Annotated in this window: 17 protein-coding genes, 2 rRNA genes and 1 pseudogene (1 of these 20 only partly in view); 19 read left to right on the top strand and 1 reads right to left on the bottom strand. The window is 47.1% G+C overall.

All coding sequences use genetic code 11. The features are described 5' to 3' along the window. The 15 genes and pseudogenes from IEV16_RS10800 to IEV16_RS10730 all read left to right on the top strand — a co-directional run. A 23S ribosomal RNA gene (locus IEV16_RS10800) occupies positions 1-177 on the top strand; the annotation flags it as partial. Between the two features lie 150 nt (positions 178-327). Next, a 5S ribosomal RNA gene (gene rrf, locus IEV16_RS10795) occupies positions 328-442 on the top strand. A 666-nt stretch (positions 443-1,108) separates the two neighbouring features. Next, positions 1,109-1,807: pseudogene (locus IEV16_RS10790) on the top strand (hypothetical protein); the annotation flags it as partial. Between the two features lie 352 nt (positions 1,808-2,159). Continuing rightward, positions 2,160-15,707, top strand: coding sequence for a beta-propeller fold lactonase family protein (locus tag IEV16_RS10785; protein ID WP_188365717.1), 13,548 nt, complete (start codon positions 2,160-2,162; stop codon positions 15,705-15,707). After that, complete coding sequence (locus IEV16_RS10780) at positions 15,704-16,711, top strand: peptidylprolyl isomerase (RefSeq protein WP_188365716.1); 1,008 nt, start codon at positions 15,704-15,706, stop codon at positions 16,709-16,711. Before IEV16_RS10785 ends, IEV16_RS10780 begins: the two co-directional genes overlap by 4 nt. Further along, positions 16,708-18,489: a hypothetical protein gene (locus IEV16_RS10775; RefSeq protein WP_188365715.1), complete on the top strand. Its 1,782-nt coding sequence runs from the start codon at positions 16,708-16,710 to the stop codon at positions 18,487-18,489. Before IEV16_RS10780 ends, IEV16_RS10775 begins: the two co-directional genes overlap by 4 nt. Before the next feature lie 10 nt (positions 18,490-18,499). Beyond that, on the top strand, positions 18,500-26,878 hold the full coding sequence (locus IEV16_RS10770; RefSeq protein ID WP_188365714.1) for a hypothetical protein: 8,379 nt from the start codon (positions 18,500-18,502) through the stop codon (positions 26,876-26,878). Positions 26,879-26,886: 8 nt separating this feature from the next. Beyond that, a complete protein-coding gene (locus IEV16_RS10765) occupies positions 26,887-29,148 on the top strand; it encodes a beta-propeller fold lactonase family protein (protein WP_188365713.1) in 2,262 nt (753 codons plus the stop codon). Positions 29,149-29,247: 99 nt separating this feature from the next. Continuing rightward, on the top strand, positions 29,248-30,333 hold the full coding sequence (gene pheA, locus IEV16_RS10760) for a prephenate dehydratase (RefSeq protein WP_188365712.1): 1,086 nt from the start codon (positions 29,248-29,250) through the stop codon (positions 30,331-30,333). Positions 30,334-30,528: 195 nt separating this feature from the next. Continuing rightward, entirely contained in the window at positions 30,529-31,641 is a 1,113-nt protein-coding gene (locus IEV16_RS10755; protein ID WP_188365711.1) for a Glu/Leu/Phe/Val dehydrogenase dimerization domain-containing protein, read from the top strand. Continuing rightward, the gene (locus IEV16_RS10750) at positions 31,638-32,807 is read left to right on the top strand and encodes an acyl-CoA dehydrogenase family protein (protein WP_229728329.1); all 1,170 of its coding nucleotides are present in this window, start codon (positions 31,638-31,640) and stop codon (positions 32,805-32,807) included. Before IEV16_RS10755 ends, IEV16_RS10750 begins: the two co-directional genes overlap by 4 nt. Positions 32,808-32,814: 7 nt before the next feature. After that, complete coding sequence (locus IEV16_RS10745; RefSeq protein WP_188365710.1) at positions 32,815-34,011, top strand: thiolase family protein; 1,197 nt, start codon at positions 32,815-32,817, stop codon at positions 34,009-34,011. Next, entirely contained in the window at positions 34,008-35,615 is a 1,608-nt protein-coding gene (locus IEV16_RS10740) for a carboxyl transferase domain-containing protein (protein WP_188365709.1), read from the top strand. Before IEV16_RS10745 ends, IEV16_RS10740 begins: the two co-directional genes overlap by 4 nt. A 13-nt stretch (positions 35,616-35,628) precedes the next feature. Further along, the gene (locus tag IEV16_RS10735; RefSeq protein WP_188365708.1) at positions 35,629-36,423 is read left to right on the top strand and encodes an enoyl-CoA hydratase/isomerase family protein; all 795 of its coding nucleotides are present in this window, start codon (positions 35,629-35,631) and stop codon (positions 36,421-36,423) included. Between the two features lie 219 nt (positions 36,424-36,642). Next, positions 36,643-37,707 carry an energy transducer TonB gene (locus tag IEV16_RS10730; protein WP_188365707.1) on the top strand — a complete coding sequence of 355 codons (1,065 nt, stop codon included), beginning with the start codon at positions 36,643-36,645 and terminating at the stop codon, positions 37,705-37,707. Here IEV16_RS10730 and mutS read toward each other — a convergent pair. Then, positions 37,704-40,265 (bottom strand): DNA mismatch repair protein MutS, encoded by a 2,562-nt coding sequence (gene mutS / locus IEV16_RS10725; protein WP_188365706.1) that lies wholly within the window; start codon positions 40,263-40,265, stop codon positions 37,704-37,706. The genes IEV16_RS10730 and mutS overlap by 4 nt on opposite strands. Positions 40,266-40,388: 123 nt before the next feature. On the opposite strand from mutS, the gene IEV16_RS10720 reads away from it, so the two are divergent. The 4 genes from IEV16_RS10720 to bioA form a co-directional block, all read left to right on the top strand. Further along, positions 40,389-40,964, top strand: a complete 576-nt coding sequence (locus IEV16_RS10720; RefSeq protein WP_188365705.1) for a CBS domain-containing protein — start codon at positions 40,389-40,391, stop codon at positions 40,962-40,964. Between the two features lie 162 nt (positions 40,965-41,126). Further along, a complete protein-coding gene (gene recA / locus IEV16_RS10715; protein WP_188365704.1) occupies positions 41,127-42,167 on the top strand; it encodes a recombinase RecA in 1,041 nt (346 codons plus the stop codon). Next, positions 42,167-42,619, top strand: coding sequence for a regulatory protein RecX (locus IEV16_RS10710; protein ID WP_188365703.1), 453 nt, complete (start codon positions 42,167-42,169; stop codon positions 42,617-42,619). Before recA ends, IEV16_RS10710 begins: the two co-directional genes overlap by 1 nt. Next, positions 42,594-43,613, top strand: the 5' portion of a protein-coding gene (gene bioA / locus IEV16_RS10705; protein WP_229728328.1) for an adenosylmethionine--8-amino-7-oxononanoate transaminase. It continues 267 nt past the right edge of the window; the window shows 1,020 of its 1,287 coding nt (coding positions 1-1,020); it begins with the start codon at positions 42,594-42,596; its stop codon lies beyond the right edge, outside the window. The genes IEV16_RS10710 and bioA overlap by 26 nt, the downstream gene beginning before the upstream one ends.

Below are 43,613 nucleotides of genomic sequence, written 5' to 3'. Positions count from 1 at the left end.
TTCGGACGGGATAACCGCTGAAAGCATCTAAGCGGGAAGCCTCTTCCAAGATGAGATCTCACTGACTCTGTAAGAGTCCTAAAGGGCCGTGGAAGACTACCACGTTGATAGGCTGGGTGTGGAAGTGCAGTAATGTATGAAGCTAACCAGTACTAATTGCCCGTGAGGCTTGATCATATAACCCGAAGCGATTTTCAGGTTAAAACAAATTGATCAATCTCTAATAATTTTAGAAAGCCAACGAAAATCAAGATTTGTTAAAGCATACGCTTTGATTCATATTCCAAACATCAGTCTTAAGAAGAACACCTCTTAAGCAACCAGTTTTCTGGTGACAATAGAGCTATGGTACCACCTGAACCCATCCCGAACTCAGAAGTGAAACGTAGCATCGCCGATGGTAGTGTGGGAGTTCCCATGTGAGAGTAGGACATCGCCAGAATCTAACAAAAGAGAAAGCCTCAACATCAGTTGGGGCTTTTTTTTGCATATAAAAACTGACTAAACTCAGGCGCTGGTCATTAAAACACGTTGTGCGCCTGCGCGCTCACGTGGTTACGCTGACAAGTCAGCTCACAGATAGAAAACAGCTGCGCTGTTTAAATTAAATAGCCCGGTAACGATACCGGCGAATCGGGACATCGCCAGAATCTAACAAAAGAGAAAGCCTCAACACACGTTGGGGCTTTTTTTTGCTTATAAAAACAGACTAAGCTCAGGCGCTGGTCATTAAAACACGTTGCGCGCCTGCGCGCTCACGTGGTTACGCCTACACGGATGTAGGTGTGCCGAGCAAGCAGGGAGCGGAATCGGCCGCCTACACGGATGTAGGTGTGCCGAGCAAGCAGGAGCGGTAACGGCCGCCAGAACCTAATAAAAGAAGAGCCTCAACACACGTTAGGGCTTTATTTGTCTAAAATTTATACATTTAATCTGTGTTAATTAATTGATGACTAGGACACGTTCAAAAGTTACTGTTACCACCAGTACAAAAATGAGCCACCTCACCGGTTGAAAAGTGAGCCAGTTGTATAACAATGGTGCTTTTGAAAGAGGCGCCATGATTTCAGCAGAAGAACTCATGAAAATATAAGTATTAAACGCACAAGGTTATTCACAAAGAAAGATAGCCAGAGAGCTCAACATTTCAAGAAACACCGTCAGAAAATATATCAACAGTACAGACTGTGAACCTACCTATAAGCCAAAGGTTAAAGGTGTTTCAAAACTTGATCCATTTAAAGATTTTATCAATGAACGGATTGCTCATGCCAATCCAATCCGTCTGTCAGGAACGGTGATTCATCGGGAGCTTAGAGACATCGGTTACCAAGGTGGAATTACGTTGGTTCGGGATTATCTACGCCAATTGCGTGATTGTGTTGAGCCGGTAGAAGTGATTCGTTTTGAAACAGAACCGGGTAAACAAATGCAGGTTGACTGGGGAAAAATGCGGGGCGGTAAAGACCCAATTCATGCTTTTGTTTGCGTCTTAGGATTTTGTCGAGCCTTGTTTGTTGTTCTAACAGACAATATGCGCTATGAGACCTTAGAGGCTTGTCACCGTGCTGCTTTTGATTATTTCCAGGGTGTTCCGGAACAAGTTTGGTATGCTCCCTATGTTTGGGAGGACAAAGCGCAAATGTTGTTGCTTAATGATCCGGTTCTCAAATCCAAATTTGATACCAAAAGACAAGTTGACAAGGCGTTTTCCAATAATGCTTTTCTGCAGTTGAAATGGCTTCATCAGCACAGCGAACACCAAGAAACTGAATTTCAACAATACCCTGTTTATCGACTTAATTAAGCTTCATTTATCCGATGAGCCTGTGGCAGGTCCATAATCACGCCTAAAAACAAGTATGCTGTGTTTTTCACATTAATCTGCCGCTCAATTGCGAATGAACAGCCTTCATTTTCAAGATTTATTTTTATAAATTTCTTGCGAAAAGTATTTTATTTTGATTTAATGTTTTTAGGTCATTACAAATTTGTAATGAGCGGGGGATAAAAAATGTGTGTAAAAATTCAATTAATTTTTAGATTTCTATGCGTTAATTAGGCTGCCAGGTTTTAACCGGGCGGTTTATTTGTGTCTGCTGTTCAGAACACCTGAGTAATGACAATTATTATTTGTCAGCTTAATAGTGGGAAAACACATGTTACTGGGCACACACACAAAACTTTCAGTCATCGCCTTTCTGGCGTCTTCATTCTTTTCATTGACTGCTTTGGCAGATGACATCGGTGTCACCATTGATACCTTTCCTGGTACTTTTACACCCGGTACAACTTCTGGTGCAGGTGTTTATGAGATCACCGTGAGTAAAGCCGGAAGCGGCACAGTCGCTGGTATAGAAGTACGCTTATCATTCAGCAGTTCATCCGGGGTGAATGAGTTTCAATGGTCTTGCAGTGGTACAGGGGCTTCGAGCTGTTCTTCTGGTAGTGGCACCAATAATGATCATAATATAGATTTGATCCTTAGTTTAGAGGACACGAATGCAGTAACCTTGACCCTTGGGTCTGTTAAGTATGAGCCTGAATTCTTTGATGATTTAACATTCAGTGCAACGATGATTAATGATGGCGTTAGTAACACAGATTCAAATGATACCAATGACACGGATAGTCAAACCATTACCCGTGCATCAATAACCGATATCAGTGTCACCAATACCGATGGTCAGGGCACATATAAGCCTGGAGAGAGCAGTAGCTACACAATTGAAGTGTCAAATCAGGGCCCCAGCGCCGCTGAAAATTTGAATGTCAGTGATGTGGTACCTTCAGGTTTAACAATCACCAGTTGGAGTTGTTCTGCTGTTGCCGGCAGCAGTTGTTCAGATAACGGAGGTAATAATTCGAATGTTGATCCTGTTTTACAATTGGACGTCAATGATGAAGCCACCATTACTGTTAATGCGGATTATGCCTCTTCTGCCACCGCTAACCCAATGGCCTATGAAGCAAGGGTGTCATTGGGCGATGCAAACGCCACAGATCCCAATAACTCATCACCATTAAGCGCAATAGATAATAATACGCCTGTATTTGAAAGTAATTTGGTGGTTGCTGTCTCCACCACGCCTACCGCCACAGACTATATTCCGGGTGATAGTCAGGTTTACACTGTAACAGTGACCAATAATGGTCCCAGTGATGTAGATAACGTCTCAGTAGCTGATAATACACCTGCGCCAATAAGTTCAGTGTCATGGAGCTGTTCGGCCACCGTTGGAAGCCAATGTGATTTGGCGAATGATACGGACTTCATTAATACCACAGTTGATTTAGTCAGTGGTGGTGTGGTCACTTTTACGGTGACCGCTCAATACGATTCAGGTGCCACAATGGACCCCCTGGTATATGAGGTGACGGCAACCAATCCAACGGGGCATACACCCGCAACGGATTTTAAGGGCAGTGTTTCATTGAGTCCTGATCCGCAGTCTGATTTTACTGTGAGCCTGACGGATAACAGCACAAATTATACCCCGGGAACTTCACAGACTTATACCTACAAACTGACCAATGACGGCCCATCTGATGCGTTGGCAGTGGCAGTCAGCGACAATAATTTATCGGAATTTGAGACCATTGCCTGGAGCTGTGGTATACAATCAGGCGGCTCCAGCGCTTGTGATGCTGCCAGTGGCACAAGCGCCATAAATACCCAGGTTGACCTAATTGCCGGTGAAACCATCACGTTCACCATTGATGTGGACTATTTTTCAAGTGCCGTGACCAATCCGTTGGTTTACACATTATCGGCAGCTAACCCGAATAATGTCATTACGCCTCAATCTGATGCAACTGATAGTGATGATTTGGAGCGCCAAGTGGAATTGTCGATCACCAAAACGGGTAAAGTTGGCACCCTGGTACCCAATGAACCATTCACTTATGTGATTACGGTGGCCAACGCCGGTCCCAGTGATTTAGGGGCAGGTACCGTGATCGGAGGTGGGCCCGAAACCGGTGCTCTGTTGACTGATGTCTTCGATTCTCTGTTAATTAATCATCCCACTAAATGCGCCAATACGAATGGTCAACCATGTTGGGAATGGTGTGTGTCGGATGAAGGGGTTCCCAACAGCGCCATCAGTCCCGATAACTGCGCGAGCGATGGTCAAATCGCTTCGGGTTTTGGTCCAATGGCGCAAATACCTATTCGTTTATCTGCCGGCAGTCAATCTTCTGTTTATATCTATACCCGTTTGGCTGAAGGCAGTTACTCAGAATGTGACAACCAGCTGCCTGGCAGCAGTGAAATTTGTAACAGTGCTGAAATTGATCTCCAAGATAACCACACAGTGGCCATCGGCGGCAACCCTAAAAATGATGCAACCAGTAATGCAATTGTGATTGGTACCGATTTAAAAGTAACCAAAACCGACCAGTTAACAACAGCGGTTCCAGGCAACCAGATTAGTTATCAAATCGAAGTGATTAATGATGGCTTTATTGATGTGGAACAAGTGGTTGTAGAGGATGTTCTGGATTTATTTTCTCAGTCACAACCGGCCGGTTTTGTGCCGGGCAGTATTTCTTGGTTTTGTGAGACCGGTGATTCCGGAGCTTGTTGTACATCCGGCACCACCGCCTGTGGTTTAAATGCACCAACCACCACTGTGGTTAATGATGCGTTGCATGCATTGGTTGATTTAGATGCGCAAACGTCAGTGATGTTTACGGTTAACGCCACCATTGACAGTGAATCAAGTGGCACACTGAGTAATACTGCCAAAGGCACCTTGCCGACCGGTGTTACGGAGGCAGACCCACTAAACAATGAGGCCACTGATACCACAGGTCTGTTCGGTTCTTCAGATATTCAACTGACTAAAGAATTAACAGCTGCGGTTATCAATGGATCTGTGGTTGATTTAAGTTATGAAATTCGCGTCACTAATTTAGGACCCTCTCGTGACACTCAGGTTAATGTTGTTGATAGTTTAAACAGCAGTAAATTAGATTTAACAACGGCCAGCTGGACATGCATTGTTAATGGAACCGGATCTTGTAGCCAGTCAGGACCGATCACCGGACAAGGCATTAATACAGATGTTGATCTGGCGGTTAATGATGAAGCTATTTTTACCATTGATGTCAGCACCCTGTCTGGCGCGAATGGTCAGGTCTATAACAGTGCCATCGCCAGCGCTTCGGAAACGGACAGTAATCCACTTAATAACGAAGATTATGCTGAATATTCACTCAGTGGTGAGGCTGAAATTGTGATTGACCATTCTGATTCCAGAAACACAGCTGTGCCCGGGGATGCAATCTCTTACACCATGCGGATTGCCAATCAGGGACCCGATCATTTATTTGGTGCGCAGGTTGAAAATATATTCCCACCAAAACTGCAAAACATTAACTGGACATGTGATGCGGTGTCACCCATACCGGGAGATTTAAGCTGGTTTCAAAGTTCTCTGAAAACATTACCCGGTTCAGCGATGGATATCAGTGGTGACGGCAATCACATTTATGTGGGTAGTCCCGATACCGATGGTGCCGGGCCCATAAATGGCAGCTTGCAGGTTTATCAACGCAGCACACTGTTAAATAATCAATTTGGTCAAATCCTCAATATTCAATCTTTATTACAGGGTGACAACGGATTGGATGGTTTAGAAAAGCCGTTACAAATATTGGTTTCTCCATTTGATCGGTTTGTGTATGTGTTGTCACTTGACGAATCAGGAACATCTGCTGTGTCGGTGGTGTCCATATTTGCCAGAAACAGTGACGCACAGGCTACTGACTTTGGTGTATTAAGTTACCAAGGTATCGTCACAGATCAAATGCCAGCAGCACCCGGAATGATGCAAATCAGCCCGGATGGCCGACATCTGTACCTCAGTGGTGATGGTGAAATTCAAAGTTATAACCGCGACACCAACACCGGCGGCTTAACCCATAAGGAAACCTATAACCATCTTGATGCCGGCAATATGGTGATAAGCCAGGATGGTTCAGCCTTATATGTGGCCGATGTAAATGGGGTGGATATTACGGCTTATGGTCGAAATAATGATGACCAGGATTCAGGATTTGGCGAATTGTCGGATTTAAACTTAGCCCTGGCAATGACGGGCTTAACAGCCATTCACGATATGGCCATCAGCGCTGATGGCAAGCAATTGTATTTAGCCGCTTCAGGGTCACATCAAGCGATTGTTGTCAGCCGGGACATTCTGGATAACAGCCTGAGTCTGGCAGTTAGTTACAATGACACTAATTTAGGTTTGGCAAACACGACCGGTACCCTGGTCGGTGTAGAGGCTGTTTCTGTCAGCCCTGACGGTGAGCATGTGATTTATACCAATCACAGCGACTCGACAATGTATGTCATGTTACGCAATACGCAAGGGTTATTGAGTCGCCACGAACAAGTCACCTATACCGGATTGGCCGGTTTAACTGATGCGCAGTTTACACCGGATGGCCGACATGTATTAACCACAGCGCGTGGCAGTAATCCCAAAACACTGTCCGTTTTTGAGCGCCGTCAGCCGGATCCTTTGTTTGCTTTTATGGAGTCAGAACGCGAAGGTGACTATGTTTCGGGAACATCAGGCAATCAGGTGGACGGTTTGTTGGGTGCCAGTGCCCTGGTGATGAGCCATGATGGTATGCATATTTATGCCACCGGTTTGGGCAGCGATGCAGTGGTTCAGTTTAAACGTGATAAAGACAAGGGTAATGTACCGGCCACAGCAGCAGAACACCTCACTTTTGAACACAGTTACTTTAATAATTTTGGGAATTTTACGGCGTTGAAAGACCTCGACAGTATCGCCATTACACCCAATGATCAGTTTATATATGTGGCCAGTTCTGACCAAAGCACACTCACTGTGCTGGAACGTAATAGTCAGGGCGACTTAAGCTTCGTGGAAAGTTATACCCACCAGGCCAATCAAGCCGATGGCTTATTGGGTGTGTCAGATATGGTGATTGATCAGGGCGGTCAGAATCTTTATATCTCAGCGCGCTATCAGGCTTCAGTGACCCATTATAAAATTGCAAGTAACGGTCTTCTCACATTGCAAAGCAGTATTAGCAATGGCGATCCCGGCGTGTCCGGTTTGGCCGGTGCCATGGCAGTCACCTTGTCACCGGGTCAAGAACATCTCTATGTGGCGTCGGCCATCGATGATGCCGTGGTTGTGTTTTCACGCAACAGTACAGATGGCAGTCTTCAGTTTTTAGGACGTAACCTTACAGCAGGTGACCAGCCGCGGGATTTGGCGGTCAGTGAGGACGGCGCCCATGTCTATGTGGTATCGGCCAACGACAGTAAAATTTCAGTGTTTCAGCGGGTGGCGAATCCGGGCAGCAATCAGTTTGGCCAAATGGTCCTGATACAAACTTATCAGGATGGTGTGGGTGGCTTTGATTTTCTCAGTGGGGCTCGGCGTATTGCCATCAGTCCGGATGATACCCGCGCTTATGTGGCCGCTGAATTTGATGATGCCATTACGGTGTTAGATCGTGATGACAACCCCAACAGCACCACTTATGGTTATTTAACCGTGGTTGAAACACAATTAGACGGTTTAAATGGTGAATTTGGTTATGCGCAGCCTTATGATTTAATCACCAGTTACGATGGCCGGCATGTGTATGTGGCCGGTTTTGCGGATCATGCAATTAATGGCTTTGTGTTAGGTACAGGATCCAGTTGTGCAGCACAAGGCAGCGGTAACATCATTGACCGGGTTGATATTGGTGCCAACGGCACATTGACCTACCAAATTAACGCCACCATCCGTGCCAATGCCACGGGTGATTTAGAAACTCTGGGACGGGTGATTCCACCGGATAATTTTACCTTTAATAATAATGCCGGTCTCTGTCCGACAGATACGAACAAAGATGTCTGTGATGACGACACCACCGCATTAACGCCGATGTACGATTTAAGTTTGAGTAAAGACGACGGTCGTATCTCAGCGGTACCGGGTCAAAACAGTGTGTATGAAATTGTGGTCAATAATCACGGCCCCAGTGATGCGATGAGCCGTCCCGAAGAAACCATTCAGGTCTATGACGTCTTAAATCAAAAATTCAATCCAAATTCAATAAGCTGGACTTGTGAGGCGATTGGTTCAGGTTCTTTGCAACAAACCCAGGTGCTGCTTAACAATGAAAATAATGTGTCCGGTCTGTTTGGTGCGGCGGCCGTAACTTACCATGATAACTTAGCCGGATTGGGGCCTCATGTTATTTCTGTCAGTGTGCTCGACAGTACGGTCAGTGCATTTGCGATTGATGAATTAACCGGCAGTTTATCCCAGGTGGCAAGTTTAACAGCAGATGGCACCAATTATTTAGCAGGGGCACGTGATATTTTGGTGTTGGATGATGATATTTATGTGGCTGCGCAGGTGGCAGATGCGGTTGTTCATATCTCAGCACAAGATAATGGTGGCTTACAATTACAGTTTGAACAGGCTCAACATTTCTCAAATGGCGTCTTTGGCTTGGATCAAACCCTGGCTTTAGCAGCGTCTGACGACGGTGCTTTTGTTTATGCGGCGGGATCCAATGATGCGGCTGTGGTGGTGTTTAACCGTGATTTAAACAGCGGTGTGCTCAGTCATGTTGAAACGGTTCAACAAGGTGTCAACGGTGCGGATGGCTTAACCGGTATCAATGATGTGGTCGTAGCCAAAGACGGTCATTCGGTATATACCCTGGGTCTTAATCAATCAGCCATCGGGGTGTACCAAAGAAACCCGGGTACCGGTGAATTAAGTTTCCAGATAAAGGTGGATCAATCCATGACCGGGGTTGATTTATCGGGTTTATCGGCGATTGTGGTGAGTCCGGATAATCAACATGTTTATGCCAGTTCATCCAGTCAAAATAAACTCTTTGTATTTGCCCGGAATCATACCGTTGGCAGTCCCAACTATGGTGAACTAACCTTAATCGGCTCTTTGTCACACGGTGAGCAGAATGTGGTTGGTTTGCTCAGTCCCGCCAGTCTTAATATAACTGCTGATGGTCGCCATGTATATGTGGCGGCAGAACAGGCAGACGCTTTATTATGGTTTGGTCGAGACTCAGAAACAGGCTTACTCACTTTTGGTGGTATTATCAGTGATCAATCTGGTGAAACGGATGGCCTAAATGGTGTGTTGGACATCGCGCTCAGTGATGACGGATCATCTGTTTTCGCAGCGGCCAGCCAAGACCATGCCATCAGTGTCTATCAGCGCCGTGCCGACTCCCAGTGTCCTGCTTCAGGTGTGGGTAATATCAGCCTGAACAGTGACAGCACCGGTGTGCCGGTGAGTGTGGCTGCACAAGGTCAGTTGATATTCAGGCTAACGGCAGAAGTGGCCAGCGATGCCAGTGGACAAATAGTGAATGAAGCCGGCGTCTATGCCTGCCCACAAAACCACAGCGGGGTCATTACAGATTGTATCGGTTCGGAAACATTGATAGACAACAATACCGACACGGACACCAATGAGGTAAATACCAGTGCTGATTTAAGCATCACCAAAACCGATGGTCTGGCCTTATATGATGGATTATTAGGTGCTGTTCGTGTCACCGGAGACAATAAAAACCTCTACACAGCTGCCCGGGGTGACAATGCCATCGGCATATTCTCACGAATTGATAACCAGGTCGCGACAGATTTTGGAGAATTATACTTTGAACAGGTGGTGGTTAACGGCCAGGCAGGGGTGTCGGGATTATTAGGTGTTTCAGACGTTATATTGCACCCGCAGGGTGAAACCGTTTATGCCGCCGGCAGTGGCGACAATTCAGTGGTTGTGATGCGAAGAAATCAAAGTTCAGGCCATCTCAGCTTCTTAGAGAAACAATCCAGTGGTGTGTTTGGCGTTGAAGGTTTGGAAGGTGTCAGTGATTTAGCCATCAGTGCAGATGGTGCGCATTTGTATGCCAGCGGGCCTTTAACCGGATCACTCACTGTATTTGCGATTGACCAAACTGCTGGCGAAAACAGCGGCCGATTAACATTTAAACAAAAATTACAACATGCGGTGGCCGGTGTGAGCGGTCTGGCAGCCATCAGTGATGTGGTGGTTTCACAAGATGGCAAGCATGTCTATGTAACCTCCAACAGTGATAACGCCGTGTCTGTCTTTTTACGTAATCCGAACGCCAACAGTCAGGGTTATGGTCAGCTCAGTTATCAGCAAACCTATCAGCAAGGTGATCCGGGCATTGGGGGATTGGTGGGTCCCACAGATTTGGTGATGTCAACGCAAAATGGCGGAGATTATGTCTATGTACTGGGTGCAGCGGATGAAGCTTTGGTGGTGTTCTCACGTGATTCTGGTAGCGGTGAGTTAAGCTTCGTTGAATATAAACAAAACGGCACCAGTCAGGTGGAAGGTTTATCCAATGCCACCCATTTAGTCCTGAGCCCGGATGAATCGTCGCTTTATGTGGCCGGACAATTAGAAAACACTTTGGTGCGTTTTGATCGAGATCCAATAAATGGAACATTGCAATTTAAGCAGGCATTGCATCAAGGTGATGCCCTCGGGCAACCGGGTGAACTGATTGATGGTCTGGACGGGGTCAGTGGTCTTTTTGCCACATCGGATGGGCGCCAGTTATTTGCGGTGGCCAGCCAATCCAATACCCTCAGTGGTTTTGATGTGGTCGATGCAGGACCTCAGATGGGCGCATTAAGCTATGCTTATTCACTGGCAGATGGTGAAGGCGGTGTGGCACCGGGTTCAGAAGTCAGTTATGTCATTGTTGCGCGAAATGACGGGCCCAGCGATGCTCAAAAAGTTCAGGTTACGGATATGTTTCCGGCTGAATTCTCCACAGTCAGTTATGAATGTTTTCCGGTCAACGGTGCTTCTTGCCGATCCGGTCAGACTTTCCAGGGTAATGTGCAAGAAGTGGTTGATTTGCCGGCCGGTTCTCAGGTAGAGATTGTTGCCACCGGTCAATTGCGCCCGGATGCCACCGGCTTATTATCAAATACCGCCACAGTGATGTCCTCAACGCTGCCTGCTTATGCCATCAGTGATCCCAATATGGACAACAACAGTGCCACCGACAACAACACCTTACTGGCACCGGCAGTTGATCTGGTGGTGACCAAAGACAATGGTTTGACGGCAGTGATTCCGGGAACCCAGGTGACTTACGAGATTGTGGTTCGTAATGAAAACACCGGCCATGTGAGTGCTGATCCTAACATTCTGCCTTCGGTTGCACGTCAGGTGTTGGTCACCGATGTGGCACCGGAATCTATCAGTGATGTCAGTTGGACCTGTACAGCCACGCCGGAGGCAGGTTTGTTGCAACCCAGTGATGGTTATACCGATTTTATTGTATACCAGGATTTGGACAATTATGCGGATATGAAAATTACGGCCAATGGTGAGGCGGCTTATGTGGTGGGTCAATCAGGTGGTGTGACGTCGGTGGTTGCTTATCAGCGAGATCCACGTGATGGTACCATGCTGGAATTACAACGTATTAGGAGTACTGACAGTGGCGTTAATGGACTTCAGGGAGCCAGCCAAATGGTGCTCAGCCATGACCAGCGCAATTTATATCTCAGTTCACCCAGCGAGGATGCCTTGGTGGTTTTGGCCATTAACGCTGCCGGTGTAATGACTTTCGAAGAGGTGTTGATTGATGGTGTCTCCGGCGTTAACGGTTTGGGTGGTGTCAATGAACTGTTAATTTCAGCCGATGATCGTTTTATTTACACGGCAGCCAGTTTTGATGACGGAATCGGGGTATTCAGTCGCTCGTTGGCAACCGGTTTATTAACGCATGAGGCTATTGTGAGCGGTATGGAAGGTCTCACCGGCGTGCAACATTTGGCCCTACATGATAATGGTCAGTTACTGTTTGCAACTGCAGGTTTAAACCAGTCATTAGCGGCTTTTGAGCGTAATCACAGTAATGGCTTATTAACAGCCAAAGCGGTTATTCAAAATTTTCAATTGCCTCAGGGCGGGTTGACACAACCAACCGCCATCAGTTCGGACGGTAATCAGGTACTGGTCACCGATGGTGGTGAAGCTAAGTTGACCGTGTTTAATTATGACCAAGATGCGGATCAATGGCTGCTTCAGCAGCAGCTTGATTTGGCCACAGCTTCTGCACCTTCTGCCCTGATTTCAACCAATCATGGCCAGCAGATATATCTGGCATTAGCGGGTTTAGGTCGCCTGAACTTACATCAATGGCGAGTTGATCAATACCAAGCAGCCTCAGCCAGCTATGACGCAACAGACAGTGCAGGCTTGTCTTCAGTACAAGATTTAACCATGTCGGATGACGGTGCCTATCTGTATGCGCTGGGTGGTGATCTGGTGGTCATGGCGGCACAAGACGGTTCTCGTTGTGGTGCCTTTGGAGAAGGTCAGTTGTCCGATGTGGCTGATATTGTGGCCAATGGGTATGTAAGCTATTACTTAACAGGCACTGTATTAGATACCGCCACCGGCCAGATCAGTAATTCTGCGACTGCTGTCACCAATCAGGATACCATTGAGTTGTATCCCAATGATAACATCGCCATTGACAACGACATTCTGGAACCACACAGCAATCTGATTGTGGCCAAAGACGATGGCTTAACGGAAGTGGTGGCCGGTACAGATTTACAGTACACCATCGATGCGTTTAGCACCGGACCCAGTGCGGTATATCCGTTACTGGAAGACAATATTCCTGTCTTTCCTGCCACCACCGCCGGTATGCAAAGTGGTTCAATTTCCTGGTCTTGTGCAGCACCGGATCCAATCGGTCTAAACATTGAATATGGTGTGACTGATTTCGATGTGCTTAATGGGCCAACCAGTATGCGACTGAATGCTGCAGGAAACCGTTTGTTACTGGCCGGAGGTGCACCGACACGAATCGCACTGTTTGAAAAAACAGCGGCCGGCGAGTTAAACCTGTTAAGTGAAGTGGTCGAAGGTGACAGCTTTCCCGGTGGCATGACACTCACCGGTTTAGCGGCTATTTCAGACATGCGTTATGACCAAGATGAAACTTATCTATATGTGGCAGATACAGACAGTGATGCCATTTATATTTTTACAATCGACAACGATGTCTTGCAGTTAACCGGACAGGTCAAAGCCGATGATGTCGGTGTTGCTGGTTTACTTGATCCCGCCAGGTTGCTGATAACGCCTGATAACTCAGGTTTATATGTGGCTGCCAAAGGATCTCAAGCCATCACCGTATTTAGTCGCAACCAAAGCACCGGTCAGCTCAGTTTTGTTGAGCGGGTGAAAGATGGTTTCGGCACCATCGTGCCGGAAAGTAATGTCATCATCGGCATCAATGATTTAGCGATGACTGCTGATGGCCGCTATTTATATACCGCCGCCGATTATTCTGATGCGATTGCCGTGTTCTCAAGAAATTTAAACACGCAAGTGCTGTCTTTTGAAACTGTGCTGCGCGGTGGTGACAGTAACAATGGCACCACCTTGCCGGCCATGGACGATATGAAACAGCTGTTGTTAAGCCCCAATGCCGAGTTTTTATATGCCCTGGCACCGGGTGCGCAACGTGTCTTAATATTTGATCAGGATCAGCAATCCGGTGCGTTGAACTATCTTGATAAGCTGGATGTGTCCAACAGTCAGGGAGGTTCAATGGTGATGCCATCCTCAATCACTTTGACACCGGACAGTGGGTATTTATTGATGGCCGATGAAGCCGCTGCCGCCGTGAATCTGTACGAGCGCGATGAAAGCACCGGTCTGTTGACCCGTGTTGATACTTATTTTGCCATGGATGATCCGGGTTTGGCCATGAGCGCACCGCAATCTCTATTAACGGATGGTGTGTATGTGTTTACTTTGAGTCCATCAGATGATGCCATGACGGTGTTACGGCTGGTGGCCGAAGCCGAGTGTTTGACACCGGCGGGTCAGGCCGATGTGGTGAGTGTTAATTTATACATGAAACCGGGTTCTTCGGCACAAACCGTGGTCAATGCCCATGTGCATCCTTCAGCCCGTGGTGAGATAGTTAATCAGGCGATGATGGTGATGCCGCCGGGTTCGGTGGAAGATGATCCGCTTGATAATACCGCCGAAGACCGCACCCAAATTATCATTGAAACGGATGTGGCGGTGACCAAGTCAGGGCCCGCGGAAATTATTGCCGGTGAAATGATTCAATATGAGATTGTGCTCAGTAATACGGGGCCTTCAGACGCGCTCGGCGTGCAAGTCATTGACGATTTGGACAACCACCTGTTGCAAGCAAGCTGGACCTGTTCGGCCAGTGGACGTTCATTGTGTGATAACGCCAATGGCAGTGGCGACCTGGCTGAAACAGTCAATGTCACCATAGATGGCAACGTCACCTTCACCGTCACGGCACAGGTTGATCCGTATTTTACCGGTCAAATAGACAACATGGTTGAAGCGGTTGTGTTTGAAGAAGGTTTTAACACCGACACTGATTTGTCAAACAATACCGATTCGGTGAGTACACAAGTTACACAAGAACTGGATTTATCGATTCATAAATCAATGCTAACTAACCCTATTGTGGCCGGTGAAACAGTTGAATTTGAAGTGGTTGTGATGAACCATGGGCCCAGTGCCAGTAATCAAGTGACGGTCACAGATCAGTTAATGGCCGGTTTAAGCGATATTGATTGGATTTGTACACCCACCGGGCTAGCTGTTTGTTCGTTGTCCGGTCAGGGGCATATCAACCAGCTGGTTGATATACCGCCAGGTGAACAGATCAGTTATTTAATCACAGCAATGTTAAATCCTGATGCCATGGGCGTGATCACTAATACCGCGGATGTGACTGTGGCAGCACCGGTTACAGATGTCGATGTGAACAACAACAGTGTGACGGTTTCAGATACCATAACGCAAATAGCTGACCTTGAAGTCATTATCAGTGATAACATCGATCCATTTGATCCGGATTCACAGCAAAGACTTGAATACCGTTTACAGTTTATTAATCACGGTCCTTCAACAGGTCGTAATATCTTTAGCGTCAGTCAAATACCGGCGCTGCAAGACGACATCATCGTGGTATCGCCCGAGTCAAGTTGCCAGTTTAATGGTAACGACCTGGAATGTTCTGTTGCTCAAATACCAGTGGGCGGAGTGGTGAACACCATTGTCAGTATGGTGTTACTGGCAGACGCGCCCGGTCAGGTGACATTCAATAGTGATATCAGCAGTGTCTATACAGATCCTTACCTTGTAAATAATGTGGCTTCAGAAACCACTGATTTATTATCCGGTATCGATGTTCGTGTTCAAAAAACGAATCATATAGAAATTGTTGAACCGGGTGTTTGGGTGGAATACGAGATTACCGTGGATAACATTGGTTCGTTTGATGCCGGTGATGTTGTGGTGTCTGAAAACTTACCCGCGGGATTAATCAATGCCAGCTGGCAATGTCAGGCTTTTAACGGTGCCGTTTGTGTCAATGTGGACGAATTCGCTATTACTGGCGGTGCTAACTTACCGGCTAACAGCACAGCCATATTTACCCTGCAGGCTCAGGTGGATCCGGCATTGGCTTACACCACAGAAACAGAAGTGGTTAATGAGGTCAGTGTACAACTGGTCTCGGGTTCTGAAACATCTTTAACCAACAATTGGGCTGAGGATGTGGATTCCCTTATTCTTTATATCTTTAAAAATGGTTTTGAACAGGTGACACCATGAAAAAACAATTAATCTGGATCTTTCCTTTAATGTTTATATCCGGTACAGCGGGTTGGTATTTAGCCGGTGTTGATTGGCAATCAGAATCACCTGAAATTAAAGCCGGTGTATTGGCGGTGGTGAATGATGGTGTAATAACGGAAGATGATTTTATCACCCAGATGAAACTGCGAGGGGGCCAGTCAGCCGGTCAGTATCAGGATATGAAACAAAAACAAGTCCTGCTAAGGTTTTTAATTAACCAAAAACTGCTGATGAATGAAGCATTGGCTCAAGGGATTGATCAAGATCCGCTGGTTCAAAAAATTTACCGTCAGACTGTGGTGGATAAGTTTTTAGAAACCAGCTTGAACAAGCACTTGGCCAATATCAAGGTATCATCGGCTGAAGCCAAAGATTATTTTGAACAAAACAAAAAAAAGTATAACCGCCCGGCGAGACGACGCGGTGCCATGATTTTTAAAAAATTCAGTTCGGCTTTGTCACAAGAAGATAAACAGGCACTCAAAGATGAATTATTGGCGGTTAAAAATGAAGCAGCGGGTTTGCCGGCACACCAAACTCATTTTGGTGATTTGGCCCGCGTTCATTCGGATGACCGCTCCACCATGTACCAGGGCGGTGTCATGGGTTGGTTAATAGAAAACCCAAACCGGGCTTATAAGTGGCCCGAAGAGGTGACCCGGGCCGTTTTTAACTTGTCTGAAAACGGCGACATATCGGATGTGATTGAAACCGAAAAGGGTTATTTTCTGGTGCGATTGGTGGCGGCTGAAAATATCCAGGAAACCCATTACGAACAAATTGCCGATGGTATAAAACAAAAATTGTTGACAGATAAACAAACCGCAGCCAAAAAAGCTTTTTTAGCCAACATCGAAAACAATGCCCGCATCGAAATTAATGAAGCATTGCTAATGGCAATCCAACCGCTTAATTCTGCGCCGAAGAATAACGACAAACAACCCCCGGCGATGCCCGTACAAGCAGGAGTTCAACCATGATTCAATCAAGTATTAAAACGTTTAATCCATTTATCTTTGTGGGATTAATGGTGCTTGGGTTAACCGGTATCAGCAGTGGCCGAGCCGGTGTTGCCACAATCACCCAAACCATTAATTTACAGCCGGGTTGGAATGCGGTTTATGTAGAAATTGAACCTCAAAATAATGATATTGAGACCATTTTTTCAGGTGTTCCGGTGGCCAGTGTGTGGCGTTGGATTCCGGAGAAACTGGGCAGTGATTTTCTGGTTAATCCGGCTGAGGGGTTGATGAATTTAGAAGGGTGGTTTGGGTATTTCCCCGAACCCAAACCTGAAGCGTTTTTGTCAAATTTATACACTTTATCGGCCAATACCGCATACTTGATTAAATTGGAAGGCAGCGTTGCTAAAAGCATCAGTCTTACCGGTAAACCGGTTTATGTGAAGAAAAAATGGCGCACCAACGGTTTTACCCTCACCGGTTTTCCGCTCGTGGCCGGTCAGGAGCCCAGTTTTGGAGATTTTTTTGCCAACTCAACGGCCCATCAGGGACAACCGGTTTACAAATTAAATCCACAAGGTGTCTGGGAAGCCGTTCAGGAACCTTACCTTGAGCGTATGAAATCCGGTGAAGCTTACTGGTTTTACACCCACGGAACTTCTCGTTATCAAGGCATGATCAATGCCACCATTGAGCAAGGTGAGTCTATGGAATACCGGGGCGCGTTTACTGAAATGGATTTGGTTCTGAGTAACCTCAGTGATGTGACAAACTTCGTGAGTTTAAACCGCATGGGTGGCTCAACATTGCCCATGAAATTTTTAAATGTGGACCTGGAGACCGGAGAAAAAGCCTGGCCTGATTTGCCGGTGACTAAAGTCTATGAGTTACAACCCGGTGAGGATTTGGTGGTGACTTTGGCGGTGAATCGTTTGGCCTTTAGTGAGCAACGCATGGAGCAGGTGTTTTCCATTACCAATGAACAAGGTGCCAAGGTGCTTATTCATGCCGGTGGTAATACTTTACAGCCTTTGGTGTTACCCACCGGAACCTATCAGAACGACACCCTTAAATTATCTTCAAATCAAAACTCTTATGCGGGTTTGTGGGTGGGTACAGCCCGTGTTCGGGCAGTCAGTCAGGCCCAGAACGGCGGTGTCAATCCGCTGCCCGTCGGCAATCCCTTTCCGGTTCGAGTCATGATGCATGTGGATGCAACCGGCCGGGTTAAATTGGTTAAAAATGTGGTGCAAATGTGGCAAGACGGCACCTACCGTGTGAGTCCTAAAGACCCCACTTTGTTTGAAGTGGATGAACCGGGACGATATGTGTTGTTAACACGCGATGAATTGATTCCGAACTATTCAGGCATCACCAAGCGCAGCGGGCAATCTGCAGGTATCCGGTACAGTACCGTGGCCTATGATTTTAATGGCGATGATATTGAGATGAACGGTGAGTTTCAACCCGGTAATCAGGTTAATGTGAGTCTGCTGATTGACCCCAACATGCCGACCAATCCGTTTCGTCATAAATTTCATCCGGATCACGATAATTTGGATGCTCAGTTCTTAAATTATAAACAGGAAGCCTTTCAGGTGACCCGGGAGATGGAATTTTTGTTCACAAGCAACAATCCACAATACCCGGATGTGGCCGATCCGCCCGGCTGGGGAGTCTCTATTATGGGTGGTACCTTTCGGGAAACGCTGACCGGACTCCATAAAAATGCCATTTTTGTTAGTGGTGATTTCCGATTGACGCAAGTTTCTTCCACTGCGATATTAAACCAATAAGGTGATAACTATGAATTTTATACAAAATACAAAGAATTTATTGATTCGTTTTTGTGCCCTAATGGTATTAATGACACCGGCTGTTCAGGCGGGATGGCCCAATGGCGGCGGCGGCGCTGGTTATGACAATGTGATTGCCACAGAAACCTCAATCACCGGATCGACATATGTACTGGGTCAGTTTGAAGGTACCGCTTATTTTGGTGACTTTGAATTAAACAGTGCCGGTCTCAAAGACATCTATTTACTCAAGGTTAAAATTAATGGCGATATTGAATGGGCGATTAAAGCCGGTGGCTCTTCTCAGGATATCCCACGTGATCTGGCGGTAGATGCCGCTGATAACGTGTATGTGGTCGGTGCTTTTTATGGTGCCAGTGACTTCGGTGGTGATGATGTCTCTGCCCAAAGTGATGTTCACAACGGCTTTGTGGCGAAAGCCAGTGGTGCCGGGGTGTGGCAGTGGGTGGAAAAAATTGGCACCAATGGCCATGAAAGTGAAGTCAGTTTAGTTCGTTCCATTGAAGGTGATTCAACGGTGATTCCGCCGGAGGAAGGTTCGATTTATATTTCCGGTTATTTTAGGAACCAAGCTCAAATAGGAAGCCAAAACTTTACTATTGGTTCAGGCGATAATAGTTCAAAATTATACATGGCTCGTATTGAACATGATGGCGACTGGCAATGGGCCCGTTATCGCAGCGGACAAACTTCCTATGGTGAAAAGCCAACAGCCATGGAGGTGGATCAAAGTGGCCGGATGTATGTCATCGGTGAAAGTACAGGTGAAAAGGATATTTATCAACAGGATTTCGAAGGTGTGGGTGATTACGGCTTTCCACCGGGCTGGTACAGTAACTGGAATAATAATTCCTGCCCGAACAGTTCGGCCAGAGCCCACGGTGTTCGGCAACATAATAAACCCGGTAATAACAGCCGAGATTTTTTTATCTCAGGCGTGCCCCAATACAATAATGACACCAACTGGTTGAATAACACCTTTATTTACAGCAGTTATTTCAATACCACTGAAATTGAGGATTACACCATCAGTGTGGATATTATAGAGGGTCAATACCCTTTTTCTGAACGTCCGGACAATGGTGAAAACTTGGAATTGTACCTGGCGGACCAAAATGGTTATAACCTGTATCATCTCGATACCTTTTACGGTGGGGGAGGCTATACCAATGGCACCTTTACCTATCAGATTCCGGCGCACATAAAGCCCAATGGTGCCCGTTTGGTGTTTCTAAAAGGTGTGAGTACATTTGCCTGTGGTGATTTCTGGCATTTTGATAACATTAAGATTGAAGGCATCGGTTCAGCGGAAAATTTTGCCTTTGAAGTTTCTCAAACCCTGACCAGTAATCCGGTGATTGGGGCAACAACTTCTTTGCCGGCGGATTTATCAATTGCTGATGTGGCCTATAACCCGGCCAGTCAAATGCTGGCTGTTTCAGGCACTAATCTGGCCAGTGGCACCGGCTATTGTAATAAAAACTTACCGGCCGGGGCTTTTGTGGCAAATTTAAACACCGCAGTGACACCTGATTTTAAATGTGAATGGATAAAAACATCAGAATTTGATAGTCAATCTGTGGGTGGCGGGGTGACCGTTGCAACCATAAACAATGAACATTATATTTATCAAATAGGTACTTTTTCCGGTAGCAGGACTTTTTATAATGTGGATAACCAATGTCTTGGTAATAACATAGCCACAGAGACAATTAACAGTCATGACAACACCGATGATGTCTTTTTGGTGTCCTATCGTGATGACGGTGTGGCTTGTTGGGTGACGGGGGGTAATACCTTTGATGACACCGATTCTTATCCGGCCATTATTGGCGACATCGAGCAGGAACACGGCATTGACATCAGTACCGATGGCCTGTCGGCTTTGTATATCACCGGTAACTTTGAATCCAGTATTTTGTTTGGTGAAGACATGCGTTTTAACGGTCAGGGAAAGACCGATATGTTTGTAACCAGCTGGGGTTTGGACGGTCGTCCGTTTCAGATTGAATCCTGGCCGGTGGGTGTGCCGTTAACACCACCCACAAATGCCTACGTTCAAAGCGCTACTTTGTTGCCTGATTTTTACCAGGATGGCGTACAATTAAATCCCGCTGATGCCCAGAAACTGTTCTACTGGTCACAGCCCATTCAAGGTCAGCCAGAAGGGCGCTTAATCCCACTACAACCGGTATCTGAAATTGAAATTCACTGGCGCGTCAGTTCATCACCGCAAGATGATAATCGGGTGATTACCATCGGCAGTGCCAACTGGCCCACCTCCCCCTGTGATGATGTGATGGTTACCAACTGTTATCAGGTGCATGTATCGGGTGCCCCGGTCGAAGTGGAACCGGCGTCCGGTGATACCCTGTTTTTTGATTTAGTCTATGCCGGCGGTGCCGCCGAGGTAAATAACCGGGTCTTTAATAACATGACATCCGGGTTTTCAACCCTCACTTACTTTAACGGTCCTACTCCAGAACCTTCCTTATATTCAGTGAGTGTTGAAGTGGTCAGAACCGTACCTTTTACTGCAGCGCCGTTGTTTAAAGATAATCAGGCAGCCACCATCGGTACCAAAATTACCGATACGCATCACAATGAAATCGGTCGCAGTGGTTATGTGGTGAATGAACTGGCATTTTATGATGGTGTCGGAACCAGTGCCGCTTATAGCCGTGCCGCCAGAACCGGAGACATAATTCCGGTGAACCGGGTGTCGTCATCACGGCCTCAGGACGTGGGTCGAGAACTGGTGGTGGCCTGGTATCATAATAATTACCGCGGAGTATTTTGGCCCGATAAACCGGTACGCTATAACCCGCAATGGCCGTTTGATCCGGACAAAATTATCATTGCCAGTGAACAAGGTGGTGAAGTGTTGGGTCAAGCCCCGTTAGACCCGCTTCAATACCCCTCGGTGCGTCTCTACATTCAGGATAATCCTCAGTTACCGGGTTATAACCCCAATGATGAACATGCCTTGTTTGCGCCATCCAACACCGGCAGTGGCCATGAAGCGATTTTTGCTTTGCGGTCTGATTTTGGCAGCCAGTTAAATGGTGATGAGAATGCTGCCTCAGATCCTTATGTACTGGTTAAATATTATGATGAAGTGGGCCAGGCATGGCGTTTTCGGGTGTTTGAAGTACTCGCCACCGGTGCCGGTTTCAATCAGTTCAACTACACCGGAACAGCCGCCACTTCAGTGTCGCCACCTTATCCGGTGGTGACTTTACCGAGTTGTGCAGAAAGCAGAGCGGTGGGCCAAGCTCAGGGTGAACAACCACCGCCACCGTTCTTCCAGGATTATAAAAACAAAATGTGGGCAAAATCGGCCGGCAGCGGTTCCTTACTTTATTATTATCCCTTACAGCCGGGTTATTTTTATGATTTGGATAACAACGATATTCAGGATGACATCGACAATGATGGCAATCCTGATTTAGACGGCACCTGTGTGCCCTGGCTGGCAAGGCTTTCAGAGGCCAAAGGTGGTACCGCCAATCCGACCCAGCCGATTGAAGTGGGTTATAACATCACCTGGCCGGCGGATATTCCACAGCTGGTGATTGGTGAAACCTTGTTGCAACCCAAAAATGGTTTACCCGCCATCAGCAGTCAGGCTTCAGTGGAAGTGGTTTATGATGATATATACAGTAATTTAGACAATCCATTGCCCACAGATACACTGGCGCAAACTATCGATCCCTTATCACCCCGATTTGTCCGGTTAGCAGCCATTCCTTCTGAAATTGCCACTGAGCAGCAAACCAATGGCCTGAAATCCATTTTGGGTTCAGCCGATGGCGTGATTAAATTACCCGCATCCATTAAAAAACGCCTGTCTTTTGATCCGTTAAACCAAAGGCTGACTTTAATCGGCTTATTTGATGAAAGGGGCGTGGGAGAACCTTTATTGGTGCCCAATGTATTGTCTAAAAATGACCGCGTGGCACTAAAAAAACTCAATGGCGGTGATGGCAGTGAAGAAGCCACATTTACAGGTGATTGTGGTTCAGTTGGCGACTGTAGTTGGGACCAGGCGGTAGAAGCCTTGTTCAGGTATTCCCGTAATCCCAACCGAATTGAGGCCATCTGTACATCTTCAATTGTTCAGGAAGGTGAGCGCATTTGTCAGGCCAACCGTCCGGTCAATGCCGATGATGTATTGATTGGTTTTCAGGACAGTAATCAGGATTATGTGCTTGAACCTTATCGGGCTGTGGGTTTGGGTAATGCCTTAACCGCCGGCAGTGCCCAGGGTAACGGTTTTATGACAATTGCTTTTAATAATGACCCAAGTTTAAATCCGCTACCAGTCAGTCTGAACATTATCCGTGTGGATTGTTTACGTTATCCGCAACCTCCCGCGCCACCACAACTGGTGAAGAGTTATCAGGGTCAACTGAATGTGATTGCGCCGGAAAATATTTTTGATGAACAAATCGTATTAAGACACAGTGGAGATTTTGGCGGTAATCCCGACGCGCTTGAATTTGAATGGTTTTTCCACCCCGATGATGACGGCACACCACCTCAACCCTTACCGAATCCCGACAGTGGTCAACTCAATGGCTGGATTAAATTTCCGGTGGCCAATCCCATGGGCGCCAATGAAATCACCATTGCTGGTGCCAATATTCAAACCTTGTCCGATAACTGGTATGTGGCCAGATACCGTGGTCTGCCGGCGTGCGACAATAACACCGAATGGAGCCTGTGGGCCGGACAACCCGGTGGCTCGCCGCTTAATGAGCGGGCACAATTAGCGGAAGGTTGGGTGAAACGGGTGCTGAACCGCCTTAATCCCTTTGATGCCCGGGTCCAGGATTTCAGTCAGGCCGCCACCAACAACTATGCCAGTATGCTGATTCAACTGGGTGAACGTTATGAGGGCGATATTGCCATGAACAATGACCCCGATAACCTCAACAGCATTGGCTTGATTGAGGCTTATACCACGGTCATGAACCGTGCCATGGCCCTCAGTGTAGATGCTACACCACCGGTAAATTACCCGCCGGCCAACAAAGCCATCTTACAAGTGGCCTCTAAACTGGTTGATTTTTATACCTTATTGGGTAATGAAGCCTATGCCGATGCCCAGGATCCGATGATTGGTATCACCAGTGAAAATGGTGCGATGACCATTGCCAGTACCTTATTTACATTCCAGAACCAACTGGATTCACTGTTGAGTGAAGAGTTGGCCTTACTGAGAGGCCGTGATGATTCACAAGGCGCGGTGGATGCGGCACCGGTTTATAACCGTTTGTTGTGGAATTTCACCAATGGTGATGGTGAAGTGGCCTATGCATTGAGTTACAACATTTCAGATATTGACGACAGTGGTGTGATTGATGTCTATGATGCCATTACACAGTTCCCGCAAGGTCACGGTGATGCCTGGGGTCATTATTTAACGGCCACCGATATTTATTACAATTTACTGCGCCATCCTTTTTATACATGGGAAAACAAAACCGAAGCCGTCAGTATTGCCGGATCGCCTTTCCAGGTGGATTATCTGGATGAACGACAGTTTGCCGAAACGGCTGCAGCCAAAGCCCGTACCGGGTCAGAAATTGTGCAGTTGACCTACCGCAATGCTTATGTGGAAGATCCATCCGGTCAGTATCAGGGATATACCGATAGCGACAGTGACCGGGCCTGGGGTGTTAGCGGATGGGCCAGACGTGCCGGTACCGGCGCCTATTTTGATTGGGTCACCGCCAATGCCATTATTCCCGATGAAGATAATGATCCGGATCATCAGGGCATCGAAGTGATTGAGCGTTCTAATATTTTAGATTTGAATGAAATTGTCGCCAGTTACAGTAATATTCAGGCTCAAATTGACAAAGCCGACCGAGGCCTCAATCCTTTGGGGCTGGCCACCGGTATGGTACCGTTTGATATTGATCCGGATGCCGTGGCTGATGGGGAAACCCACTTTGAACAAGTGTATGAGCGGGCCATTGAAGCCATGGACAGTCTGGTAGATGTGTGGGATTTTGCCAATCAAATCACTAATTTACTTCGACAGAATCAGGACAGCGTGGAAGACATCTCCCGAGATTCCAGAGCCACTGAAAATGACTTTAATAATCAGCTGATTGAAATATTCGGATTGCCCTATGAAGATGACATAGGTCCCGGTGGAACCTATCCGGCGGGCTACAACGGGCCTGATATGTATCATTATATGTACATCGATACACCGGCTTTGGCGGGCACTGAGTTTGACTTCAGTTGCACCCAAACGGCATCTAACGGTGATTGTGTCGGCTATGATCCTGATAACAACAAAGTTGGTGTGGTCAAGGAGTTTACCGGTACATTCAGTCCGGTGGCCGGAGGCATAAATTTCTTTAATATGGGACCGGCACCCATAAACGCCCCGAATCCACCGAGTCCGGCTTGTGCGGATAATCCATTGGGTAAAGGCTGTGCTTTGGGTGAACTCAATGTGACGGATTCTCTATCGGTTAAATACCGCACGGTGGAATCAGCTGACTTGGGCTTCGCCTTTGCCAAGCCCGAAGAGTGGGACAGCTCGCGACGTGCTGTGGGTCAATTGCAGGAAATTCAACAGGAGATGGTGATGGCCCGGGTGGCGGTGCGTCAGGCCATGATAGATTATGATAATCTGCGTCAGGAAATTCAAAGCAATATTGACACCCTGGAAGCCACCTATAACATCACCGAGAGCACCATTGATATAAAAAATCAGGCAGCATCAGAAATAACCGCCCTCAAGGCGACTTCTTTTACCCTTCAAAAAATTGCTGCTGTGGGCCATTTTGCAGCCGAAATCATTGATACTTCGTTTGAAAACACCGCAGAATGTATCCCAAGAAATATGATTGCCGGTTTAGCCGCCGGTGGTGATGTGGCCTCAGGTGCGGTGTGTGCGGTTAACTTTGGTGGTGATGCCACGGCCTTTGCTGTAGATAAAGTGGCCGACGGGCTGGAACAGGTGGCCAGTGCCACGGATTATGCAGCAGAATTGGTGGGCAATGCGGCCGAAACAGAAGTGATGCTCAATGATGCGGCTTTGGATTTATTTAATGTGTCCGGTGAAATAGCCATCTTATTGCGAAAAGAACCGGCCTTGCGGGCAGAAATATATGCCCGGGCCGAGGCGGCGCGACAATTGGTGGGTAAATTTAACACCACCTTAACCCGCGGTTATGAAGTCTTTAAACAATATGAGGCATTCCGACGACGCGGTGCGGCCGCCATCCAGGAATACCGCTATGAAGACATGGCCTTTAGAATTTTCCGCAATGATGCCTTACAGAAATACCGCGCTGCTTTTGACAATGCCGCCCGCTATGTCTATATGGCCGCCAAAGCCTATGATTATGACACCAATTTATTGGGTTCAGATGCGCAATCAGGGCAGAACTTTTTGACCGATATTATTCGCGAACGCGGGATTGGTCAGATTGTCCGGCGTGAACCGCTGGTTGGTTCCAAAGGTTTGTCAGATCCCATGGCACGTATGAATCTCAACTTTAGTGTATTAAAAAGCCAAATGGGCTTTAATAATCCGCAAGTGGAGACCAACCGTTTCTCTTTGCGTTATGAGCTGTTTCGGGTACCCAAAGAGGAAACCAGTGATGACACATGGCGTCAGGTACTGGCAGATCACCGGGTTGATAATTTATGGGATATCCCTGAATTCAGACGCTATGCACGCCCCTTCGCCCCGGAAAGCGCCGGTCCGCAGCCGGGCATTGTCCTAACCTTTGACAGTAACGTGCTGTTTGGTCTGAATTTCTTTGGTAATAAACTCGGTCCGGGTGACAGTGCTTATGATGCCAGCCAGTTCAGCACCCGGGTACGTGGTGTCGGTACATGGTTTGAAGATTATGCTGGTTTGTCGCTGTCCAATACACCCAGGATGTATCTGTTCCCGGTGGGGGCTGATATTCTCAGGTCGCCATCGGCGAATGATTTCAGTATGCGTGAATGGCAGATTGTGGATCAAAAAATACCGGTCCCCTTACCCTTGGGTTCGGGGGATTTAGATACCTTTGACTGGTTACCAATCATTGACAATCAGGTGGGCAGTGCCATCGATATCAGACGCTATTCACAATACCGGGCGCATCATTACAGTGAACCCTTCGACCCAAGCGAAATCATTTCAAGTTCTCGGCTCATTGGACGGTCTGTGTGGAACCGTAAATGGATGATGATTATACCGGGTGCCGGTTTCTTGAATGATCCCAATGAAGGACTTGACACCTTTATTGAGGGTAATTTGATTCAAGGAGGTGGCGGTGAACGTGATGGCAACGGCGTCAGCGATATCCATCTGTTCTTTACAACCTACTCATACTCAGGAAATTAATGATGAATATGCAACGAATAATTAAAATCACGCTGATAATCTGCCTTATGATTTTCGGTGCTGAAAAAATTGACGCTAAACTGTCTCAGCCTGATTATGTGTTGTATGGAACAGCCACCTGGTTTGGCGGTCCATTGGCCGCCGAATCTGAAATCAGCCTGTACTTAGAAAGTCAGCTGCTCACCGTGAGCAAATATTCAATGGGTACTGTGGATGCACTTAATGGCTTGTATGCCTTGCGGGTACCGATGGACAGTCTGGATCCGCGCACTTATGGAAAAGCGCGGCCCGGTGACCCGGCCAGTGTGTATATTAACGGTCATAAAGTGGCCGAAATACTGATTGGTGATTATGGGCGGGCTGAACGTCTGGACATTGATCCGATGAATTTAACCGGCAATCAGGCGGTGATTAACATCCAACCGGCTTCATTACATGAAGGGGATTCGGGTCAGGTTGAAATGATGTTTGATGTGACTTTGTCCGCCAGTTCACAAGAAACGGTGACTGTTGACTGGGCCACCCTTGACGACAGTAGCCCGGTGGCGGCGATAGGTGGTAACAACTGTGACTTTGATATAGATTATTTGATCGCAAGCGGAACTGCTGAATTCTTGCCCGGCAGCACGGTGACATCTGTTGGCGTTTCTGTATGCGGCGATACACAAATTGAACCAAGTGAAACCTTTGAAGTGGTGCTGTCAAACTCCGAAAACGGGGTGATTCAGTTTGACCGTGCTGTTGGTACCATTTTGGATGATGACGGACAGCCGCAATTAAGGGGTTTTGACCAGGTTATATTTGAGCCTCAAAGTGGTGTGCTTAATTTTAATTTTAACCTCAAATTGTCGAGAAGTTATGAACAAGATGTTACAGTCAGTTACAGCACCCAAAACGGCTCAGCCACAGCAGGCAGTGATTTCAACGGAATATCCGGCGTGTTGATGATTCCGGCCGGTCAGCAAGACGCGGTTATTAGCGTGGATATTCTGGCCGATGTCGAAACTGAAGACATCGAAACTTTTCAACTGGTGCTCAGTAATCCTGTGAATGCCACTTTGGTGAATAACCCGATGATCGCTTTTATCATGGATGCCAATCAGGATGAGCAAACCAAACCGGATCAGGATCGCGGTGTGGACAACACCAGCATACCCGCGCTCACCAGTCCCACTGATGTGGTGTTTGCCCCCAATGGTCAAGATGTCTACGTGGGGACATTGTATCAGGGTGGTCACCTGATTCATCTGGGCTTTAATAAGGGTCGCCTGCCGCTGAAACAAATTCTTAATAACCAGGTAAGCGGTTTTGAATCGGCATTGTTGAATAAAATACGTGATGTAAAAATGGCCGCAGACGGACAAACTTTGTATGTCGCTGCCAGTGGCGATCATGCCATAAATGTTTTTAATCGCGATGTCAACAACGGACAGTTAAGCTTGCTACAAGTGGTTGAAAATAACAGTCCTGATAACATGGGTCTTGACGAAGTGTTTGCCATGGCACTCAGCCCCGATGGACAATTCTTATATGCTGTCGGCAGTTTGTCTGACAGTGTGGCTGTGTTTTCTGTGTCGGCAAGTGATGGTCGTTTGACCTACGTCGAGCATGAAACTAATTTGATGGATGATGCTTCAGATGCCGGCCCGCCGGTTAGTTTCATGGATCGGCCGATTGATGTTCAGGTGTCACCGGATGGTGCGGCAGTCTACGTGGCGGGTGATTATTCATCCTCCTTGTCTGTATTTGAGCGTGATAATGTCACGGGTCACCTGGTATTTGCCGAGAGCTTTAAGTCCGGCATTAACGGCGTACAAAATTTAGGTGGTGCCGCGGCCTTGTGGCCCACCACTGACAATCAGTATGTTTATGTGGTTGGCCGTGCAGACAATACAGTGGCCCGATTTTCCGTCAATGGCCCGGCCCAGCTTACCTATGCGGGAGCCAACACCAAATCAGCGGCTGATTTTATTGGCTTGGAAGCGCCCACAGCCATTATGGCCAATGATGATGATAGTCGCATTTATGCCTTGGGTTTTGATGATTCCAGTATGGTGTCATTTACCCGTGGCAATGTCGGTGGTGATTTGGAATTTGCCGATATAGAGCAAGATGATATTAAGGGTGTGGATTTATTGGCCGGTCCGGTGGGCATGGATTTAAGCCCGGATAACAAGTGGATTCTGGTGGCAGCCGCCATTGACAATGCCATTGCTGTGTTCAGAACCCATTTAAATGATTTAATTTTTGATGATGGATTTGAAGAATAAGTTTGTCAGCAAATGATTTTGTATCAGAGCCGATTGTTTTGACGCCAGACTTTCGGCTTTTTTTGTGTACAATAGACGGTTTATTCAGATTGATCAGGTATGAGTCAGAAAAATTCAGCGGATTTAACACAATTACGCGATCAGATTGATGCCATAGACACCAAAATTCAATCTTTGATTGCCGAGCGTGCCGGTATAGCGGGTCTAGTGGCAGCCAGCAAGCGTCATAACAAATCAGCTGTCTATTATCGACCTGAACGCGAATCACAAGTTCTGCGGGCTGTGAAAGCACGTAACCAAGGGCCGTTATCCGATGAGGTTTTGGTGCGTTTGTTTCGAGAAATTATGTCCGCTTGTTTGGCGCAACAAAAACCTTTAAAAATTGCATTTTTAGGACCTGAAGGTACGTTTTCTGAAATGGCGACTTACCGCTATTTCGGTCATTCCGTTCAGGCCATGCCCGAGTCCAGCATTGATCAGGTGTTTACCGAAGTGGAGGCGGGGGTGGCTGATTTTGGTGTGGTGCCGGTTGAAAATTCCACTGAAGGCGCGGTGAATAATACACTGGACATGTTTATGTCCTCGCCACTGAAAATCTGCGGTGAAATTGATTTACCGATCCATCATTATTTGATGAGTAAACAACAACGGCTGGATGATATTAAAATCATCTATTCTCACCGCCAGACACTGGCGCAATGCCGGGGGTGGTTAAAGAGCAATGCACCTGACATTGAAACCGTGGCGGTGTCCAGTAATGCTGAAGCCGCTCGGCGGGCGGCATACAGTGAGCACGCTGCCGCCATCGCGGGTCAGACCACCGCCGCTTTGTATGGATTGCACATTCTGCATCAGCAGATTGAAGATCAGGCAGATAATGCCACCCGGTTTTTAATTATCGGCAATCAATTGCTGGCGGCCAGCGGAGATGACAAAACGTCTTTAATGATTGCCGCTAAAGATGAGCCCGGGCTACTCTACCATATTCTCAGACCCATGAACGAACAAGGCGTGACCATGACCCGTATTGAGTCACGGCCGTCGAAAAGAAAACGCTGGGATTATGTTTTTTTTATTGACATGATCGGGCATGTGGATGATAAGCCGATTGCTGCCACACTCCGGGAAATTCAACGTTTTACGCAGCAGGTCAAGGTATTGGGATCCTATCCGAAGTCAGTTTGAAGCGCGCAAGCACAGATGCAAATTAAGCGGCTTTACTGTATAATGGCGCCCGCTCTGTAAGAGCAAAGACAGACTGATTCAAAAGCCCAAAGTGATGTAACATGTTCACTTTTGGGGGACACCCTGGAATTCCGTACGGAATCTTTCACACAATCAAACACAGGTCTGATCAGACCTGGGTCATGAGGAAACATAATGAATATCTTTGAAACCATTGATAAAACTGAGCATGAAGAAGTTGTTTTTTGTCATAACAAGGACGTGGGTTTAAAAGCCATCATCGCCATTCACAACACTGTGTTGGGTCCCGCTTTGGGCGGTTTACGTATGTGGCCCTATAAAACCGAAGAAGAAGCCCTCAAAGATGTGCTGCGTTTATCGCGCGGTATGACGTATAAAGCTTCGGTATCGGGATTAAATTTAGGCGGGGGTAAATCCATTATTATCGGCGACCCCAAAACCGACAAATCAGAAGAGCTGTTTCGGGCATTTGGTCGTTTTATTAACTCTTTGGGTGGCCGTTATATTACCGCAGAAGATGTCGGTATTGATGTGAATGACATGGAATATGTGTTCCAGGAAACCGAAAATGTGGTGGGTGTTCATCAGGTGCATGGCGGCAGTGGAGATCCGTCACCGTTTACCGCCTATGGCACTTATCAGGGCATTAAAGCCAGCTTAGAAAAACGTTACGGCAACCAGAATGTGGGTGATTATACGTATGCTGTGCAAGGTGTTGGCCACGTAGGCATGGAGTTGGTAAAATTATTACATAAAGACGGTGCCAAGATTTTCGTTACCGATATCAATGAAGAAGCGGTGCAGCACTGTGTGGATGAACTGGGTTGTGAAGCCGTTGCTTTGGATGATATATATGATGTGGATGCGCATGTGTATTCACCCTGTGCTTTGGGTGGAACGGTCAATGATGACACCATCAATCGGCTTAAATGTAACATTGTTTGTGGCAGCGCCAATAACCAACTGGAAGAAAACCGTCATGGTGATGAGTTAGAAGCCAAAGGTATTGTTTATGCACCGGATTATGCGGTTAATGCCGGTGGACTGATGAATGTGTCCATTGAGTTGGAAGGTTATAACCGTGAGCGGGCTTTGCGCATGACCCGTAATATTTATTACAATATTAAACGTATTTTTGACATTGCTGAACGTGACGGTATTTCTTCATGGAAAGCTGCTGACCGCATGGCTGAGGAACGGATTGAAAAGATGGGTCGGGTCAAACTACCCTTTATGAGTCAAAGCCATGTGCAATTCTCAGGCCGCACCAAAAATGGAACTCAATGATGGATTTTGATACCGCTGTCAGTGAAGAACTCGAGTTACTGCGCGATACGGTGCGTAAGTTTACTCAGGAAGAAATCGCCCCGCGGGCCGAACAAATCGATCACGATAATTTATTTCCGGCCGATTTGTGGCAAAAAATGGGTGAATTGGGTTTATTGGGCGTCACCGTGCCGGGTGAATATGGCGGATCCGAACTGGGTTATTTGGCCCATTTACTCATTATGGAAGAAATATCCGCCGGATCGGCATCAGTGGGCTTGTCCTATGGTGCCCATTCAAACCTCTGCATTAATAATCTTTACAAACACGCCACCGAAGAACAGCGACAAAAATATTTACCTAAACTGTGTTCCGGTGAATATGTCGGTGCGCTGGCCATGAGTGAGCCGGGTGCTGGTTCAGATGTGGTGGGTTCGATGAAATGCCATGCGGTTAAAGCGGGTGAATACTGGGTAGCCAATGGTAACAAGATGTGGATTACCAACGGCCCTGAGGCCGATGTCTTGATTGTCTATATGCGCACCGCCGGAGCGGAAGCCGGCTCAAAATGCATGACCGCTTTTTTAGTCGAAAAAGGTATGCCGGGTTTTTCCACCGCGCAAAAACTGGATAAACTGGGTATGCGGGGTTCCAACACCTGCGAATTGGTGTTTGAAGATTGTCGTATTCATGAGTCTCAAGTTTTGGGCGAGGTGAATCAGGCCACCTCGATTTTAATGGCCGGACTCAATACAGAACGGCTGGTGTTATCCGGCGGTCCATTGGGGATTATGCGGGCTGCCTTAGAAACCGCCGTGCCGTATATCAGTGAACGCCGTCAATTCGGTAAAGATCTGGGTCAGTTTGGTTTGATGCAGGCTAAAATCGGTGAAATGTATTCAAACTACCAGGCCGCGAAGTATTTTGCTTACGGTATTGCCAAAGATTACGATGCCGGGATTGAATCAAGGTTGGATCCGGCGGCCTGTTTGTATTTTGCTTCGACCCGTGCGGTTAAAGTGGCTTTGGAAGCCATCCAGGCCCTGGGTGGCAATGGCTACATCAATGAATACCCCACCGGCCGTTTATTGCGCGATGCCAAACTGTATGATATCGGTGCCGGGACCAATGAAATTCGTTTAATGCTGATCGGTCGGGAGTTGTACCGACAAGCCAAAAACAATTGAGGAATTTATGACTGAAATAAATACGCAAGATGTCTATATTGTCACCGCCAAGCGAACAGCGGTGGGTTCTTTTCAGGGCGCTTTAGGTAATACGCCATCTCCCCAGATGGGCGCAGCCGCCATTCGTGCTGTTATGGAAGAGTCAGGTGTCATTGGTGAACATGTTCAAGAAGCGTTGATTGGTTGTGTGCTGCCCGCAGGCGTTGGACAAGCACCCGCAAGACAAGCGGTTTTAGGCGCTGAATTACCCATCAGCGTACGCTGTACCACGGTGAATAAAGTCTGCGGTTCGGGCATGAAGACCGTGATGATGGGCCATGACGCCATCAAAGCAGGTTCCGCCCAGGTTGTTTTGACAGGTGGCATGGAATCCATGTCAATGGCACCGTATTTATTACCCAAAGCCCGCGGCGGTTATCGCATGGGACATGCCCAAATGTTGGATCACATGTTTTTTGATGGTCTGCAAAACCCGTATGATGGCAATATGATGGGTCATTTTGCCGAAACCTGTGCCGATAAATACAATTACAGCCGTGAAGCGCAGGATGCCTTTTCGATTGAATCGGTCAACCGTGCCAACAAAGCCATCGATAATGGTGCATTTAAAGCAGAAATTGTACCGGTGACCGTTAAACAACGGCGAGACACGGTGGTGGTGGACACCGATGAAGAGCCGGGTCGCATTAATCTGGACAAAATCAGTCAACTGCGACCGGCCTTTAAACCCGATGGCGGAACCGTCACGGCGGCCAATGCCTCAAAAATATCTGATGGTGCCGCCATGACCCTGTTGGCCGGTGGTGATTATGTCCGCGAACAGGGCTTAAAACCGATGGCTAAAATCGTTGGTCACAGTCAGTTTGCACAAGCACCGGAGTGGTTTACCACCGCACCGGTGGGCGCCATAAAGCATTTAATGGAAAAAATAAACTGGTCGGTGGAAGACGTTGATTTATTTGAAATTAATGAAGCGTTTGCCGTGGTCACCATGGCCGCCATGGAAGAATTAAATATTCCCCATAACAAGGTCAATGTCAACGGTGGTGCCACTGCATTGGGACATCCCATCGGCGCCTCAGGCAACCGGATTCTGGTGACTTTATTGTATGCTTTAAAAGCACGGGGTCTAAAACGGGGCATTGCTTCGTTATGTATCGGCGGGGGTGAAGCCACCGCCATTGCCGTCGAGTTGTGTGAATGAAGGTTATTGATACACAAATTGATGCTTTAAGTGAGGCATTTTTAGAAAACAGTGCTTTTATGACGTCCCTGGTGTCTGATTTAAAGCAACAATTGGCCCAAACGGCGGAAGGCGGTTCAGCGCGTTCGCGTCAAAAACATCAAGACCGCGGCAAGCTGCTGGTGCGTGATCGCATCGACTTGCTGCTTGACCCGGGTAGTCCGTTTTTAGAATTATCCGCATTAGCCGCTCATGGCATGTATGGTGATGCGGCACCGGCGGCCGGTATGGTGGCCGGTATTGGTCAGGTGCATGGACAACAGGTCATGATTGTGGCCAATGACGCCACGGTTAAAGGTGGCACTTATTTTCCGATGACGGTGAAAAAACACCTCAGGGCCCAGGAAATTGCCCTGGAAAATCATTTGCCCTGTGTTTATCTGGTGGATTCCGGCGGCGCATTTTTGCCATTACAGGATGAGGTGTTTCCGGATAAGGAGCATTTTGGTCGAATTTTTTACAACCAGGCCCAGTTATCGGCTAAAAACATCCCACAAATTGCCGTGGTGATGGGCTCGTGTACCGCCGGTGGTGCCTATGTACCGGCCATGTGCGATGAAGCCATTATTGTTAAAGAGCAGGGCACCATTTTTCTGGGTGGTCCACCACTGGTCAAAGCCGCCACCGGTGAAGAAGTGGATGCCGAGTCTTTGGGCGGTGCTGAAGTCCATTCCAGTGTCTCCGGCGTCACCGATCATTTTGCTGAAAATGATGAACATGCATTGCAAATGGCCCGGAATGTTCTGAACTTTTTAAACCGGCCGAAACATGATTGGCTCACACAGGACAAACCCAAAGAACCGTTATACCCGAGTCATGAACTGTATGGGATTATCCCGCAGAGCACCCGTACCCCTTATGATGTGCATGAAATCATTGCCCGGCTGGTGGATGGCTCTGAGTTTCAGGCTTTTAAAGCCAAATACGGCAGTACTTTGGTGTGCGGTTTTGCGCGCATCAACGGTTATCCGGTGGGTATTGTGGCTAATAACGGCATTTTATTTTCAGAATCGGCTTTAAAAGGTGCCCATTTTGTGGAATTGTGTAATCAGCGCAATATCCCGTTGGTGTTTTTACAAAATATCAGTGGCTTTATGGTGGGGCAAAAATACGAAAATGAGGGTATTGCCAAAGCCGGCGCCAAAATGGTGACCGCGGTGGCCTGTGCCGCCGTGCCCAAATTCACCGTGGTGATTGGCGGTTCATTCGGAGCCGGTAATTATGCGATGAATGGTCGGGCTTATGCCGGTCGATTTATGTGGATGTGGCCCAATGCCCGTATTTCGGTGATGGGCGGTGATCAAGCCGCTTCCGTATTGGCCACCGTCAAACAAGACGGCTATGATAAAGCCGGCAAAGAATGGCCAAGTCAGGAAAAAGAACAATTCTATCAAAGTATTAAACAACAATATGAAGACCAGGGTCATCCTTACTATGCCACCGCCCGGTTATGGGATGATGGTGTGATTGATCCCGCGGACACCCGCACCGTTTTGGCACTGGCCTTAGAAACCAGTTTGAATGCGCCGGTTGAAAAAACCCAATACGGTGTCTTTAGAATGTAATTTTGGAGTCATTATGCAATCTTTTAACACCTTAACATTAACCGTAGATAAAAAAGGCCTGGCCACAGTCACCATGAATCGTCCTGAGGTGCATAACGCTTTTAACGCCGAAATGATTGCCGAACTGACCCAATGTTTCAGACAGCTCAATGCAGACAAGTCGGTGCGGGTTATTTTACTACAGGCTGCCGGCAAGTCATTCTCGGCCGGTGCCGACATAAACTGGATGAAAGGTATGGTCAGTGCCACCCAGGAAGAAAATAAAAAAGATTCAGAAAACCTGGCCGCTTTATTGCGCACCATTAATTTTTGCAGTAAAACCACAATCGCAAAAGTGAACGGACTGGCTTTTGGCGGTGGCGTCGGCTTAATATGTTGTTGCGATATGGCCGTGGCTGAAGACAATGCCAAATTTGGCCTCACCGAAGCTAAATTAGGCTTGGTGGCTGCCGTCATTTCGCCTTATGTGATTGATGCCATCGGTATGCGCAAAGCGCGCCGTTATTTACAAACCGCAGAAATTTTTGATGCCCACCAAGCACAAGCCATGGGTATTTTGTCCGAGTGTGTTGACAGTGATGATTTGGATTCTAAAGTCGATGAAATTATCCTGGCCCTGTCAAGCACCGGTCCCAATGCCAAAGAAATCAGCAAAAAGCTGGTGATGTCCGTGGTTGGACGCACCTTGCCCCAACAGAAAAAAATCGACGAATACACCACCCAGGTGATTGCTGCAGTGCGGGTCTCTGAAGAAGGTCAAACCGGTCTTAAAGCCTTTTTAGATAAACAAAAACCCAATTGGTCCTGACCGTTGATTTAAACAGAATTGTATTTGACTGCCCAAATTCGTCACATGACTCAGACCTTCATGGGTAAAAGGTGTAAAACTTCATTATTTAGCCTTAGGCAATTAAAAAGATTGCAAACCCCGTCACAGTTTGTAGAATAGTGTTAGGTTTATCGGTTGAATGGTTTGATTTAACTGGTTTTTATTGTCCGGCATTAAAAGAGAACAGTCATGTGGCGAATGGTTATAATTGTTATGTTGTTGGTCGGTGGTAACTGGGCCATTGCACAAGATGAGGATGACCAGAAGAATCAATCTGAAGAACAAACTCGGCGACCAAGCTGGTCATCGGGGTTACCCGAGCGACAAAAACCCGAAAACATTGCACGACCGGATTTGAGTCGTGATTTTGAAGACGAATTAACCATTGACCGTTCAGAGCTGGGATTAGAGCGTCCCAAAGTTGACATGCCTGATCCGGTACTCGAACAAGCCCCTTTGAATGAAGAACAAACGCCTGACGATGTGACACAAATGTCTGAAGAGGCTCCGGCCGATGATATAAAATCACCTCAGGTGATAGAGCAGCCGGTGGTGGCTGAGCCAGAACCAGAGCCAGAGCCAGAGCCAGAGCCAGAACCAGAACCAGAACCAGAACCAGAACCGATTATTTATCAATGGCGGGTGATTGAACAAGCGGATGTTGATTTTCCCTCACGAGGCGTCAGAAACCAAATCAATGGATGGGTTGATGTGGAAGTCACTTTGAATCCGCAGGGTGACGTGGTGTCAGCCCAAACGGTGGATTATTCAGATGAAGCAGGTATCTATGTCGAAGCTGCGGAGGCATCCATACGACAATGGGTCTTTGAACCCCCGCAGGATCAGGGTGTGAATGAGCTGGTGAGCAGGGTTTACCGCATTGATTTTGTACCGCCTGAAGTACAACAGCCTGTATCCACGCAAACCAGTGCCATCAATGAACAACCGGTTGAAGAAGATGCAGCTGCAAATGTGCCAGCACAGCAGGATTCTGATTATCAGTGGCAGGTGCTTAACCAGGTACCTTTAGACTACCCGATTGCGGCCGCCAGAAAACGTCAGGAGGGCTGGGTGGATATTATGGTGACCATTAACCCGGAAGGTGAAGTGGTCAAGCTTGAAGAAGAACGCTATTCATCGCGAGGTCGGATATTTATCGAACCGGCCAAAGCCGCTTTGTTACAATGGCAATTTGCGCCACCCAAAGATCAGGGTATTAACAACAATGTTTCGCGCAGTTACCGCATTGAATTTAAACTTTAGGTTGTTTTGTTCACCATAGCCCTGATTTCATAGAGTTTTTCCAAGGCTTGTCTGGGGCTTAACTCATCGGGATTGAGTTGGCGCAGATAGGCTTCATAGGCGGGAGGTTCGGTTTTTATAGGGGCTTGTTGTGCCGCATCAAACAGGCTCATTTGTTTGGATTGTGTGTGTTCTGATTGTTCCAGATGTTTGAGATAATGTCTGGCTTGTTGAAGTGTTTTTTCGGGCAGTCCGGCCAGTGCAGCCACCTGAATGCCGTAACTTTTGCTGGCGGCACCTTTTTTCACTTTGTGTAAAAAAACAATGCGATTGTCATGCTCTATGGCCGTTAGATGCACATTGATGACGCCGTTTAATTCATGCGCCAGTTCGGTCAGTTCAAAATAATGGGTGGCAAACAAACATAAGGCGCAGTTTTCTTTGGCCAGATGGTTGGCACAGGCATAGGCCAGCGACAAGCCGTCATACGTGCTGGTGCCACGACCAATTTCATCCATCAATACCAGGGAGTTTCGAGTGGCCTGGTGTAAGATGGTGGCGGTTTCACTCATTTCCACCATAAAAGTTGAACGCCCCCTGCTGAGGTCATCGCCGGCACCAATGCGGGTGAAAATACGGTCTATGTCGCCAATCACTGCTTTTTGGGCAGGTACAAAACTGCCGGCTTTGGCCAGCAGTACAATCAATGCCGACTGGCGCATATAAGTGGATTTGCCCCCCATATTGGGTCCGGTAATCATGTGCATGCGGCGCTTGTTGTCCATCGCCAAATCATTGGCTTCAAAAGGATTATCTAAATGGTACTCAACAACAGGGTGTCGTCCCTGAACAATTTCGATGTTTATGTCTTCATTTAACTCGGGACGACAATAATGATGCAACACCGCATGGGAAGCTAAATTACACGCCGCATCGATTTCACTTAAAATCTCAGCGGTTTCCTGTAAATCACTGATAAACGGTGAAAAATAATCTAACAATTCTGCGTATAATTGTTTTTCGTACGCCAGTGCTTTTTCTTTGCTGCTGAGAACTTTTTGCTCAAATTCTTTTAATTCCGGTGTGGTATAGCGTTCTACGGCCTTTAAGGTTTGACGTCGAATGTAATGGTCTGGAACCTTTTCGCTGTGCTGTTTGGATACTTCAATATAATAACCGTGCACCCGGTTATAGCCGACTTTCAAGGCCTTGATGCCGGTGTTTTCCTGAGCTTTGCTTTCAAAATCCAACAAATATTGACCGGCATCGCTGCTGATGGTGCGTAATTCATCTAACTGTGGGTCAAAGCCATCAGCGATGACACCGCCATCTCGAATCACCACCGGCGGGTTATCCTTAACCGCTTTTTGTAGATGTTCGGCGATGTCCTTATGGATTTTTAAACTACGTGCTAAATTTGTTAACACTGAATGCTCTGAAGCATTCAGTTGTTGCTGAATGTCGCGGGCGCAAAACAAAGCCTCTTTGAGTCCGGTCAAATCCCGCGGACGGGCGGTTTTCAGGCTGATTCTGGACACCATGCGCTGCATGTCTCCGATACTTTTTAGATGACTTTGGCAGGATTCATATTCGGCTTGGTTGATGAAAGCTTCGATTAAATCCAGGCGCTGATTAAGTGTTTTATTGTCACGCAGGGGTTGTTTAAGACGTGCCCTTAACAAACGGGAGCCCATCGGTGTACTGCAATGGTCTAAAAAACCGCACAAAGTCAGTTGGTCCTTATTGTCCGGGTGGTGATCAATCTCCAGGTTTTTACGCGATTGGGCGTCAATGTGGAGGTAATCATGAAGCTGTTCCAACCGGGGTGGCTTTAAATGCTGTAAATCAACTTTCTGAGTGTGCATGATGTATTGCAACAAAGCACCGGCTGCCGGTAAGACAGCATCACCGGTTTCAATACCAAAACCACCTAAATCATGAACTTTATAGAGCCGGGTTAACAGATCAAATGCGCTGTCTGCATCAAAATCCCAGGGTGGTCTTTGTTGCAGTGTGTAATCCGATAAGTCTTCCACTAACTGACTGCTTTCACTGACCAGTATTTCACTGGGTTTAAGCCGGCTTAATTGTGCCAAAAGGGTGGTGTAATCGTTAATGCGCTGAACATAAAAATCACCACTGCCCATGGATAAATATGCCAGCGCCCATACGTTTTTTTCCGCAAAAATCGCGAGTAATAAATTATCATTGCGGGCATCCAGCAAGGCTTCTTCGGTGATGGTGCCCGGGGTGATGATTCGCACCACCTCACGTTTGACCGGGCCTTTGCCGCTGCCGGGTGCTTCCACCTGTTCACAAATCGCCACCGACAACCCCTGTTTCACCAGTTTGGCCAAATAATTATCCGCAGCATGATAAGGAATACCGGCCATGGGTATGGGTTTGCCCGCAGATTGACCGCGTTGCGTCAGGGTGATGTCCAAAAGCCGCGCCGCCTGTTTCGCATCTTCAAAAAACAATTCATAAAAATCACCCATGCGATAAAACAGCAGCATATCCTGATAATCGGCCTTGATTTTAAGGAACTGTTGCATCATGGGGGTGTGCTGTTGTGTCATGGATTGATTGCTTTGGGTCAAATAAACCGCTTATTCTACCAAAAACAAAAGCATAAAATGAGCCACATATACCAACCAGGAATCAGTTAAAATAGGGGGACTTTATAAGCTGTTGAAATGCTGATGATTGTGCCTTTAAAGTTACATGACGTCACTGCCGTTGACAAATTAACCCGTCCACAACAAGATCAAAAAATCACCCTGCAGTCACCGGCGTTATCGGTATTGACTGATTTTAAACAGTATCAGCCGTTTCATTTAAACCATAAAACAACCGCCAAAGAAGCCCGGTTAATCATGGAAAATGCCCATGCCCGTTTGCGGTTTGTGGTTGATGATGCAAGTGGATTTTTGGGTGTGGTGACCCTCGATGATCTCAGTGAGCAGAAAATGATTCAGAAAATGGCCGCGGGGCACCGGGAACATGAGATACTGGTGACAGATTTCATGCAAGACCGGAATCAGTTAAAGGCTTTTGATTACACGGAATTGTGTCGTGCTAAAATCATTGATGTGATTGAGACTTTAAAGTCAAAACGCCAGAAGCATTGTCTGGTTGTTGATCGCGACAGCCATGAAATTCGCGGCATTATTTCAGGATCTGATATTGGTCGGGCTTTGGACATGCCCATCAATATAAACCGGGAATCAACTTTCATCGACATTGCACAGGCCATATTGAGTTCAATGGATCATTAAAAAAAATCAGTTGATTCTCACTTTTTGCGAATGGGGTGGGTAAAATCCTACACAGGTGAGAAAATATTGACAATTATATTGGCGATATCCGATTTTTTTCTCAGGCCATAACTGCGATAATGGCAGATCATTAAGTAATACAAAAAACTTTTGGAGCACACAATGGATGACAACAAAAAGAAAGCCCTGGCTGCCGCCTTGGGCCAGATAGACAAACAATTCGGAAAAGGTTCGGTGATGCGTATGGGTGATAACCGCGCTTTGACCACCGATGTTTATTCCACCGGATCGCTGGGTTTGGATGTGGCTTTGGGGATTGGTGGACTGCCCCGGGGGCGGGTGGTTGAAATTTACGGTCCTGAATCCAGCGGTAAAACCACCTTGACCTTACATGCGGTGGCTGAATGTCAGAAAAAAGGCGGTACCGCGGCTTTTATTGATGCTGAGCACGCTCTGGATCCCATATATGCCGAAAAATTAGGCGTAAATATTGACGATTTATTGGTTTCGCAACCGGATACCGGTGAAGAATCTTTGGAAATATGTGATATGTTGGTTCGATCCGGTGCCGTTGATCTGGTGGTCATTGACTCGGTGGCCGCCTTAACCCCCAAAGCAGAAATTGAAGGTGAAATGGGTGATTCTCATATGGGATTGCAAGCGCGCTTAATGTCACAGGCTTTGCGAAAACTGACTGGAAATATCAAACGCACCAATTGTATGGTGATTTTTATTAACCAGATTCGTATGAAAATCGGTGTGATGTTTGGCAGCCCCGAAACCACCACCGGCGGTAATGCACTGAAATTTTATTCATCAGTGCGTTTGGATATCAGACGCATCGGTGCGATTAAAAAAGGCGATGAGGTGATTGGTAATGATACCCGGGTCAAGGTGGTAAAAAACAAACTGGCACCGCCTTTCAAACAAGCACAATTTGAAATTTTGTACGGGCAGGGTATATCTTTGCTTGGTGAATTGATTGATCTCGGGGTTGAACACAATCTGGTGTCCAAAGCCGGTGCTTGGTACAGTTATGGTGAGACCCGCATTGGTCAGGGCAAGGAAAATGCCAAACAATATTTTAAAGATAACCCTGAACAGGCCGCTGAACTTGAAGCCAAAATACGCGACATATTGTTGCCAAAAGCAGAGGATGTCAAAGCCCAACAAGCTGAACAAACTGAACAAGAAGCTGAGTAATGACAGCAATTGATGCTGACCAACTGGCCAAAGCCAAATCTTCGGCGATGGCCTCGCTGGCTATGCGTGAACACAGTGTGCTTGAACTGCAGCAAAAATTAGCGCGTAAAAATTTTACGGCTGCGGTGATTGACCAGGTGGTGACTGAACTGCAACAGCAGAATTTTCTGAGTAATGAGCGCTTTGCCGAGGTGTATTGGCGTCAACGCGCCGAAAAGGGTTTTGGTCCTGTTAAAATCAGCCTGGAATTACAGCAAAAAGGGCTTGAGGAAGCAATCATTGAGCATGGTTTAGTCGCTGCTGAGGTCGATTTTGAGGCGTTGATTGAACGGGTTTATCAAAAAAAATACCACAATAAACCCTGCCGGGATCTTAAAGATAAAGCCAGACGACAGGGGTTTTTGTTCCGCCGCGGATTTCCTGCTGATGCCATCCGATCCGTATTGGATTAAAGTGATGGACATTGATTTTGACGGCAGACATATTTGGCATCCGTACAGTGCCATGCCGGCACAATCAAACGCGTTGCCGGTGGTTTCAGCTGACGGTGTTTATTTGACGCTGGAAAACGGCCGGCGTTTAATCGATGGCATGTCTTCCTGGTGGGCCTGTATCCACGGTTATAACCACCCGGTCCTAAACGCTGCCATACAATCACAGTTGAGCCAAATGGCACATGTGATGTTTGGTGGTTTAACCCATGAGCCCGCCATTTCTCTGGCCAAACGGCTGATTGATATCACCGCAGAACCCCTACAGCATGTGTTTTTTGCCGATTCTGGATCTGTGGGGGTGGAAGTGGCCATGAAAATGGCCGCGCAATATTGTTTCGAGCAAGGTTTTTACAATAAAAAACGCTTTCTGACTTTCAGACAAGGCTATCACGGCGACACTTTTGGCGCCATGTCTGTGTGCGATCCGGTAACCGGCATGCACCACAAGTTTCGGCGTTTGCTCAATAACCATATTTTTATTGAATCACCCCAATGTGGCTTTCATCAGCAATGGGCTGATCACTATATCACTGAACTTGAAGTGCATTTAAGCCAACATCATGAGGAAATTATTGCGGTTATTGTGGAACCGGTGGTGCAGGGTGCTGGGGGAATGAATTTCTATCATCCCAATTATCTGAAAAAAGCCCGTGTGCTGTGTGATCGTTATGATGTGTTGCTGATTTTTGATGAAATTGCCACCGGTTTTGGCCGCACTGGCGAACTGTTTGCTTATCAACATGCTCAGGTGGTACCGGATATTTTGGTGTTGGGGAAAGCCCTGACCGGCGGTTACATGACTTTATCGGCAGTGCTCACAAACAGCCGTGTGGCTGAAGGTATTAATGAGCCGTTTATGCACGGCCCCACTTTTATGGCCAACCCACTGGCCTGTGCGGTGGCCCGGGCGGCCATTGATTTGTTGCTCAGTGGTGGCTGGCAAATCAACATC

This window comes from Marinicella pacifica (assembly GCF_014636635.1).
In the GTDB taxonomy this organism is placed as follows: Bacteria; Pseudomonadota; Gammaproteobacteria; order Xanthomonadales; family Marinicellaceae; genus Marinicella; species Marinicella pacifica.
The sequence above is the reverse complement of the archived record's forward strand: the minus strand, read 5'-3'. Positions and strand labels throughout refer to the sequence as shown.

Bases quoted from the DNA above. Each gene is read 5' to 3' on its own strand.
- IEV16_RS10785 (WP_188365717.1), top strand. From the start codon at position 2,160: ATGTTACTGGGCACACACACAAAACTTTCAGTCATCGCCTTTCTGGCG.
- IEV16_RS10780 (WP_188365716.1), top strand. From the start codon at position 15,704: ATGAAAAAACAATTAATCTGGATCTTTCCTTTAATGTTTATATCCGGT.
- IEV16_RS10775 (WP_188365715.1), top strand. From the start codon at position 16,708: ATGATTCAATCAAGTATTAAAACGTTTAATCCATTTATCTTTGTGGGA.
- IEV16_RS10770 (WP_188365714.1), top strand. From the start codon at position 18,500: ATGAATTTTATACAAAATACAAAGAATTTATTGATTCGTTTTTGTGCC.
- IEV16_RS10765 (WP_188365713.1), top strand. From the start codon at position 26,887: ATGCAACGAATAATTAAAATCACGCTGATAATCTGCCTTATGATTTTC.
- pheA (WP_188365712.1), top strand. From the start codon at position 29,248: ATGAGTCAGAAAAATTCAGCGGATTTAACACAATTACGCGATCAGATT.
- IEV16_RS10755 (WP_188365711.1), top strand. From the start codon at position 30,529: ATGAATATCTTTGAAACCATTGATAAAACTGAGCATGAAGAAGTTGTT.
- IEV16_RS10750 (WP_229728329.1), top strand. From the start codon at position 31,638: ATGATGGATTTTGATACCGCTGTCAGTGAAGAACTCGAGTTACTGCGC.
- IEV16_RS10745 (WP_188365710.1), top strand. From the start codon at position 32,815: ATGACTGAAATAAATACGCAAGATGTCTATATTGTCACCGCCAAGCGA.
- IEV16_RS10740 (WP_188365709.1), top strand. From the start codon at position 34,008: ATGAAGGTTATTGATACACAAATTGATGCTTTAAGTGAGGCATTTTTA.
- IEV16_RS10735 (WP_188365708.1), top strand. From the start codon at position 35,629: ATGCAATCTTTTAACACCTTAACATTAACCGTAGATAAAAAAGGCCTG.
- IEV16_RS10730 (WP_188365707.1), top strand. From the start codon at position 36,643: ATGGTTATAATTGTTATGTTGTTGGTCGGTGGTAACTGGGCCATTGCA.
- mutS (WP_188365706.1), bottom strand. From the start codon at position 40,265: ATGACACAACAGCACACCCCCATGATGCAACAGTTCCTTAAAATCAAG.
- IEV16_RS10720 (WP_188365705.1), top strand. From the start codon at position 40,389: ATGATTGTGCCTTTAAAGTTACATGACGTCACTGCCGTTGACAAATTA.
- recA (WP_188365704.1), top strand. From the start codon at position 41,127: ATGGATGACAACAAAAAGAAAGCCCTGGCTGCCGCCTTGGGCCAGATA.
- IEV16_RS10710 (WP_188365703.1), top strand. From the start codon at position 42,167: ATGACAGCAATTGATGCTGACCAACTGGCCAAAGCCAAATCTTCGGCG.